The sequence below is a fragment of the Thermoleptolyngbya sichuanensis A183 genome (assembly GCF_013177315.1).
GTDB classification, from domain to species: Bacteria; Cyanobacteriota; Cyanobacteriia; order Elainellales; family Elainellaceae; genus Thermoleptolyngbya; species Thermoleptolyngbya sichuanensis.
This window is the reverse complement of record NZ_CP053661.1, coordinates 2471719-2529389: the sequence shown is the minus strand read 5'-3', so window position 1 is coordinate 2529389 and position 57671 is coordinate 2471719. Positions and strand designations below refer to the sequence as shown.

The window sequence follows — 57671 nt, the reverse complement described above, 5'->3', positions numbered from 1 at the left end:
AACTGCTCCACAGCAGCGTGACGCTCCACAGGCTGTAGGGACGTGCTTCTTGGGCATAGGATACGAAAAAGGGCGATAGAGCGAGCAACATCGTGGCGATCGCCCCGGCAGTGGCAGAATTAAACAACTGGCTGGCCAGTCGCCCGATGAGCGCAAGTGAGATCAGGCTGAACAGAACCGAGAGCGATCGCACGGCGACTATGCTGCTGCCCCAAAGTTTTGTCCAGCCGTGGGCTAGCAAGAAATAAAGCGGGGCGTGTTCGGGGCTTTGAGCCAGGGCACGGAGGACTTGGGTTAAGGGCAAATCGGGGGCGGGATGCAAAAACTGCTGGAGGTCTGCGGGCGTGCGAGGAACGCCGTCGCTGAGTTGGGCGGTGACTTCGGCGCGGGTGTAGCCAGAAATGCGAACCGAGGTGGCGACTTCATCCACCCAATACACGCGATCGCCCAGCCCATACCCCCGAAACAGGATGCCAGCCAGAATCAGGAATACCAGCAATCGTCCCAGGATTTGACCCGGATTTTGCAGGAATTTGAGAGGCGATCGCGCTACATGAAACATCGCAACAGGAACGCAGTGAGGAGCGACATCACTCAGCTAGAAGGACAGGATCGATCGGGATTCTCAACGTGCCAGAGGGATAGATAAATGTCTGAATCTGTCAAGGTTTTTGGGCGAAAAACTTCGGTAATCTGGGGGCGATCGCGCTGCTGAATGTCCTGCTGGAGCGATGCAGATGGGTTAAGCAGAAAGAAGGGTTCACATCGCTGCGGCGGCATGGACGCAGGACTCAGAATTTGAACCCTGATATCGGGTTTGAGGAACTGGCTGAGGGATACCAGATCGAGGGCATAGCGAGACTCGGCAACGATCTGGGGTAAAGGCTGCTGATTCACCAGGGCGGCGATTTCAGGGTTGTGGCGATTGCGAGATTTTTGATAGTCGGGAATGTGATGCAGGTTGGACAGACCCGATGAAAAGCTGACCGTGAGCAGGAAGGCTAAAACGCCGCGCTGCCAGGAACGCCCCGCAGAGAGCCAGCCTGCTACCGAAATTAGTACGGCAAGCTGGACAGGGATGAGGTAGCGCGATGTGGCCGAGGCTTGGCCCTGACGGATGAGATCCAGCGCCACCAGAATCACAGGAACAGGCAGCAGCAGGGCGGCGACGAAGCTTCCTACATGCTGCTGCTGAAATGTCCACCGGAGCGCAAGGGCGATCGCCCCCAGGGTGAGCAGTGCAGTGAGAAATTTGACCGCCACCAGCGAAACTGGCCCCAGTTCCACAGGCGCGTCAAAAAACAGCACGACGAGACTATAGAGCCAGACCACCAGCATCGACAGCGCCCCCATTGGCTGGCGCATCCATTCAGTATTAGCTTGCAGGGTATCCCAGCGACCCAGCACGACAAACACCCACGGGAGAAATAGCCCGACTGCCAGCGTCGCTGCCTGGAGGAACCCACACCGCTGAGCGCGAGTCCGAGACGGATCGCATTGCGAACTGCCCACTCCCAGCACATACAGCCCATGCCCCAGAAACACCAGCACCGTCAGCAGCGACGTATACAGCCCCACCGCCATGCTGAATCCATAGGTCAACCAGCGCCGAAGCGAATGCGGCATCTCGTTCCCAACGGCGTTCTGCTTCACGTTCTGTTTCACGTCCTGTTTCATGCTCCCTTTCACGTACCCCATCGCGTTCCATAACGCCAAACTGCTCCACAGCAGCGTGACGCTCCACAGGCTGTAGGGACGTGCTTCTTGGGCATAGGATACGAAAAAGGGCGATAGAGCGAGCAACATCGTGGCGATCGCCCCGGCAGTGGCAGAATTAAACAACTGGCTGGCCAGTCGCCCGATGAGCGCAAGTGAGATCAGGCTGAACAGAACCGAGAGCGATCGCACGGCGACTATGCTGCTGCCCCAAAGTTTTGTCCAGCCGTGGGCTAGCAAGAAATAAAGCGGGGCGTGTTCGGGGCTTTGAGCCAGGGCACGGAGGACTTGGGTTAAGGGCAAATCGGGGGCGGGATGCAAAAACTGCTGGAGGTCTGCGGGCGTGCGAGGAACGCCGTCGCTGAGTTGGGCGGTGACTTCGGCGCGGGTGTAGCCAGAAATGCGAACCGAGGTGGCGACTTCATCCACCCAATACACGCGATCGCCCAGCCCATACCCCCGAAACAGGATGCCTAGCACCACCGCTAGCACCACCGCTAGCACCACAAGCCCTTGCCAGATTTGCTGTTTCGAGATCCACATTCTTTGCTTCACAGTGTTCCTTGCTTCACAGTATTCCTTGCTTGGCAGTGTCGATTTCCTGACAACAGACCTGGCAACAGATCGGTTTGGGGTTGGATGCATAGCGGCGCTACATTCCGGCAGCAGCAGGCTCAGCGTAGCGCGTAACGAAGCGCTGGAGCGTCTGGAAATACAGCGTCCGGTTGATTCGTCGCAAATTGCTGTGGCCCGCTTGGGGAATCAGCAGCAGTTCCTTGGGCGGCGGCGCGGCCTCGTAGAGCGCTTGCCCCATGTGAACAGGCACGACGCGATCGCCCGTCCCGTGGATCACCAGCAGCGGCATCTGGAGCGATCGCACTTTTGCCAGGGAATCAAACCGCTGATGCAGCAAAAGATCCACAGGCAAAAGCGGCACAGGAACAAAGTAGCGGATCATGTCTCGCATGGAGGTAAACGAGCTTTCGACAACCAGGGCGGCCAGGTCGGGATTGTGGGCTGCTAGGTCGAGGGCGATCGCCCCTCCGATGGATCTTCCCATAACCACGATGCGCTGTGGCGGAATGCGGCGGGTTTGGGTGAGGTAGTCGAGGGCGGCGATCGCATCGGCATAGACCGACTGTTCGCTAGGAAAGCTGCCTTGGCTCTGCCCATAGCCGCGATAGTCGATGAAAAAGGCCGCCCAGCCTAATTCATGAATCTGCGCTGCCAGTCGAGGCAGATCCCCCAAATTGCTGCCTGTGCCGTGGAAATATAGCACCGTCGGTGCGTCGTCCCGATTCGCGCCAATCCACCAGCCGCGCACCCGCCCCGTCCCTACGGGCAAATCGACGGTTTCGTAGCGCAATCCTACCGCATCCGGCGTAGTGCGAATGTCAGCATCGGGACGAAAAATCAGCCGCGTCTGCCCCGCCCACATCAGCCCACAGGCCGCTACGTACAGCGCCGCCATGCTGATCAACAATCGATAGAGCCTCTTAGTCTTCGTAAAACGCATCCGATGTAGGTTTCAGGAGTCAGGGGTCAGGGGTCAAGGGCAGAACGACTTTCAAGTGTCCTAGCTCCCTCTCCGACCGCCGTAAGCACGGCCCGCCATCCCTAATGCTTATGCAGAACAGAGGTCGGAGGGGGTTTGGGGGACGCGCTTCGTCCCCCAAGCGGGGGTTTTGGGGGAAAGCTTCCCCCAAGGCTTGCTGGCTCGGATACTGAAACAAGCTCTTTAAGCACTGCCGCGATCGCCAACCCTAGGAAAGCTTGCTACCTCCAGGGAGCGCAGCCCTACTCACCGCGATCGCCAGCAATAAACCGGATTTGAGATCATCCTGATCCCTAAAACCTGACCCCTGATTCCTATCTCCTGCCAGACGTATTATCATCCATAGGTTCGCTGTGGGAAGTGGGGATTGTGGGGATTCAAGAATATCGGTTGGTGGCACTGCCAGGGGAAGGGGTGGGCCCAGAGGTCGTAGAAGCGGCGCTGGCGGTGCTGGCGCATTTGGCGACGCTGCATGGCTTTTCGGTGCGGGTGACGCATGGGCTGGTGGGAGAACCCGCCGTACAGCAGTTTGGCACAGGGTTTCCGGAGGCGACGGCGCGGCTCTGCGAGGGGGCAGACGGTATTTTATTCGGGGCGGTGTCAAAGGCGGGCTTGCTGGAGTTGCGAAAGCAGTTTGACCTGTTTGCCAATTTGCGCCCGGTGCGCCCAGTCAAAAGTCTGCGGCATCGCTCGTCGATCAAGCCGGAAAAGCTAGACGGCGTGGACATTTTGTTCGTGCGAGAGCTAGTCAGCGGCATTTACTTTGGCCCGTCGGGGCGCGGGGTGGATGAGACGGCCCCCTACGGCTTTCACACAATGCAGTATGCCGATTCCGAAATTCGGCGGATTGCCCGCGTTGCGCTTCAGCAGGCCCAGCAGCGGCGCAAGAAACTGGCGATCGCCCACAAGGAAAATGCGCTGCCCTGCCTTCCCTGGACGCGGCTCGTGCAGGAAGAAGCGGCGGCGTTTCCCGATGTAGCGCTGGTGCCCATGCTGGTGGACAATCTGGCGATGCAGTTGGTGATGAATCCGCAGCAGTTTGACGTGATTTTGGCGGGCAACCTGTTTGGCGACATCCTCAGCGACATTGGCGGGGCGATCGCCGGGTCGATTGGGCTACTGGGGTCTGCCAGCTTGAACGCAGACGGCTTTGGCCTGTACGAGGCGATTCACGGCACTGCGCCAGATATTGCAGGCAAGGGCATTGCCAATCCGATGGGGACACTGGCCAGTGTGGAGTTAATGTTGCGGCAGTGGGACGAGGGAACCGCAGCGGCCCATCTGGCGATCGCCCAAGAGCAACTGCTGGAGGCAGGCTATCGCACAGCCGACCTAGTGGACTCGCCAGAAGATCGGTTTGTGAATACGAAAGCCTTCACGGAGCAACTGATTCAACAGCTAACCAATTCAAAAGCTAACCAATTCAAAAGCTAAATCATTCAAATCCCTATGAACACACCTGAGAATCATCCTGAGAATCATCCTACGAATCAATCTGAGAAGGTTTTAACTCTGGGAGATGATATCAATACGGATAATATTATTCCCGCAAAGCGAGGAACCAATCTCGACCCAGCGCATCTGAAACGGTATGCGCTGGAACACATTATCGGTATCGATCAACTCATGAATTATGACGTAATCGAAGCAGGCGCAAACTTCGGCTGTGGCTCCAGTCGAGAAATCGCAGCGATCGCCCTAAAAGCGGCGGGTATCCGCGAGGTGCGGGCGCGATCCTTTGCCGATATTTTTTATCGCAACAGCATCAATATCGGTTTGCCCTTAAAGCACTTAGGCGAAGCAGAATCTCACCCGATTGTGGCGGCGATTACGCAGGCAGGCGGACTGTTTGCCTTTAACCAGCAGCGATTGCGCGGAGACATAGCCCTGCCGCCCAGCGACACGCCGCGCCGCCCCATGACGATGGCAGAAAAGCTGCTGGCGCGGGCATCGGGCAATGCGTTTGTACAGCCCGGTGAGGTGGTGTTTGCCAGAGTGGATTTGGCGATGTCCCACGATGCGATCGCCGCTGGGGTAGCACAGCTTTTCTACCAGCATTTCGGTGAGTCGGCAAGGATTTGGGAGCGCGATCGCCTGGTGCTGGTGGCGGATCATTTTATTCAAATCAACGACATTCGGGTTGACCCCAAAGCTGACCTGCTTTATCAGCAAATGGTTCAGTTTGCCGAGGAGCAAGGCTGCCACCTGCTGGATGTGGTGTCGCCCGGAGAGGCGGCGGGCATTTGCCATGTGCTGCTGCCAGAGCGGGGGTTTGTGCGGCCGGGCATGGTGATCGCAGGGACGGATTCCCATAGCTGCACCTATGGCGCGTTTGGCTGCTTTTCCACGGGCATCGGCACGACGGACATGGCAAATTTGCTGGCAACGGGCGACCTGTGGCTGCGCGTGCCGCCGACGCTGCGAATCTGCCTGGAGGGAACGCCTGCACCAGAGATCAGCGCTAAAGATATCATGCTGTTTTTGCTGGGGCAGTTGGGCTGCGACGGGGCGATCGGGCGGGTGCTGGAGTTTTGCGGCGGGGCGATCGCCCGAATGCCGATGGACGAGCGGATGACGCTGGCGAATATGGCAGTGGAGTGTGGGGCGCTGTGCGGACTGATCGCGCCTGATGCAGTGACGTGGGAGTATCTAGCAGAACGCCAGAGGGAAGTCCCTAGCGAATACTTAGAAGAACGACTGGATGATGAGGTGATGGCAGAACTGGGGAGGGCGATCGCCAGTTCTGCGGATGCAGAATACGAACGCACCTACACGTTTGACCTGACCCATCTAGAACCCCAAGTCGCCTGTCCGCCCAAGCCCGATCAGGTCGTGGGCATTAGCCAGTTGGGGCGGGTTCCCATCACCAAGGCGTTTATCGGCTCCTGCACGGGCGGCAAATTGCATGACCTGGCCGAAGCGGCGGCAGTGCTAAACGGGAACCGAGTTGCGCCCCAGGTCAGCCTGTTTGTCGTCCCTGCGTCGCAAGCTGTGCTGCAACAGGCCGAGGTCTTGGGCTATGTGGAGATTTTAGAGGCGGCGGGTGCAACAATTCTCAAGTCGGGCTGCGGAGCCTGCATCAACGCGGGCAGGGGCGTTTTGGAGGCGGGCGAGAACGGCATCTACGCCACCAATCGCAACTTCAAGGGGCGCAGCGGCGATCCCACGGGGAATAACTATCTAGCCTCGCCGCGAGTGGTGGCCGTTTCTGCAATTCGGGGATACATCAGCAGTCAGTTGGACTAGGGGAAATAAGTTGTATCAGATCTTGCACGGTGTAAAGACGGTAGCAATACAGGTTAAAAGCTGGCTTGTTTACTGCAAACGCACTAGAAAAATGATTACCAAGCGACATAGGTTTAATCTGCCAGTGTGAATCAGACGGTGATGCATCAGTGAATACTGGGACACGAATTGAGCCGTTAGGAGCGATCGCCATCTCAGCCTGCTCCAGCCCGCTCAGCCCCAGCCCGATCGCCTTCAGATATGCTTCTTTGCATGTCCAGAGTTGAAAGAACTGAGCAAGTTGTTCGGCGGTTGAAAATTTGCTCAGGAAAGCGCGTTCTCCCTCTGAAAAAAAGGTGCGGGCGAGGGCTGATACCTCTAGCGGGCGGTGCTGCTCTAGGTCTACGCCAATTGGGTGGGTAAGGGTAAAAGCGTACAGCACCAGCCCTCCAGCATGAGATAGGTTGAATTGCAGCGGCGGAGTTTCACTAGACGGCGGGGCAAAGACCGGCTTGCCATAGGAGTCGTAGGAAAAGCGAATAGCAGCCGGAGAAAGACCTGTGTAGCGACTGAGCAGATACCGCAGGGTGCCCCGACAGATGATGAATCGCGTGCGATCGCCCTCTTGCCGAAACTTTGCGGCTCTGGCGTGTTCATCGGGTGAAAGGATTTGCTCAAACAATAACAGGCTTTCTGCACAGCTTTCGACATTCATGAGCCACAGATGAACGTCTTCGGAAGAGAGGATTGCTGACTCTGAAGATGATAGCCAAGTGGGGGCGATTGCCGCAATTTTAGGAACAGTGAAAGACATAAGTGACGGATTCAATCAGGATGCAAAATACTGTCGCAGATGTACGAACTTAAGAAGACATAACGGTACTCAAAATATCCCCCGTTTGACTCGTATCGTAACCGCCCAGCGTTTGTAGCTGCGACAGAACCCGACGATGGCCCAGCGTACTCAAAAGCTGCTGCACGGGCGCTTCTTCGAGATAGGATTGGAGCGTTACCAGATCATAGCGAGAGTGATGCAGCGGGATGAACTCTAGCCCAAACGCTGCGGCAACCGATGCAGTGCTAACGCCTGCGCTTGCCTGCCCAGTGGCGATCGCCCTGGCCACCTCCAGATGCCCCGCTGCCAGGGTGTCGAATCCCCGAACCGCTTGCGGCGGAATGCCTGCTGCCTGGAGCGATCGCTCTAACACCTGCCGACTACCCGCCCCCGCTTCCCGATTCACAATCTTTACGTCCGGTCGAGTCAGATCTTCAATCGTTTTGAGATGCAGCGGGTTTCCAGGCTGAATGAGTAACCCCTCTTCCCAACTGCCCAAATTAATCACCACAGCAGAGACATTTTGCAGGGCAGCTTGCGTTTGCAGAGCAGTTTTCACAAACGGAACGTTGTGATCTTGCGTGGCCGCATCGTAGAGATGCATTCCTGCAAGATGCACCTCTCCGCAACAGAGCCGATCCAGGGCGCACATGCTGTTGTCCAGCGTCCAATGTACGCGCAGGTCGGGATGCCATCGCTCGGCGGCCCGCGCCCACAGCGACAGTGCTGGCGTGCAGCCCGCGATGACAACTGTGCGGTGCAGCTTTTCCAGATCGTCGAGCAGGTGGACGCGCAGCATTTGGGTAGTCGAATCGTAGCGACCTTCCCCGTCCGCAGGCACCATTTCTGTCCGAAAGGCGGTGCCCCCCTTCAGCGGGTGTGCAATCCACTGGCCGCCCACTCGGGCCAGGCTTAGTCGGGTTACCTGATCCGTCGGAAAGTCCCGGATCGGGATTGCATCCAACTCCACCGCATCTTGCTCCAGCCAAAACAGGTCTTCGACCTGGCAGCCCAGCGCCCCGGCTAGCCGCAGCGCCACGGTTGTAGATGGTGCGTATTGTCCTGCCTCTACGCCGCCGATGGTCTGGCGCGACACTCCGGCGATCGCCGCTAGGTCTTGCTGGCTCATGCCCAGCCGCAGCCGGATTTGCTTCAGATTATTGCAAAGGTCTGAGTCTTGCTTCACGGCTGTTAAGCTGAACGCAATTTGCTGCTTTTCACTTCAAGATAGTTTTTACTTCAAGATAGGTTTCACTTCGAGATGGTCTTCACTTCGGGATAGCATCCGATCTCAAGCTATCATGCCGGACTAGGAAACTGGCGTGAAGCCGAAGCTCTCGAATACTTCTGCAGCCTTGGGGCTAAGCAAAAATTGGACATATTCTTTCGCCTGATCGGGATGGACGCTGGCACGGATCACGGCCAGGGGATAGAGCGTCGGAGAGTGAAGATTTTCGGGGATCGCCTCCACAATGTTGACCTGATCTGTTGTTTTGGCATCCGTAACCCAAACCAGGGCTGCATCGACGTTGCCAGATTCTACATAGCCTAAAACTTGGCGCACGTTCTTGCCAAATACAAACTTAGGCTTCACCTGATCCAGCAGGTTCAGGTTCTTGAAAACTTCTTCCGAGTACCGCCCAATGGGTACGGTATCGGGGTTTCCAACTGCAATCCGCTTGACGCTTTCTTGGGTTAGATCTTGCAGGCTTTGAATTGCGGTAGAGTTTTTGGGAACCACAAGAACGATTTGATTCTTCACTAAGTCATTGCGCGTTTCTGGAAGCAGCAGACCGTCTTGCTCTAGGTCATTCATGTCTTTTTGAGCGGCTGATATAAAAATATCGACGGGCGCACCGCTCTGAATTTGCTGGCGCAGTTCGCCTGATGCACCAAAGTTGTAGGTAATCGTGATGTTGGGGTGTTCGGCCTGGTAGAGCGGCTTAAGGGCTTCTAGGGGTTCCGTGAGTGCGATCGCAGAGGAAACGGTTAGCTCGACAGGCTCCGCAAGGGGGGGCTGGGTTGCACAACTGACGCTAAGCATCAAACTCAACAATACACAAGTGATGAAAGTCAACCAGTTTGGGCGTTTCATGATCTATCCTCAGAAGTTTTTCAGTAGGAGTAGTTTCTGGGCATCGAGACAAGCGATCCAGGGCTGCGGCCGATGTTTCAGCGCGTCCCACTTTTCTTTCAAAACTTCAGCCTGGAGATGATAATCATCTGCATGGCTGGATGGCTCTCCAAGCTTGAGATATAGGGTCATGTGGTGAGGTGTTTCGCTAGCCCAAGCTAGCCAAGCCGGGAAGGTATTAGGGCGATGGGGCGTTTCTAGAAAGCGGATGTGATGGGCACGGATGCCAATGTGTGTATGTCTGCCATCAATGGGAGCATCCATTTGAAGCGTGCAGTTCCAATCCAGCGCCCGTACCGTTTGTCGATTGATTGGCTGAATGCAGGAGTAGTTTTTACATCCGGTTAGCCGGGCAACGCTCATGGTTTCAGGGCGATCGAAGATATCCTGTTTCTGTCCGCTGGCAATCACTTTTCCGGCGGAGAGAACGAGCAGTTGCTCACAAATGCGGTAGGCTTCGTTCAGATTGTGGCTAACAAACAGCGTGAGTCCCTGGTAGCCCGAGAGAGTTTTAATCAACTGCTTTTCCAGCTCGCTGCGGAGGTGAGTATCCAGGGCGGAAAAGGGTTCATCCAGCAGCAGCAGATCTGGTTCAGTGATTAGGGCGCGGGCTAAGGCAACCCGCTGCTGTTGTCCGCCGGAAAGCTGATGAGGATAGCGGTTTCCAAATCCGGCAAGCTGAACGCGCCCAAGCTGCGCTTCGACGGTTTGGACGAGTTCTCGCTTTTCTTGTTTTGACCCCTGGCGCTTACTCAGTCCGTAGGCGATGTTTTGGGCAACCGTGAGATGCGGAAACAACGCATAGTTTTGAAACAGAAACCCCACGCGGCGATCGCGGCTGGGGAGGTTAATGCCTTTGCGCGAGTCGTAGAGAATGCGATTGTTCAGCACGATGGTGCCGCTGGTAGGGGTTTCAATGCCCGCGATGCAGCGGAGGGTCATGCTTTTGCCCGATCCTGACCCGCCCAAAATGCCGAGTGGCTCTCGTTCAGCGCTGAAGGCCACGTTCAGGGTGTAGCTGGGGAGCCGCTTCTGAATATCCACCAATAGGCTCATCTGGGTTGACCTCTGAGTTGATCTCTAAGTCGATCTCTGAGTCGATCTCTGAGCAAATTGCGATTGGCAACTGCGAAGGAGATTGTTTGGACTCCAAGTGCCGCACCCACCACAACAGAGCAAAGGCGATCGCCGTCATTATCAGCACCATCGTATTTGCCAGCCCATAGCGCTGCATCTGCACGGCATCGTAAATTGCCAGGGGGAGGGTCTGGGTGCGGCCGGGGATACTGCCTGCCACCATCAGCGTTGCGCCAAATTCTCCCAATCCCCGCGCCACGCTCAGCCCAAAGCCCGCCAAAATGCCGCGATGGGCAAGCGGCAGGGTAATCCGCCACAGCACTTCTGGCTCCGTTGAACCCAGCGTGCGGGCGGCGGCCTCTAGCTCTGGGCTGACGTTGGCGATCGCCGCACGGGTCGATTCCACCATCAGCGGCAGCGCTACCACCGCCGAGGCGATCGCCGCCGCCTGCCAAGTGAAGAGCAAATCAATCTTCAGCCATTCCCTAATCGGGCTACCGCGTCCCAGAGCCAGCAGCAAAAAATAGCCCACGACGCTGGGTGGCAGCACCAGCGGCAAATTCAGCAACGTAGACACAAAAATCTGTCCCCGAAACTGCACCCGCGCCAAAAAAATTCCCAACCCTAGCCCAAACACCAGAATCAAAGCGCTGGCGACCAAGGTGACCTGGAGAGAGAGGATCGACGGCTGCAAAATCATAGGACTAGCTCCTCTCCCGGCAAAACGAAACCGTATTTTCTCATGAGGGGCCGACCCTTCTCCCCATTAATAAATGCGGCAAACTGCTGAGCCAGTTCGGGATGCGGCGCGGACTTGGGCACGGCCAGCATCTGCTCCAAGGGCTGGTGCAATTCCGCCGGAATCAGCGTCCATTTTCCGGGTTTGCCGACGCTAATCGAAAGGGCGGCGATCGCCACTTCCACGTTCCCCGTTTCGGCATACTGCTGGGTTTGCTTAATGTTTTCCCCAAAAACCAGCTTGGGCTGAATCGCATCCCAAATCCCGGCAGACTGCATCGCTTCGCGGGCGGCGACCCCGTAGGGCGCGTGGTCTGGATTGGCGATCGCAACCCGTGTCACCTCCGGCTTCGTCAAGTCTTGCAGGGTTTTCAGATCCAGGGGACTATCTGCTCTCTGCCACAGCAAAATTCGCCCCACGCCATACAGCGTCTTCGTTTCGGATCGAATCAGCCCTTTCTCGTCCAAATCTTCGATAAATTTCCGGTTGGCTGCGGCAAATAAATCAACGGGTGCGCCCCGCTCAATTTGCTGTGCCAATTGTCCGGTTGAACCCAGGTTAAACGTAACCCGATGTCCGGTTTCCGCCTCCCACTGCTTGCCAATTTCGGGAAACACGTAGTTTAGGTCGGCCGCCGCTGAAACCGTCAGCGTGACTAGCTCCTGTGCAACGGGCAGTGCCGACTCAGGAGCCACATTGGAAGCCACATTGCAAGATCCCAACAATCCTACCAGTAGCCCAACCCACGCCCACCTCAAAAACCAATTCTGTCGTCTGACTCTTTTTCTGACCATTGGCTGACCCCTCTGCTATTCAAAGATAGCAGCAATGCAAGTAAGCTTAACAATATGCCAATATACTTGCTCGGCAGCCAGATGAGATTCTGTCGTCAAAACAGCAGATTTAGAAAAAATTCCATTTTGGCGGCCTCAGGGCGAGGCCAGAGCATCCATTCTGATACAGTAGCCCCGGATGATTGGGCTAAAGCGGTAGCCGCGTCAGTGGCACGAAGCTGGCAGCGGTCAGCTTGTTCGCCTGCACGCCCGACAGTTCCGCAATCACCTCATCCGAACCATTTAGCCAGATGCGGGCCCCCTGGCTCAACTGCTGAATCCGCAGTTCGCGGAAGGTCAACCCCTTCGCCAGCCCGATGACATCAACGCCCACTTTGAAATCTCGGATGACATCAGCGCCACCATGCTTGGCGAGGACAAACGTATCGCGGCCCGCGCCTCCAATCATCAGATCGCTGCGTCCACCGCCCACCAGCAGGTCGTTGCCCTTTCCGCCCTTCAGAACATTTGTGGCGATCGCCCCCCAGATTGCCGTCGCCTCCTGGAATCCGCGCAGAAAATCAGTCGTTTCGCCCGCAATCAGCACATCGTTGCCCGCGCCCCCAACTAGCACGTCCGCCCCGCGCCCGCCGACCAGCGTGTCATTTCCGCCGCCGCCCACGAGCCGATCGATGCCAGCGCCACCCAAGATATAGTCGTCGCCACCCAGACCCTCGATCACGTCGTTGCCGTCAAACCCCTCGATGCGATCGCCCCGTCGTGTTCCACGAATCCGATCCGGCCGGGGCGACCCCTTCATCCGATTCAGTTTCTTCGGGCCCTGCGGCGGCAACCCACTGTCTGACCTGACCAGCAGATCAAATTCGTCAACCGCACTCATGCCCGAACGATCTGTGGCCCGCACAACGATGCGATAGCTACCTGCGTTTCCGCCCGCAGGGGTGCCGCTAAAGGTGCGCGTCACGGGGTCAAACGTTAGCCACGCAGGCAGCGGACGACCGTCGCTCAAACTCGCCGTATAGGTCAGTACATCGCCTGCGTCTATGTCCACAAACGTATCCGACTCCAGCATCAGGCCAAAGCCCTGCCCCGCCACTGCCGTCCGATTCCCGATCGGCTTTTGCAGCACTGGCGCATCGTTAATATTCAGCACCGTCAGCGTGAATGTGCCCGTACCCTGCACCCCACTGGGATCGGTCGCTACAACCCGCAGCGCAATCGTGCCCACATCCCCATTCGCAGGCGTACCCGAAAATGTTCGAGTTGCTGCATTAAAAGTCAACCAAGCGGGCAGCGGCGCACCATTGGCCAGGGTTGCGGTGTAGGTCAAAGAATCCCCGTCTGGATCAACAAAGGCGGTGAGCGGAAGCTGGGCCACAAACGGCAGCCTTTCGGTGGCACCGCGACGCGGCAAGGGTGCAGTCAACACCGGGGCCTGGTTGGCCGCCACCAGCACAGAAATGGTGCCCGTTGCATTGAATACGTCGTCGGTGACTTGAAAAACGAAACTGTCTGGCCCGCTATAGCCAGGATTGGGCGTGTAGGTGTAGGTTCCTGTTGCCGTGTTGGTAATCACCACAGACCCGTAGCTGGGCGCAGTCACAATGCTAAAGCGGATGATGTCGCCATCGGGATCGGTGGCCACAAGCCGCCCCGATCTTTCCGCATTAACGCGGGTATTGAGGCTGCCATTGGTCGCAACGGGGGCGCTGTTGGGCGCAACCGTAATGCTGACCGTTGCGGGGGCGGAGTCATCCGTTCCATCGTTTGCCCGAAAGGTAAAGCTGTCGCTGCCCGAAAATCCGGCGTTGGGGGTGTAGGTATATTCTCCCGTCAGTGCATTGATAATCGTGACCGTGCCATTGGTCGGAGCCGAAACGATGCTGAAGCTCAGCGGATCGCCTTCCACGTCCGTTGCCGTCAGTACCCCCGCCTCGGTTTTACCCGTCCGAGTGTTTAGCGTTGCAGCATTGGCGACGGGCGCATCATTGACCGGGGTGATGGTAATGGTGATGGTTGCGGGTTCTGATTCCTCAAATCCATCGAACACGCGGAATGAGAAGCTGTCCGAGCCGTTGGCATTGGGGTTCGGCGTGTAGGTGAATGCGCCCGTGTTGGGATCAAACGCCGTGATGCTTCCCTGGCTGGGCCCAGTGGCGATCGCATAGATCAGCGGATCATTGTCGCCATCTGTGCCAGAGAGCGTCCCTAGCACTGCCGCATCTTCGTTGGTCACCAAACTGTCGCCATTGGCTACGGGGGCGTTGTTGCCAAAGTTGACCACAATGCTCACAGTCGCCACATTCGAGAGCGCATTGGCTGCCCCGCTGCCGTCATTCGCCTGGAAGGAGAAACTGTCGGGCCCAACGTGTCCCGCATTGGGCAGGTAAGTAAACGCCCCAGTCGCCGCGTCAAAGCTGGTTAGCGTGCCGCTGGCTGGCCCAGTCACAACGCTGTAGGTCAGCATGTCGCCATCCACATCGGCCGCCGCCACGGTTCCATTTTGAGGCTGATTCCTCGTTGTGGTCAGGCTGCCATCGGTGGCGACGGGCGCATCGTTAATGGGGGCGATCGCCACGGTCACCGTCGCCGTGTTGGAATACACCGTTCCGTCAAACACGCGGTAGGTAAAGCTATCTGCCCCGTTCGCATCGGCATTCGGCGTGTAGGTAAAGGCTCCTGTAGCCGCGTTCGTAATCGTCACCACGCCCTTGGTCGGAGCCGTCACAATCTCGTAGCTGAGCGCATCTCCGTCTACATCCGTGCCCAGCAAAAAGCCCGAAGTCGGTACATCCTCATCCATCGTTACGATCACGCCTGTCGCCGTCGGCGCGTCGTTGATGGGCGTAATGGCGATCGCCACCGTTGCTGCGGTCGAGTAAACCGTTCCGTCAAACACGCGATAGGTGAAGCTATCTGCCCCATTCGCGTTTGTATTTGGCGTGTAGGTAAAGGCTCCTGTAGCCGCGTTCGTAATCGTCACCACGCCCTTGGTCGGAGCCGTCACAATCTCGTAGCTGAGCGCATCCCCATCCACATCCGCACCCAGCAAAAAGCCTGAAGTCGCCACATCTTCATCGGTCGTAATGCTCAGGCTAGAAGCGGTAGGGGCATCGTTAATGGGGGCGATCGCCACTGTTACCGTCGCTGGACTGGAATACACCATCCCATCAAATACCCGGTAGGTAAAGCTATCCGCACCGTTCTCATCCGCGTTTGGCGTGTAGGTAAAGGCTCCGGTTGCCGCATTCGTAATCGTGACAGATCCTTTTGTTGGAGCCGTGACAATCTCATACGTCAGCATATCCCCATCTACATCTGCGCCAAGCAAAAAGCCCGACACGGCCTCATCCTCATTAGTAGTCACAATCACACCAGCGGCCGTCGGCGCATCGTTCACTGGATTGACAGTAATCGTGACAGTTGCTGTGCCAGAGTCATTCACGCCATCATTCACGCTAAACGTAAATGAGTCACCGCCATTAAAGTTTGCATTTGGTGTAAATATGTACGCTCCAGTTGCCGCATCTGTGAGGGTCACCGTGCCACTAGCGGGCTGATTCACGATGCTATAGGTCAGCGCCGCCCCCTCCGGATCTGACCCAGACAGGGTTCCCGAAAATGCTGTATCTTCATCTGTGGTTAACGTGCCATCATTCGCAACGGGTGGCTGGTTCACCACTGCGCTCGGCGAAAACGCCACCCCCCGAAAAACCTGGTTTGCCCCAGCCGTTGCCAGGACGGTTAATGTTGCATTGATATCAGCGTTAAAAGCAGCCGTGTCTACAATCCGAACCAGCGAGTTATTTGCTCCATTCCCTCGCGTGGCATACAGTTCAACCGTGCTGCCGACAACTTGACCTGTCAAACCGCTGAATTGACCGACGAGCCGCTGGCGCAGTGTCCAGGTTGTGCCATCAAAGGAATACTTCCGGATTCCGCCTCCTGATGCATCCGGACTTCGATCTGCAATATAAAGCGTGTCAACTCCTGCAACCGTTGCATCCCGGTCCAGCAGGACAAATTCAAACGGGGAGTTGCCGCTTGATGTGCCAGGAACCGCTGTAATTGGGATAGATCCGCTTTCGGGTAATCCAGTGCCAATAGTATTTAGTCCGACATGGGTGGGGCTAGTCGAACTGCCCGCTGTGGTATACAAACGCCCATCGAAGATTCCCACACTCCGGACTGCACCATCCACCGTGGTCAGCCGCGTTCCTGTGTCGCCGTAGGGTACATAGTGAATCCCGCCTGTGTTATTGCTAGATACTCCAGCGACCCAAAAGCTGCTGCCATCTACGGAAGCAACACTCCGAACACTATTCCCACTAAAACTACTGGTCAGATGTGTGGAGGTATCTACCGTCCCGTTCATATCAACGCGAGCAATCACTCGGTTGACTGCTGTGCTGGTGGTGCTGGCGATCGCCAGAGTGCCAACACTCGCGTCATAGCCTGCTAAAACCAGGTATCGACCATCTGTTGAGAGACTTAATCCCCCTTCTAAATCTGCTGTGCCACTCAGGGTCAATCGTCGGTTGCTGCCATCAACCGTAGTTGGCATGGCGATGGATTGCAGCAGGCTGCCACTCGTATCGTATACATCCAAAAAAACAGCAGTGGCTGCATTGGTCAGCAGGGCGCTGCCGTCGCCAGTTCGCAGCACGACAATGCTGCCCGTCGGAATCGCAGGCAGAATCCCTTTGTAAGAGTTGAGGGCATCCGCGTTGAAAGGATTGCTTGCTTCGATGCTGCCTGTGGTGTACTCTAGCGCCCAGTCGCCGCCGAGGGCAGCACTGCCTGTGAGGTTCGTTGAGGCTGCGAGATTGGCTCCTGTGAGGGCGGCTAGCTGCTGCACAAACGCGCTGCCCTCGCCACTGGCAATGTTGCAGCCGTAGAGCAGGATATCGGCATCTTCCGTCAGCGCCGCAGACCAGGATTGCAGGAACGTGCTGTAGTGTGCCAGGGTGCTGCGATTTAGCACGGTGGAGCCGAGATGGAGGCTGCCTGTGCTGCCGTGGGAGATAATGTGGACGCTGCTGATGTTGCTGCGCCCTGCTAGATAGTCGGTAATTTGCTGAATTCCATCTTGCCCAGGGTCGAGAATTTGAACGTCAATATCGGGATGGATGCCAGCAATTAGGGTTTGATAATCTGGCGTAGCTGCATCAACAAAAACGACGGTGGCACAGCAGGTGATAGGAGACATAGCTGGACAGAGGTAGATGGATAGATACACGAAATCGGATGTGCGAAAATCGCGGCACAAAAAACAAGGGCGATCGCCCCGAATAACCCCACTCAAATACTTTTGAAGCCTGAATCAATCAGACGCTTTGTGTCTGAATCAGCGATAAGCCTGTAAAATTAAGAAACCAAAAGGAATCCGCGAAAAGTAAGGCTTCATGAATCATTAGAAGAGCGTTAGACGTAACCTCAAACCATTTAATAGTCAAACTAATAGTCGAAGCCTAAAGTTCGTTCTTGGGACTGTCTGGCGTTTTATCCCTAAATTCGCTGCCTTAATGCATATTGCCTCTAACGATGGCTTCGCCGGATTATATGGGTCTTAAGCTTGGATTTCAAACTGGGAGTGAACTCGTTCACAGAGCAGCCTGAAACTGCCAAATTGCATTTGTAAACAAAGTATTCCCCATGTTGCGAAATATTGAACGACTCAAGCCACAAATTTTCAGTAAATTTACGTCCGAAGTCCAGAGGCTCATTGAACGCTAAAAATAGCAAAACTTTTAAGACTAAAGGCACTTCCTGTTGGCTTGGATTCCGAAATATTGCGGAATTTCTAAGCAGTTTAAGCGGCAAATCCGTAAAGTTTCGGAGCCATTTTTGCTGCCACATTCTCGGCAAACTGCCCTTGACAGACTTCCAGGCCCGCTGCCTACACGGAGATCTGAGTAGGATCTGGGAATTTTGAACTTTGGCTGACAAATGCCTGCAATATTTTGATTTGTGCGCTGGTGGGTGCTGCGATCGCCTGCACCTGCTGAACGTAGCGCAGCGCTTCCCACACCTCTAGCTGATGATAGCGGCACAAATAGGCGGCACACACCAAGGGCGATCGCTCTATTCCCCGCCGACAGTAGACGTAGACCGGGCGCTGGCGGCGGAGGTGCTGATGCAGCAGTTCTGTCGCCACCTCAAAGTGTTGAACCTGAAGCGGAACCAAGTAGGATTGATTTGGCAGAATATATCGCTGACAGTGGAATTTTTCTGCAATCGCTTGCGGCAGCGGCCCTTCTGCTTCGGCACAGAATGACAGCACCACCTCTACGTTGGCAGCAGCGAGGATGCCAGCGTAGTCTGGTTTCGGGAGCGCACCAAGGGCCAGACGGTTGGGCAAAATCCAGCAAATCTGGGTTTGGCGGATGAGCGTAGTGGAGGACTGGATAGAGCGGTAGGGCGATCGCCCTGTTTTTAGGACAAGCCCCTGTCGCGATCGCAGTGTTTTCAAGATCCCCTTGCCCATTGCGGATGCCTCTATTGGATGCCTCTATAAAATCAGCGCCGATTCTAGTTCAACCTTCAAGGCTACTGGCTCCGTATCAGGAACCGTTTTCTGCTCCCACTCAAACTCACATGGTTCACGTTTCTCACGTTTTAACCGCTTATCTTGTACTTTCGGCGATCGCCTTCACCGTTTACCTATCCATTTTCCTAAAAGACCCTTCAACCCCCAAAACAGACTCTCTATCTTGGCTAGTGCTAATTGTTGCCACGCTGCTCTCGCCCATTTCGCTGCCCATCTCGCTGCTGAAGTGGCTGAAATCGCTCCGCCGCCCAACTGAATAGACCCTTCAAAAAACGAAAGAAAGCCTATAAAAAATCTTTTCACAAAAAAATCACCTATAAGATACTAGGAGTTTCGCAATTCCAAATAGTCTCCAGCAATTCCATCTAGCTCAAGAGTTCGTCATTATTAACCCATATTTGCCGTGTCTATAGCCATGTCTACACTAAAAACCCCTTTGTCCCAAAACACGTCCTCAGAAATTGCTCAAGCTTCTCCGCTAACTTTTACAACACTGCCTGCTGTCCCAAGTCCATCCCTGCATCGCACAACCGCTCGTGCCTCAAGGCCAGATACACTAAGCCCCCAAAGCACTCGACCAGCGACTAGAAATGTTCGCCTGGTTGGGGCCTTTCTCGGCAGTGCGCCACTCAGAATCCGCAGCATTCAGGGCGTTGGTTCTGCGACTCGACTACGCCAGTCTCAAGTTGGTGGTATTTGGGAATTTTTTAGCAATCGGCTATTTCGTTTTACCCCCAGAGGAATCGGTACTATCGTCCGCGATGACCTCTTTCCTGTGGTCGGCACCTATCGACTATCCCGCAACTCTATTCGCGTCTCTGGACAACGCAGCAGCAGTATTGGACTAGGGGGTGGTGCAGCCGTCTTTATCGATGGCATTTTTGCACGCGCACAAAATGGTCAAGTTTTTGCCCGCATTATCCAATCCACCACAGCCTCCTCAGCCTTTGTAGGCATTGGCGGCCCTATTAGTGGCGGTTCCAGAAATACTTTAGTTTGGACTAACTGGCATCACAATAATGCTCAACAGGATGCCATAAAGAATCTGCTCAACCGTTCATAACAGTTGAACTTAAGGAATTGGATACAATCCTGCTCGCAGTTAAGCTGCTGTTGCAACCGGACTGTTCAGGGATTGTTCGGATGTCTTGCGTTTCGAGGCTCGTTTTTTGACCATCGGATAGCAGGGACGAGGAGTTGGCTTGTGCCCCTTGCCTCGTCCTGGCGATTTACCACGAGGTTTAGGCGCAGGAGCAGGGGTGCCAATCGCTGCCAAAATGCCTGCAAACGCTTGTGCGACCCGACCCGGAGTCAACGTTTCTTGCGGTGCCTGCCAGGGCAAGGGGTGGTCAGTACAGTCCTTTCGCGCTAACCACAACTGCCAACTGAGCAACGGCATCAGGCTGCTCCACTGTTCGGTTGCCGATACAGAACTGAACTGGGGATGTGTCCAATATAGCCTCTGCTTGGCAAAGCGATACCAGTGTTCAATGGCAAAGCGACGGAGGTAGTGCAACCACAGGGTTTCTAACGGAGGCATCTGCTCACCCAGCCAAACTAACCACAAAGGAGCCAAGCGTCGCGTGCTGCTCTGTGTCTCCAGCACCTCCACGCGCAACACTTCCATTGCCCGTTTGGGGGATTTGCGGAAATGGTATGCACTCCAACGACTGACCCGCACTCGTCCCCAGTTGGGATCATCGACTTCAACGGTTTCGACCGGGACACTCCAAGTGTCAGGGTCATTGAGTTTCATCTTATGTCCATGCTTGGCAGGTGCGCCTCGCCCTCGATACGCTGGGGGCGCGCCATAGACACATCGATTGGATGTAACCCGCAGCAGCAAGTCTGCCTCAATCCCTGCCGTTTGGTTGACAAAACTGGCATTGCCGTACCCTCGGTCGTAGATCGCCAACGGACGCACCGCTAACTGCCGAGTCACTTGTTTGAGTTGGAATGCCGCTTTACTGGCGGGTGTTTCAAAGCTGGTGATGCGCTCATGCCGCAATGGTAATGCCCAACTGCCCCTGTCTTCAGCAATCCAGGCTAAGGTACTGTAGTTTTGTCCGGCTATCGGGGCATGTCCTGTTCTGCCTGATAAGGTGCGGTCTTTCAAACGCCTGGCAGCAGGACGGTTCCACCGACTCGCATCACCTGCCAACAACGGTTGCTGCTGAGTCGGTATCTGCTGCACCAACAGCTTCAGCACCTTTGATCGGGGTAGGCGGCTATCGCGCAACGCTTCATAGGTGCTCGACCACTGGCGACGAAAGACAGGACTCTGCGATAGCCTCACAAACGACACGATGCACGCACTCACTAACACGGCATCCATCAGATCAAACAGGGCATCTCTGGCGTTTCCCAAGCTGGCATACAACGTTTGGCGAAATTGCTGAAGTTCGTTGAAAATCATGGGGTCAATGTTGGTTGTACTTCATTGACCTTACGGCAGTCGGTGCTTCTCATTGACTGCCTTCCTCTTCACCATTAGTCCAAACTAAAGAGAAATACCTACGACTTTACAATCCGTATGGCGCGGCTTGTAGGCAATTTGTTGCGCTAAAAAATCCTGGATAAGAGCGCTTCTTACTCTTATCCAGGATTCAAAGCTGCATCAAATACTTAGCTAAACATTTAGCTCAATATTTAGCTCAATATAAAGTGTCAGCACCTATGCTGCGGGCTGCGTCTTAGAAGCTTTGCTGCGCTTTTTCTTGGCGCTGCGGGCCCAGCGCGTGAGGTGCCAGATATAGATAAACAAGAAGCCCGAAATTAGTGCGCTCAGATTCCACTTGGCAGAGCTTTCCATCAGGCGATTGCGGCGGCTTGCCTTCTCAATTTCAACCTGCTCCTGCATCCGCTCCTTGAATTGAGACAACTGGCTCAGCATTTGCTCCTTCGGCGCTCTGGCCGCATCGCCCTCCAGCGTTACGCCCTGGCTCTCCAAAAAGCCCTTGATTTGCTCTGCGCTGGCATCATTGATTTGCTTCTCGAAAGCAGCCACCTGCTCAAGCTGCTGGCTAAATTGGTTACTGATCAAATCCATGCTCTGGCTATTCAGCCGTAGCGTATTCGTCACGCCCAGCGGAACCAGAAGCAGCAGGAAAATACCAAACAGCATCGATACCCAAGAGAGGAACTTCAAAACGGGACGTTCCCACTTACTGCGAAACTGCATTTCCCCGAAAAAAATTAGCGCTGCTGCTAGCAGTGGAACGGGAACTCGCTCTACGATTGCACCCATTGTTTCAAACTCCCAGATGGGATTGGTGAATCGGGGCGGGAACAGAATCGTGAACAGGTCAAGCGTCGTTAGAACCAACAGTCCATACCCGGCCCAACGCAGCAGCACTGGGGAAAAGGGCTTGCTTGCGGGAGAGGGAGTGGGAGATTCGGGTTGGGCTTGAGTCATGGGATATCCTCCGAGTATGTCAATAACCGAGTGAAATGGGGTGAGAACAAGGGAGCCAAGAAGCGTCTCGCAGGCTTCAGGAAACGGGAAACTTAGGGAGTCGGAAACTTGGGTTGCCACCACGCCTGCCAGTCTGTCCAGGCGGCTTTGAGCTGCGGATAGACCTGATCCGCCGGGGTGTTTTGGAGTGGGGCAGACATCACCGTCCACAGACAGCGCCCATCTCGCAGCGTCTCTCGACCCAGCAGGACGGGCAGGGCCCGCTCTGGGCGCAAGTCGAGGACGTAGCGGTTTTGCATAAACTGCGCCTCGGTGACGGTGCTAGAGCCACGAGGATTGATGCAACTGGTGAGATGGGCGTGGGTTTCGTCGGCGTAGATGCTGTAGAATCCGCCCGATTCGTCTTGCTGAATCGTAGTGGGGAAGGCAACCGTCGGCGTTGACTTGCCGTACTTCAGCAGTAAATTGCGGACGCTGGGATCGGTGTTGACCAGGTATCGGATCTCGACGGCAAGAGCGCGATCGCCCTGCCTATAGCTATAGCGTTTGCCCGACACCATTTCCGCCTGGGCCTTTTCGGGAATTGGCAGCGCTGTTGCCGACTGGGCCTGCCAGCCAGGAAGGGGCACCTGCTCCGGGAAGTCAAATTCGGCCTTCGTCTGCCCATCAGTCGCGGGAAACAGGAGCAAGCGCCCCAGCACCAGCACCACGCCCCCTAGGGTCAGCGCCAGTAGCGGCAGCCGGACATATTTCACAACCGGACTTTCGGTTGAGTTTGCAGATAAATTTGCAGTCATGAACGTGCTATCACAAAAGGGACTATGGCTCTTGCCATTCCAGCGGATCATCAAGCGGATCATCCAGAAACAGTTCCTCTTCCGCCGGATCATCACTGACCTCTGCCAGGGCAATCCAGCGCTCTGCTACCTCCTGCCAGCGCAGCAGCAGCCAGCACACGCCGCCAAAAATCAGCACGGCAATCATGGAAAAGATGAGCGACCCGGTGCCTTCGTGCCAGTATTCAAACGCCTCCGGCTGAGAAGACGCGACCAGATACGCCATCAAAGACACCCGCACCCCGTTGACTACAAAAGCGATCAACACCGCCAGCACAACTGCCAATCCGCGACGCAGCCAGTTCAGAGGGAACATCACCACAAACAAACCCGCTAGCGACAGCAGGTAAGTGATGCCCTCAATGCCAGAACAGCCAGGATAGACCTCAACTGACCCGGTGGGCAGGTGAATATTGACTCCATCGCGAACTACTTCAAACCCGCCATACCAAAGCAATGCCGTCGAAAATTTCGCCGTCCACAGCGTCGGGTCAAACAGCGGCGGAATAAACACCTTGGGCGCACCCAGACAAAACAGCAGCAACAGTTCTTGTCGATATTGCCCCAACCCGCGAAAACCAGAGGATAGGAGGGCTAATCCTAAACCAGCCGTGAGCGGAGCTAGCAGCAAAAACGCCTCACCCGGAGTCGCCAAACTCCGCAACAGCACGAACGCAATCAGCATGGCCCCAAGCACGCTTGCGAGAATGCTGCTATCAAAGCGCAGTGTATGCTGGCGATCGCCCAACAGCGAGGTCAGCGCCGCAAAAAACAGAATGCTGCTGCCCAGCAAATCGACGTTATCAGCCCGCCAAACCAGCGTCAGGTGAATTGCAGCCAGCCCAGCGGCGATCGCCACCAGCCAGAACCGAAATTCAGTGACTGATCTGAAGTTCAAAGACGAAAACGTTTTCATACAAACTGTTAGAAGAGGTTCAAATCTGTTGTGCGAGGGTTCGCATTCAAACTTTGAACCGTACAACGCTAGTGTGCCCAGGTGCGATCGCTTCCTAACAGACGCAATATTTTGCGGCAATGCGCGCAATCCATAGGCGGGAAAAATCTCATTCAATGGGCCTAAATTTCCCTATCGGGCGATCGCAAAAGTGAGGAGGATGAGTACACAAACCGAACGGACTGGTGAAAAATACGGTCACCGGGGGCAATGAGGTCGCAGATCGGATTTGTGCTTTCGCTGCAAAAGATTATCCATTTCTATAGCCTGAAAACCCATCAGGACAGTGCTTTCAGTCCTTTTTGTTGGTTGATGAATCCCTCGCCGTGCGGGTGATTTATTCAGGCAAAGTATTTAACTCATTAAAACCACACAAAACCCATACAATATCAAGGCAAAAGAGCCGCAGTCCACCCCCTCAGAGGGCGGAAACTCGTACGTAATCTCCCTCTGTTTATCCGGGTTTTGCGAATGTTATCACCGAATATAGATGGTCATTGAGTCTGCGAACAAGCCGCCTGGTTTGAATTTCGGATGACTATCGAGCAAAAGACCTCAGGAATGGAGCGTGCTGGATGGACAGCGTTAAGATTCTGAACGTGCAAATTGACAACCTGTCAATGCAGGAACTACTAGAGAGGCTAACCAGCGGCGTTGTTTATACTCCCAATGTGGATCACTTGGTCAAACTGCAAAGAGATTCGTCCTTCTTTAAGGTCTACAATGACGCGGACTACCGGGTTTGCGATAGCAAGATCTTAATGTACGTCTCTCGCTTCCTGGGGTCACCCATTCGCGAAAAAATTTCAGGGTCTGACCTGTTTCCCGCTTTTTACGAGTATCACAAGGACAATCCAGACATTCGCATTTTCCTGCTGGGGGCCAAGGAGGGCGTTGCAGCAGCGGCTCAGCAGCGGATTAACGCAAAAGTTGGGCGGGAAATCGTCGTGGCGACCCATTCGCCGTCCTTCGGGTTTGAAAAGGACGAAGCCGAGTGCGATCGCATCCTGGAAATGATTCGAGAGTCGGGCGCAACGGTTCTGGCTGTAGGGGTTGGCGCACCGAAGCAGGAGCTATTCATTCACAAGTACAAAGACCAACTGCCCAATGTCAAAATCTTCCTGGCTATTGGGGCAACGATCGACTTTGAGGCAGGAAACGTTAAGCGATCGCCCAAGTGGATCAGTGAGGCAGGGCTGGAATGGCTCTATCGCCTCACGGCCGAACCCAAGCGGCTATGGCGGCGCTACCTGGTCGAAGATCCGCTGTTTTTTTGGCTGGTGCTGCTGCAAAAGCTGAATGTTTACACCAACCCGCTCCGGAATAGCTCCAGCGACCTCGACCGCATCGACTACGGCACGCCCCGCGAGGCTCTGGCGGCTGAATAGGTTCCAGGTTTATAGAATTGCTGAATCCAGCGAAAACGAGGAGAGGGAGTGCGGGAGCTAAGCTGCGACACTCCCTTTTTTGTGCTTTTGCGCTTTGTGCCTCTGCTGCGCTCTGCGCTGTGCTGACTTTTGCCTCTATTTCACCGGATGCTGTCCGTAAAAAGGCAGCGCGGACGACCAGTGGGGGCGATCGCCCCTTTGCCAGTCTGCATAGGCCAGGGCGAGCAAGTCAGCGGCGGTGTGGGCGCGATCGCCATTTGCGTCGATGGGCTGCCAGGGAAAGGTCCAAGAGTCGAGGAGCGATCGCCAGTCCGTTTCCGTCAGCACGGCATCAGGACACACGGGGACGAGTTGGCGGGTCTGCGGCTGGCTGCGGTAAATTGCACCAAACACTTCGCCGCGCTGGGCGGATAGCTGCACTGCCAGGTCGATTGTAGAATCTGTAGAATCGTCAGGCATCTGAGCAGCGGCGGCATGGGCGACGGCCGCCAGCGAGGAAATGGCAAATAGCGGAATCTCCAACTGCTGCGCCAGCGTTCGTGCCGTGACCATGCCGATGCGCGTCCCCGTGAAGCCACCCGGCCCCCGCGCCACCGCCAGAAAGTCCAGATCTGCCCAGGTCTGCGGCGGCAAAAACGCCATCAGGCAGTCGTGCAGATGCGTAGACAGGGCCCGCCCCAAATCCCAGGTCTGCTGGCGCTGCACATCGACAAAGTTGCTGAGCGCCAGACCCAGATTCGGACTGCTGGTGTGGAGGGCGAGGGCGGTGGGCATGGGGGTTTATAGACCAGCTAACTTTAGCTGCCAGGGTTCACGACAGTACCCATAAACAGGATGCTGCCTGTCTGATTATCCTGGATAGCGTAGAAGAAGGGGCGATCGACCACCATCTGGAAGGGTGGGTCGATGGGAGCGGAGGTAACCCCGATGCTGATGCCCGTGCTGCCTGCGGCTTCGGTGCCCTGCTCGTTGACCTCGATGAAGGTCTTGTGCTGTACGCGGTTGATGAAGGCCTGCGCGTCGATCATAGCGGAAAAGTCGGCCTGGTCTGGGTCGAAGGCGATCGCCATGCCCAGCGATTTGAGCGCGTCGTTCAGCCCCACGCTAAATTCTGTGTTGAAGCGGGGCAGCTTGACCATGCCCTCGCGGCGGCGAAACTGGGTATTCCAGGTCTGCCAGTTTTCGGCAGTGAGGGTCTGCTGGAACGCCTCCAGGCTGGTGGACTGCTTGGGCAAAAACACGACCATGCTAAAGTGGCGGTTGCCGTAGGGCAGGTTCACCGCTTGGAACTGGTCGGTTTCGGCGTAGACAAACTGCCCCGACTGCGACATCAGCGGATGATTGAGGCGATCGCCATTGGGCAGATAGAAGGGCTGCGTCTGGGTCATCGACGGATTAAAGGGCGCACTCCAAGTGCCCTTGAAGTAGATGGCATTCACCAAAAACAGCACATCCTCCGGATTGAGCCGCTCGACGATGGTGGGAATTTTGCCTTCGGTGCTGCGGCTGACCCAATCATTAATCACGCTGGGCGCATTCGGCTGGGAAAAGTCCAGACTGGTGACCTCGGCATTGTAGAACTCGCGATTCTTTGCCAAAAAGTCGGGCCGAAAATCTACTCCTTCCCGGCTCCAGAGGGAATTGGCGATCGCCAGCTTCACCTTCGGGTCGGCACTTTCCAGCAATGCCTCTAGTGCTGCATTGCCCTGATTCACGTCGTCCAGGCTCAGCCCTTCAAGCTGGAGCGCTTCGGCGATCGCCCGCTGGGTGTCGCCGCTGGCCCCGTTATAAACCATCGACAGGGCGATCGACACGCTTGACGGCGAAATCAGCACATTTTCACCCGGCGACTGGGCCGCTACTTCCGAAAACAGCTTGAAGCCAAAGCGGGTATTGGCCGCCACCAAACGCGCATCCACGGGTTGCTCCGTCACATCAGGGTTTTGGGAAATGGGGGATTCGGGCACCGACGGGATGGACGGCACGGGCGACGAATCGCCAGCGCGAGACTGATTCGCAGCACAACTCAGCAACCCAACAACGAGCAGGCTGCCCGCCAGCGCGGTGCCAATGGTCAACAGTGAGCGACGCATGTCTTGATTCTCCTTCAAATCAGCGGATGGGAACACTCCGCTGCAAAAACTTTCCACTTCTTTAGAATGGCAGCCGCCCCCTCGAAGTTTCCGCTGGTTTCGGTTTTTGCTACGCGATGTCGGGTCGCAGTTGACCAAGCGCGGGCGCAGTAGGCAGCAGTTTGGGCAAAAAAAACTGGCTTGCGAAAACAGCAATTCGCAGCCAGCCCAGTATCCCAAACTTTGCGTGTTGATATGTTCAGGACTTATATCAAATCTCCAAAGATCCTTTAGTTTGGACTAATGGTGAAGAGGAAGGCAGTCAATGAGAAGCACCGACTGCCGTAAGGTCAATGAAGTACAACCAACATTGACCCCATGATTTTCAACGAACTTCAGCAATTTCGCCAAACGTTGTATGCCAGCTTGGGAAACGCCAGAGATGCCCTGTTTGATCTGATGGATGCCGTGTTAGTGAGTGCGTGCATCGTGTCGTTTGTGAGGCTATCGCAGAGTCCTGTCTTTCGTCGCCAGTGGTCGAGCACCTATGAAGCGTTGCGCGATAGCCGCCTACCCCGATCAAAGGTGCTGAAGCTGTTGGTGCAGCAGATACCGACTCAGCAGCAACCGTTGTTGGCAGGTGATGCGAGTCGGTGGAACCGTCCTGCTGCCAGGCGTTTGAAAGACCGCACCTTATCAGGCAGAACAGGACATGCCCCGATAGCCGGACAAAACTACAGTACCTTAGCCTGGATTGCTGAAGACAGGGGCAGTTGGGCATTACCATTGCGGCATGAGCGCATCACCAGCTTTGAAACACCCGCCAGTAAAGCGGCATTCCAACTCAAACAAGTGACTCGGCAGTTAGCGGTGCGTCCGTTGGCGATCTACGACCGAGGGTACGGCAATGCCAGTTTTGTCAACCAAACGGCAGGGATTGAGGCAGACTTGCTGCTGCGGGTTACATCCAATCGATGTGTCTATGGCGCGCCCCCAGCGTATCGAGGGCGAGGCGCACCTGCCAAGCATGGACATAAGATGAAACTCAATGACCCTGACACTTGGAGTGTCCCGGTCGAAACCGTTGAAGTCGATGATCCCAACTGGGGACGAGTGCGGGTCAGTCGTTGGAGTGCATACCATTTCCGCAAATCCCCCAAACGGGCAATGGAAGTGTTGCGCGTGGAGGTGCTGGAGACACAGAGCAGCACGCGACGCTTGGCTCCTTTGTGGTTAGTTTGGCTGGGTGAGCAGATGCCTCCGTTAGAAACCCTGTGGTTGCACTACCTCCGTCGCTTTGCCATTGAACACTGGTATCGCTTTGCCAAGCAGAGGCTATATTGGACACATCCCCAGTTCAGTTCTGTATCGGCAACCGAACAGTGGAGCAGCCTGATGCCGTTGCTCAGTTGGCAGTTGTGGTTAGCGCGAAAGGACTGTACTGACCACCCCTTGCCCTGGCAGGCACCGCAAGAAACGTTGACTCCGGGTCGGGTCGCACAAGCGTTTGCAGGCATTTTGGCAGCGATTGGCACCCCTGCTCCTGCGCCTAAACCTCGTGGTAAATCGCCAGGACGAGGCAAGGGGCACAAGCCAACTCCTCGTCCCTGCTATCCGATGGTCAAAAAACGAGCCTCGAAACGCAAGACATCCGAACAATCCCTGAACAGTCCGGTTGCAACAGCAGCTTAACTGCGAGCAGGATTGTATCCAATTCCTTAAGTTCAACTGTTATGAACGGTTGAGCAGATTCTTTATGGCATCCTGTTGAGCATTATTGTGATGCCAGTTAGTCCAAACTAAAGAAGATCTGCTACATGTAAGAAGACGTTAGAGCGAGCCGCCACGAGTGGAGTCCTCAAAATCGATATCGCTGAAACAGCAGAAGAACTAAAAGCCGTCTTGGAACAACAGCAACGGTCATCACAGCGCCGTAAAGTACAGGTGTTGTGGTGGTTAAAAACCGGACAAGCGAAGAGCGTTGAGCAGTTAGCCCAACTGAGCGGTTGCCATCGCACGACCGTGTCTCGTTGGCTGAGCCAGTATCGACAGAGTGGACTCGAAGCGTTGGTGAAGGTGGCATCTCGCAGTGGACGACCGCGAGCGATTAGCGGTGAAGTCCTGGCATCTTTGGAGCGGGAACTGCAAGATCCAGAAGGCTTTAGCAGTTATGGAGCAGTGCAGCAGTGGCTCGCAGCGGTGCATGGTCAACCCGTCCCCTACAAGACGGTGCATAAGACGGTGCGCTATCGGCTCAAAGCGAAGCTCAAAGTGCCCCGTCCGGTGTCAAAGAAGCAGACTCCTGGGGCGTGCGAGTCCGTTCAGCAAACCTTGCAGCCCAGATAAGCCAGTCGATTCCGCCAGCCTTGAGACAACGCTACGGGGGGCGAATCCGCTATTGGTGCAGCGATGAGAGCCGCGTCGGACTGCTGACGGTTCAACATCGCAAGTTGACGGGCTTTGGGGTGCAGCCGATTGGTTCAGTTCAATGGGACTTTGTGTATCGGTGGCTGTACGGTCTAGTGGAACCGCTGAGCGGTGCATCGTGGATAGTCGAGTTTTCTCATCTCGACAGTTCCTGTTTTGAGGCGTTTTTGCACAGCTTTGCGGCTCAGTTCCCCGATGATTTACATCTGATTCAGGTGGATAATGCCGCAGCCCATACGGCTCAGACCCTGACGATACCGGACAATGTCATCTTGGTGTTTCAGCCGCCTTATTGCCCTGAGGTCAATCCCATTGAGCGGGTCTGGCGGGAACTCAAGCGGGAGCTAGCTTGGGTTCACTTTGATGATGTTTGCCAACTCCAGCACGCCATCAGCCAGTGGGTTTGTCGCCTTTCGGCGGAGTCGCTGCGATCGCTGACTCAGTGGGATTGGATTGTCGATGCTCTATGTGTAGTGGGTATTTAGAGAATTGATATGACGTGGCATCTGGCACCTCGGAGGTAGGGCGACTTTGCAACCAAGCAAATAGCGCTGACCCCATCACCAAGTTGAGGGTGATGATAGAAACCAGTTGCAGCATCAGGATGTAGCGCATAGGGAAATGTGTCGATTCTCGACTTTGGATTTGCGATTTTGGATTTGCGATTTTGGATTTGCGATCTTCGGATTGCCTGCCAAGCTTCTTTAGGGCTTCCAGCAATGTCATGATTCTGTTCATGACTCAAAGCCATTTACACTAGGTTGAAGTGTTCCATGTGGATGTGCGTGGGCGGCACTTGGAGATGGTGGAGTCCGGCTTCGACTGCATCCATCATGCGGGGACTGGCGCAGATAAAGTATTGACGGCTGCCGCGATAGTGGGGAATGTAGCGTTCTAGCAGGGCTTTATCAACGTAGCCCGATTCCCCGGTCCAGCCCTCGTGCGGATGGCGGAGAACGAAGACGATTTGCAAATCCAGCTTGTCCCTCAGGGCTTCCAACTCCTCGCGGAAGATGAGGTCGTTCCAGCGATCGCCCGCGTAGATCAGCAGATGGGGGCGATCGTCGCCGCGTTCGGCGTGGGTGGTCAGAATGCTCATAAACGGCGTGATGCCAATGCCCCCAGCAATGAAAACAAACCCGGCGGTGTCTGGATAGCGATCGCTCGTGAACACGCCATAGGGGCCGTCTAGGTAAGCCCGCGTTCCTGGCGGTACGTGCTTAATTTCGCGGGTAAAGTCGCCCAGCGCCTTGATCGTAAACTCGATACGGTCGGACTGGCTGCCGCTGGAGGACATCGAAAAGGGATGCTCGCGCATGTGGAACGGCGATACGTCCAGCGTGATCCAGGCAAACTGGCCCGGCTGGAAGGTGAAGCCGTTATGGCCGTGGGGTCGCAGCGCCAGCGTCCAGCTATCGCCCCGCTGAGACTCGACCGCTTCCACCAGGTAGGGCTTTTTCAACATCATCCACGGCTTCACCAGACGCACATAGACCAAGAGCCAGAGGGCAGCGAGGGCGATCGCCCCCCACAGCACCGTCTTCCAAAACAGCGATAGGTAATAGCCAACCCCAATCGCGTGCGCCAGCCCCAGCCCCAGCGCCAGCACCGCCAGCAATCCGTGCAGCGTGCGCCACGCCTCGTAGGGAATTTTCAGTCGCGTGCGCCAGATCGAGGTGATAATTAGCGCCACCAGCGCCAGCGTCCCCATGACGGCAAATCGGGCCCGCCACGGCGCTTCTGGAAAATTGAGCAGAGCCACGGTTTCCGGCTGGTTAATAAACAAAATCGCCGGATGCACCAGGATAAACAGCACCGCCACGATGGAGATGTAGCGGTGAAATTGCAGAATAATGTCGATCCCGTAAGAAGCCTCGACCCGGTTGATCCGTGCCGTCAGCGCAAATTGCAGCGCCATCATCGCCAGCCCCACAAATCCCAGCGCCACCGAAAACTCAACCCAGAAGCCCCGCGCTTCAATGGACATCGGCGGATAGAGCAGCAGCACCAGCAGCGGAACAAGCGTCAGTCCCAGATAGACGGAGATCCAAAAGATGGCGATCGCAATTGGACTATGGGTCAAGATAGTCTTCATGATTAGCGGTTCAAGAATAGAGGCTGAGTAAAGGCTGGAGTAACGGCTGAATAGAGGCCGATGCGTCAGGAGTTACCGCGCAACCGTAAGATAATCTGTCTGCAAGCAGGAGTTCCTCTACCTCAGGCGGCGATCGCCCCTCTGCTGCCCTATGCCTCTAGAGAGAAATACTCTGACCCAACAAAAAACCTGTCTGGCGATCGCGCCAAACAGGTCTTTCCAAGTCCTAACTCCAACCCGCTCTCGCCTCAGCGCTGGAGAGCAATTACCCCAGGCTAGGCCTTCTTCAGCCAGCTAAACATGGCCCGCAGATCTTTGCCGACTTCCTCAATGGGATGCTCGGCCTCGCGGCGGCGCATGGCGGTGAAGCCCGGTTTGCCAGCCTGGTTTTCCAGCACAAATTCGCGAGCAAACTGTCCCGTCTGAATCTCCGTCAGGATCTTCTTCATTTCCGCACGGGTTTCGTCGGTGACGATGCGCGGGCCGCGAGTTAGGTCGCCATATTCTGCGGTGTTGGAGATGCTGTCGCGCATCTTTGCCAGACCGCCTTCCACGATCAGATCCACAATCAGCTTCACTTCATGCAGGCACTCGAAATAAGCCAACTCAGGCTGATAGCCCGCCTCCACCAGCGTCTCAAAACCCGCCTTGATCAAGGCGCTGAGACCGCCACACAGCACCACCTGTTCGCCAAACAGGTCGGTTTCGGTTTCTTCACGGAAGGTGGTTTCCAAAATGCCTGCGCGGGTGCCGCCGATGCCTTTGGCGTAGGCCATCGCGCGATCGCGTGCCCGGCCCGTTGCGTCTTGATACACCGCAAACAGCGCCGGAACGCCCTCACCCTGCTCATAGGTGCGCCGCACCAAGTGTCCCGGCCCCTTAGGAGCCACCATCACCACATCCACATCCGCAGGGGGCACAATTTGGGCAAAGTGAATATTGAAGCCGTGGGCAAATGCCAGCACCTTGCCTGCGGTCAGTTGCGCTTCGATCTCGTTCTTGTAGACCGTTTTCATCACCTCATCCGGCAGCAGGATCATGATGAAATCTGCGGCAGCAGCAGCATCGCTCACCGTCTTCACGGTCAGCCCTTCCGCCTCAGCTTTGGCAGCCGACTTGCTACCCGGATACAAGCCAACCACCACATTCAGCCCGCTGTCGCGCAGATTCAGGGCATGGGCATGGCCCTGCGAGCCGTAGCCAATAATGGCAATCGTTTTGCCAGCCAAAACGTCCAAATTCGCGTCTGCATCATAATACATCCGAGCCATAGGGAAGGAATCTCCGTGAAGCGAGGGTTATCTGTCTTGCAAATTGGTCTTTGCAAATCGGTAAATCTTGCAAATGTCAAGCATTTGATTCTACCAAACGGAGGGGAGTGGGTGAAAGGCATGGCCCGAATCAGCGCAAAAAGAAACTGGGTTACCCATCCGGCAACCCAGCCCTCAACACAAGACAGTGCTTAGATAGTGCTTGCAAACAAGTGCTGGCAAACAGCAGTTATTTACAGCTATTTATAGCTACTTACAGCTACAGCTATTAACCGCCACAGCTATTGACCGCTACTCCGCAGACTGAGGCAGCAACTCCCGCTTTTCACCCGGAAGCACCTTTACCTGTCCGTCTTCGCCTACATCCACAACGGCCACATCACCATCCTTGACTCGCCCTGAGAGGATTTCCTCTGCCAGGGAGTCTTCCAACAGGCGCATGATGGCGCGGCGCAGGGGACGAGCGCCGTAGCTGGGGTTATAGCCCTCTTCCACTAGGCGATCTTTGAACTTCTCGGTGACTTCGAGGGTAATGCCCTGCTCCAGCAAGCGACCCGATACTTCCCGCAGGAGAATGTCACCAATCCGCTTCACCTCGTCCTTCGTCAACTGACGGAAGACAATAATCTCATCCAGACGGTTGAGGAATTCAGGGCGGAAGTATTGCTTCAGTTCCTCATTTACCAGAGAACGGATGCGGTTATATTGGGACTCAGCCATGTCTTCCGAAGACAGGTCAAAGCCCAGACCGCCGCCGCCCTTCTCGATCACCTTGGAACCGATATTGGAGGTCATGATCAGCAGGGTGTTCTTGAAATCCACCGTGCGACCCTTGGCATCGGTCAGGCGACCGTCCTCCAGGATTTGCAGCAGCATGTTGAACACATCGGGGTGGGCTTTTTCGATTTCGTCGAACAGCACCACGGTGTAGGGGCGACGACGAACCGCTTCGGTAAGCTGGCCCCCTTCGTTGTAGCCGACGTAGCCGGGAGGCGACCCGATTAGCTTGGAAACGGTGTGCCGCTCCATGTATTCCGACATGTCGAGGCGAATCATCGCATCTTCGGAACCGAAGAAGTAGGCCGCCAGAGCCTTGGTTAGCTCCGTCTTGCCGACCCCCGTAGGGCCAGAGAAGATAAAGCTGGCGATCGGACGGTTGGGGTTCTTCAAGCCCACGCGGGCGCGACGAATGGCGCGAGACACGGCCTTCACAGCTTCGTCCTGACCAATCAGGCGATTGTGTAGGGTGTCTTCCATGTGCAGCAGCTTCTCGGATTCGGTTTCCGTGAGCTTATTGACTGGAACGCCTGTCCAGGCTGCAACGATTTGGGCAATATCTTCTTCCGTCACCACCGGGGAATCTTCGCCGCCCGTTGCCTCGCTCTGCTTGGATTGGACGATGGCGCGAATTTCGGCGCGTAGCTCCATCTCACGATCGCGTAATTCGCCTGCCCGCTCAAAGTCCTGATTGCGAACAGCATCGTCTTTCTCTTTTTGAACCTGGCGCAGTTCCTTATCCAGTTCCTTCGCAGCCGGGGGCATTTGCGAGTGGAACAAGCGGACGCGGGAGCCCGCTTCGTCGATCAGGTCGATGGCCTTGTCGGGCAGGAAGCGGTCTGAGATATAGCGGTCAGACAGCTTAGCAGCAGCCTCCAGTGCCGCATCAGAAATCTTCAGCTTGTGGTGCTGCTCGTAGCGATCGCGCAGACCCCGCAGGATCTCGATCGTGTCCTGCACCGACGGCTCACCCACCATCACGGGCTGGAAGCGGCGCTCCAGAGCCGCATCGCGCTCGATGTGCTTGCGGTATTCATCCAGCGTCGTTGCGCCGATACACTGGAGTTCACCCCGTGCCAGCGCGGGCTTCAGGATATTAGCCGCATCGATCGCCCCTTCTGCTGCGCCTGCGCCGATCAGCGTGTGAACTTCGTCGATCACCAGAATGACGTTCCCCGCTTGGCGGATTTCGTCCATGATCTTTTTGAGGCGTTCCTCAAACTCACCGCGATATTTGGTGCCCGCCACCAGCAAGCCGATGTCGAGAGTCACCACACGCTTCTCTTCGAGAATATCGGGCACGTCGCCGCTGGAGATGCGCTGGGCCAGCCCTTCGGCGATCGCCGTCTTGCCGACTCCCGGCTCTCCAATCAGCACCGGATTGTTCTTCGTGCGGCGACCCAAGATTTGAATCACGCGCTCAATCTCTTTCTGACGGCCGACCACGGGATCAAGCTTGCCTTCGCCCGCCATCTGAGTCAGATTCGAGCCAAACTCGTCCAGCGTGGGGGTCTTGGTGCGTCCCTGGCTGCCGCCCGGCGTGACCTCGGCAGTTTCACCCAGCATCCGAATCACCTGGGTGCGAACCTTAGAGAGATCAACGCCCAGGTTTTCGAGAACCCGGGCGGCCACACCTTCACCTTCGCGAATCAGCCCCAAAAGGAGGTGTTCTGTACCGATGTAATTGTGTCCAAGCTGGCGAGCCTCTTCGAGCGACAGTTCTAGAACTCGCTTGGCTCGTGGGGTAAAGGGAATCTCGACCGCCACAAAGCCCGACCCGCGACCGATGATCTTTTCAACTTCAATCCGAGCGTCCTTGAGGTTGACCCCCATCGACTTCAACACTTTGGCGGCGACACCGGTCCCTTCTCCAATCAGACCCAGGAGGATCTGTTCCGTTCCTACAAAGTTATGACCCAGGCGACGAGCTTCTTCCTGGGCAAGCATGATCACCTTAATGGCTTTCTCTGTGAAGCGTTCAAACATGGCAGTCTCTATCACCTGCTGCGTGCCGGTACTGCTGATTCTAGCATAGGGTAAGTGAATCCACCCGGCTGCTCAACGGAGACAACCGACCCCAGCCAAGACCCTGATCCCGAAACGAGCGCACCAAAGAATGCAAGCGAAGAATGCGATCGCACGCTTGCTGCTCCGAAGGGGATCTTGCTAGGAAAAGATACCTATGTCAAGAGGGATGGCAGAAAATCCCAGATCGCCTGCTTCTTCTTGGGTAGGGGATTGGGCGGGGATCAGGTTCCACCCATGCTGACGATGGCGATCGCCCACCCAGCCCCACCACTGCCGCAGCGTGTCTGAGAAGTCTGGCTCTTGCAGCCCCCTGCGCCAGAGAATCAGCGCGTCCTCTTCGGGGTTTTGGTAGTAGCGGGGCCGCAGGCCGACATCCGTGAAGCCAAATTTTTGATAGAGGGCGATCGCCGCTCTGTTTGATGCCCGCACTTCCAGCGTTGCCCAGTGCATCTGATGTTGCCACGCTGCCTGCATCAACGCCGTCAGCAGCAGTTGCCCCAGCCCCCGCCCCCGCTGTGCCGGATGCACTGCCAGCGTCGTGATGTGCGCCTCGTCCAGAATCATCCACAGACAGCCCAGCCCAGCGAGTGAGGTTTCCCCATCCGCTGCCGCAGCGGTCAGCGCCAGCAGCGTGCTATTTGGGCTGTCAATTTCTCTCAAATAACCGTCTTCCGTCCACAGGCCACCCAAACACTGCCGATCCAGCGCCACGGCGGCATCGACTTGATCCCGTGTCAACAGCGACAGATATAGCGTGTCCATGCCTATCTGCGATCCAGAAAATCCATCTTCAATCCCTCCAAGAAGGGTAGGTGCCAATTGTAAACTAGAAAAATTGGCATTCCCTCTAGCATTCCTCTGCAAACCCTCCTGTAAAGACAAGGACAGTTCCGCCCGATGGTTTCGACTCCTGCACCTGCTCTAGACAACTCTGGTCGTCAATACTTGCCTACGTTAGACCCTGCGACTGCTTCACCGAATCAAGTTCTAATGCCGCTGACTGCCCGCGCCAACGCACAGAACCATCTGGAAATCGGCGGCTGCGACGTGACAACGCTGGTGGAGAGATTTGGTTCGCCGCTGTACATATTAGATGAAGAAACGCTGCGAACAGCCTGTCGTCAATATCGAGAGGCCTTTCGTCAATACTATCCGGGCGAGTCGCTGGTGATCTACGCCTCCAAAGCCTGGAACTGTCTGGCCGTGTGTGCAGTGGTAGATAGCGAAGAGTTGGGGCTGGATGTCGTCTCTGGCGGAGAACTCTACACTGCGCTAAAAGCAGGCGTGTCGCCCGACAAGATTTACCTGCATGGCAACAATAAGTCGGTTGAGGAGTTGTCGCTGGCTGTCAGCGCAGGCTGCACGATTGTCGTGGACAATTGGCAGGAATTGAAAACCCTGGTGTCTCTGGCGGCTGATTCGGAAACTTCGGAAACTGCTGGCGGCCAGCCGATTCGCATTCTGCTGCGCCTGACCCCCGGCATCGAGTGCCACACCCACGAATACATCCGCACCGGACATTTGGACAGCAAGTTTGGCTTCGATCCTGAGCAGTTGGACGAAGTGTTTGCCTACGTTAGCCAGCAGCCTGCGCTGCTGTGTGTTGGATTACACGCGCATATTGGGTCGCAAATTTTTGAGCTACAGGCCCATCAAGATCTGACCAGCGTTATGGTGCAATGGCTGAGCAAAGCAGCGCAGTATGGACTGCCGATTAGTGAACTGGATATTGGCGGTGGACTGGGCATCCGCTATACCGAGTCGGACGATCCGCCCAGCATTGACGAGTGGGTGAAGGTGATTTGCGAGGGCATTATTCGCGCCTGCCAGCGGCAGGGTGTGGCGATGCCCCGACTGATTGCGGAACCGGGGCGATCGCTCATTGGTTCAGCCTGCGTTACGGCCTATCGCGTGGGGGGACAAAAGACAGTTCCTGGCATTCGCACCTACGTCACGGTCGATGGCGGCATGTCCGACAATCCCCGCCCGATTACCTACCAGTCGGTCTACCGCGCGGTGGTGGCTAATAAGCTGTCGGCCCCGATGACAGAATCGGTGGCGATCGCCGGAAAGCACTGCGAATCGGGCGACATCGTCATCAAAGACGCAAAACTGCCCCCCACTGAGCCAGGGGACGTGCTGGTGGTGATGGGTACGGGCGCATATAACTACAGCATGGCCTCCAACTACAACCGATTGCCTCGTCCAGCGGCGGTGCTGGTCAACCAGGGCGATGCCAGCCTGATCTTGCAGCGCGAAACGGTAGAAGACTTGATCCGCCAGGATCGCCTGCCAGAGCGACTGGTGCGGCGCGAGGGCTGAGGGCTACCGGGGAAGAGAAGTTAAGTTGTGCAATGGCAACTTATAGGACTGATGCAGTTGGACGATTTTTCGTGGGCTGTGCCCGCGAAAATCGTTTAAAGCCCAGAAACCTGAACTTGATGACCCGGAGTGGTGAAGACAAGACTGGTTTTGGCGAGAGCAGCGTGAAGGGCGATCGCCCTTTCCCCGTCCAGCCGTGATCTCGTTTGTGCACTGCAAGATTTTTCCGGCTTGCTGATCTCCGGAGTCATCCGTCAGAGACGTGTATCAGGGAAAGGGCAACCCCCTAGCTTTCCGATCCCATCGGTCACTCACTGGTTCTTCTTGCCTCCCGCTCTTACAATTGGGGGGTGCGTTCTGTCCTCCGTAATACAGCTAGGACTTACGCAGTTGGATGATTTCTGGCGGGCTGCGCCCGCCAGAAATCATCCAAAACCCAGAAAACTTATCGCAAGTGCGTAAGTCCTGACAGCTTTTTAACGGATGGTTAAGACGTATCGCCTGGTTTGAAGTTTTCACGGTATCTCTTGTGGTGAAGAGACGTTTTTGGGCGGTTTGCCACGGATTTCGGGAAATACCTGTCCCTAACCCCATTCTTAAAATCTGTTTTCAGGAAATCTGTTTTCAGGTGCGATCGCGCCTGCCATAGCTGCAATTTACACGGGGCATAATGCCTAGCACCAGTTAACTGATGGGATCTTTGCTAAAGCAATGGCTGACAAACCCTGGCTGGACTCAGTCCTTGCTGCTGCATGGGATTGATGTCGTATTGGTGCTGATGCTGACCTACATGGTGCTAGTGATTATTGGCGATCGCCGCACGCTGTGGATGGTGCGCGGGTTAATCGTGCTGATGCTGGCTTCGGCGCTCAGCAAAGCCTTGAGCCTGCAACTGCTCAGCTTTGTGCTAGAAAAGCTAGTCATTGGATCTGCGGTGGCGATGGCCTTTATGCTGCAAGCAGAGTTTCGGCGGCTGTTGGAGCAGCTTGGGCGCGGCGAAATCTGGCAACTGCTGAAACCCGCCACCGAAGCAGTACCCAAATCTGACAGCGTGATTGATGAAATCGTCGATGCAGTCAAAGAACTGTCCCAAAATCGCACGGGCGCACTGCTGATCTTGGAAACCAACCGCCCCATCGACGAGCGCGATTTTTCGGTTCCCGGGGTCAAACTCAACGCCGAAGTTTCAAAGGAACTCTTGCAAACTATTTTTCAAACCTCAACGCTGCTCCACGATGGAGCCGTGCTGATTCGCGGGTCGCGGCTGGCCGCAGCAGGCGTAATTTTGCCCCTGTCAGAACGCAGCGCCTCGCGGCAACTAGGCACTCGCCACCGGGCTGCAATGGGAATTACTGAGCGAGTGGAGCAATGCCTCTGTATAGTGGTATCGGAAGAAACGGGTTCAATTTCTCTGGCAGAAGGCGGCATTTTGAACCGTCCCCTGACGAGCAGCAAGCTGCGAGAACTGCTCATTGCCCGGTTTTCTCAGTCGGTCGAGCGTGAACCCGTCGCCCCTCAGTTGCGGAGTTTGGGTCGCCAGTTTATCGATCGGCTCAAGCTCTTTTTGCCCCCTCCCTTTCGCATTTCCAAGTCGGCTTCTCGGAGAAAAAATGACAGCAAAGCCAACCGTTCTTAGAGACCTGCCCGCAGATTTGCAGCAGGAGCGCCTGCCCAAACACGTTGCTGTGATTATGGACGGCAACGGTCGCTGGGCCAAACAGCGGGGCTTGCCGCGCATCATGGGTCATCGCCGAGGTGTTGATACCCTCAAGGAACTGCTGCGCTGCTGCCGAGATTGGGGCATCGGAGCCTTGACAGCCTATGCTTTTTCGACGGAAAACTGGGGTCGTCCACTGGAAGAGGTGGACTTTTTAATGACTTTGTTTGAGCGGGTGCTGCGCCAGGAACTCCGCGAAATGATGGAAGAACAGGTGCGGATTCGGTTTGTGGGAGATCTGTCGAGGCTGCCTGCGTCGCTGCGGGCTGAGATTGAGCGGTCGATGGCAGAAACCAGCCAAAATCAAGGCATTCAGTTTTCTGTGGCTACGAACTATGGCGGGCGGCAGGAGATTGTCCAGGCTTGTCGGGCGATCGCCACTCAGGTCGAGCAGGGCAAACTGCACTCGGAAGACATTGACGAGGCGCTGTTTTCTCAGCATTTATATACCCAGGGGACGGTCGATCCTGACCTGCTGATCCGCACCAGCGGCGAAATGCGAATCAGTAACTTCTTGCTGTGGCAGATGGCCTACGCCGAGATTTATATTACCGACACGCTGTGGCCCGACTTTGACCGGGCAGAGTTTCACCGGGCGCTGGTGGACTATCAACAGCGCGATCGCCGCTTTGGTCGTCTCTCTTCGTAAACCTACAATACGCATAGTATTTAGCTGCTTAGTTTTCGATCGGTTGCTGAGTTCACCTGTCCTACTGGCTTCAATTGCGCACTCACTGATGAGACAAATTGCTAACCAAATGCCCACCATCTCTATCTCAGGGCAATTTCTCAGGGCAATTTCTCAGGGCAATTTGTCTGGATCTGCAATGCCGTAATTTTCTGGAGTGAACCATGTCAAACCTGCGCGGAATCCTTGGACGATTTTGGACAAATCTGAACTGGGAACTGGTGGATTTACTCACCAATCCAGCGAAAGTCACGCTCTTATTCGTCATCTTGCTGGCGTTGCTGTGGGTCGTTCCTAGGCTCATCCCCGGTTCAAAAAACTGGATTCGGCAGCGAAAATCTCTAAAGCGCCTGCTGATGGGCGCATTGGTGCTGTATTGGCTGATGGTTTCGCCGCTGGGTGCCGCCGCGCTCACCTATCCACTGGTAACTGCCCTACCCCCTGATTCGGGACAAACTGCTGATGCCATTGTCGTGCTGACGCGCAATTCTCGCGATGAGGGGCGACGCTATGAGACGGCTGTGGATCTTTACAAGCAAGGGCGATCGCCCCGGATCTTTGTAACGATGGAGCACAATATGGAGGAGATCGCGGAACTGCTTGAGCAACAAAACATTCCGCTATCGGTTCTCGCAGCGACGCGGTGTGCCCGCACTACCAAGGACGAAGCCGAGTCAACGGCGACCATTTTGGGGCCCCAAGGCGTAAAGACGATTATCTTGATCACCGATCCGGCTCATCTGAAGCGGGCAACGTTGACCTTTGAGGGCTACGGCTTCTCGGTTATTCCCCATGCTGAAACTGCGCCCATTCCGTCTGCACGGCGATCGCTCCTAGCGCTGCGAGAATATCCCGCCCTGGTCAGCTACCTGTTGCTGGGACGGTTTCACCCAGATTCGCCCGATGCACTGAAAAATCCGCCCCCTGAACTGCTGGAAAAAGTCCGGGAGCGGGGATGTGCGATCGCCCCAAACTAGGCCAGCCATTGCACCAGCAGACCGAAGTCTTCGCCTTGCGCCGCTTATAGCATTGATTAATTGATTGATTAACTGATTAACCGATTAATTAGAGCGCTGATTAATTTAGAGCGCCAAATAACGCGCTAATTCACGCGATGGGTTTGCAGAAGTCCGTCGCGTTTCCGCTTGCGTCGCCTTCGGCATCCTGCCTGCATTTTGCCTGCATCACGGCCCAATGCATCACAGCCCAATGCATCACGGCCCAACAAAAATTGCCTCGTCCAAGTCTCGACGGCTTAGAGAATACTTGAACGATCGCACCAGATCTTGCCCGTTTTCGCCCGCACCAATGTAGCGAACGGCAATGGAGTCTACATCCATCACAATTTCTGCTTCCCACTGAGGCTTTTGTACATACCAGCAATGCAAATTGTCGCGGTCTTGCTGGCAGCCCTGCGAAATGAGCCACTGCTCAATTTCGGGCAGCGGATGATTATAGAGCGGCGTATCGGCAGGGGGGAGGGACATAAGGCGGTGTGAGGTGTGGGGATATGCGGAATAAAAGGGATCAAGCAGCGAGAAAAATGCCTGCGTCACTCCATCACGGCATCACTCGGGGCTTCCGGGTCAAAGTCCACTGGCGCATGACTGGAGACATCGGGGGGAGAAACCGCAGAGTGGGCTGTGGCCTGGTGAATAATTTCGACCAAGCGCTCGGACTTGAGGCTGGCGATGGTAAACTCGCCCCGCGAAACGCCCACCGCCAGCACCAGCAGCAGGCAGGCGACAAAGGTAACTCCCAAGATGAACAGGGCAAATAGCTCACCCGCAGACAGGGGGCGATCGCTCGGATCAAGATAAGCGCTTGATCGATAGCGGCGGGCTTCGGAAACGGGACGATTGAAATTTGCCGGGGTCTGGATGACCGAAACGCGGGAATAGCCGCTTTTCAAGTCATAGGCGGCGCGGCGCTCTGGGCTGCTCAGCGTGGCGTAGGCCTCGTTGAGGGCGTGAAACTTGGCCGTAGCCACGTCGGGCGGCAGTTCCGTCGTATCTGGGTGGTAGAGCTTGCTCAAGTCTCGATAGGCGCGACGAATCTCTTGCACCGATGCCGTATGGCGCAGCCCCAGAATAGTGTAATAGTTGGTGGATGGTGGCGTGGGATAGGTCGCATCGGGTGATTGCCCTGGCACTGTAAATCCTCCGGTTTTGGAGCAGCCCCTAATTTTTAGTTCGTATAGCTCTAGGACTTACGCACTTGCGGTGAGACTTTTTGGGTTTTGGACGATTTCTCGCGGGCTGCGCCCGCCAGAAATCGTCCAATTGCGTAAGTCCTAAGCTCATATTTTTAACCAATTTTAACCAAATGTCTGGGCGATCGCGCTAGGAGAACGCTTTTGAAGCAGGTCACGGAACCACTGCTCCGTGCGATCGCCCATCGCCTGCTTCGAGTAGTGAGCTTCGGCGCGGCGGCGACAGGCCGCCCGGTCGATTTGCCCCAGCTTGTCAACAGCCGCCACCAGTTCAGCAACCTGATCCGGCTCCACCAGCCAGCCCGTTTCCCCATCGGTGACAATTTCCGACGGGCCGCCCCGGCGGTAGGCAATGACGGGTACGCCGCAGGCCAGCGCTTCCACAGCCACATTGCCGAATGCCTCGACCCATTTAGGAGTCATGACCAGCGCCCGACAGCGGCCCAGGTCTTGCTGCAATTCTTCGGTTGAGAGAAACCCCCGGTACTCGACCGGCGCATCAGGATAGCGCTGCTGGATCTGCTGCCAGTAGGCGGGATCGGGCATCGCCCCCCACACCGAGAGGGGAATTTGGGTTTGTGCGGCGAGGGCGATCGCATCTTCCAGACCCTTTTCGGGAGCCAGTCGCCCCACCCAGCCCAGTCGATTCTCTGGCTCGGCACAAAACTCGTAGCGTGACAGATCCAGGCCGTTGCCCAGCACGCGGAATCCGCCTGCATCTGGAAAAGTATCCACCTGGGCGTGGCTGTGGGCGGCAAGCGTGCCCGGAAACATGCGGGCGACCTGCTGAATGGCAGCATCCATCGCCGCTGACAACGATCCCATGCTGATCAGATGGGCCACGGGCCGCTGAAAAAAGGGCGTGAGGTAAAGCGGCAGCCAGTCGTAGGCAAAGTTCACCAGCACATCAACGTCGTGCTGCGCTTGGCGGGCATAGTCCCACATGTTGCCCAGCACCGACTCTGGCGGTAGGGTAATCGGGTCGGTATAGTGCTGGGTCTGGGCACTGGTTTGCAGCTTGCCAGGAATCTGGGCGATCGCCACTGGGGCCGCGTCGGCAGACTGCGGCAGTTGGGAACCCTCCGGCGCGACGATTTGCACCCTGTGTCCCCGCTGGGTCATCTCTATTGCCAGGTTGTACAGCGTCAGTTCCACGCCGCCGCCCAGCCCTGTGCCCAGTGGCGCAACCGGGGTCGAAAGAAACAGCAGCCGCAGAGCGGAACAGTCGGAAAGGATTTGGGAGGTCATGGGGACGTGGTGAGGAGCGATCGCGCTTGGTCGCAGTCTTGCTGAATTTGCGCCTTCAGCGCGTCGAGGGAATCAAACTTTTGCTCAGCGCGGAGAAATGCCTCTAGGCCGACCACCAGCGTTTTGCCGTACAGATCGCCCGCCCAGTCCAGCAGGTGAACTTCCACCTGGCGCTGGCTGCCGTCTACCGTTGGACGATAGCCCAGGTTCATCACGCCGGGCTGCGGCTGCCTTGCTGGGTCTGCGGGCGGGAGGACTAAGGCGTTGGGAAAAGCCTCATTCTGAACCCAAACTCGAACCGCATACACGCCCAGTCGGGGCAAAAACTTTTCTTCGGGCAGGCACAGATTTGCAGTGGGAAAGCCGAGCGATCGCCCCAACTGCTGCCCCTTCACCACGTCGCCGACGAGCATGTAGGGTCGCCCCAGCAGCCGCGCAGCGGGCCGCACAAGTCCTTGCTGCAAATAGTCGCGGATGGTGGAACTGCTGACCCGCTCGCCGTCCAGCGTATACATGGGCACGATGTGAACGGGAATGTCGTACCGAGCGGCGATCGCCCGCAAATCTTCCGCCGTGCCCGCCCGCTTATGCCCAAAGCAAAAATTCTCGCCCACGCTAATTTCCTGTGCCGCCAGCGATCGCACCAAAATCTGCTCTACAAATGCCTCTGGCGACAGGCACGATAGGTCATGGTCGAACGGTAGCCGCACCAGTTGCGCGACCCCAAGGGGTTTGAGTTGAGCCACCTTTTCCGCCAGCGGAGTCAGCAAATCGCGGCGCTTGCCCGTAAAAAACTCGCGGGGGTGGGGGTGGAATGTCACAACGGTCGGAACAGGGGCGATCGCGCCAGAACCCACAGCGCAAGTTGCCCGAAACTGCTGCGCGGCCAGCCAAACAGGTTCAATCACAGTTTGATGCCCTGGGTGAACGCCGTCAAAGTTTCCTAGGGCAACGACTGTCGGGGTTTTTACCGTCTCTAAGCAGGATGTGATCCACACGCTTTACATTCTGACATAAAGCGGCTGAGCGAGGTGGAACCTGGATTGTATCTGCTGCCAAAGGCTGGAGCTAATCTCGGACTCAGGCAGAAATGCTGGCTTGCGAAGCAGCAGGCTTGCCGTCAGTCGTGTCTGCTGATTCTGCGGATGCTGCGGATGCTGCTGCCTCTGCCAGTACGTCAATCTCCAGCCCTTCGTAGGCAACGATGCTGTTGGGAAAATGCTTACGGGTGTCTTCCTGGACGCGATCCATAAACTCGTCGCTGTGCAGCGGGTCGTGGTGGAAAATCACGACTTTCTTCACGTTCGCTGCCTTCGCAACCTTCACCGCTTCCTGCCAGGTCGAATGTCCCCAGCCAACTTTGCTGGATTTTTCCGAGTAGTATTCCTCGTCGGTGTAGGTGGCATCGTAGATCATGACATCCGCGTTGCGACAGAGCCAGAGGACGTTTTCATCCAGCCGATCGGGAAAATGCTCGGTGTCGGTGATATAGGCAACCGCGCGATCGCCCCAGTTGACGCGATACCCCACCGACTCGCCCGGATGGTTTAGCAGGGCGTTTTCTACCAGCACGTCCCCCACCTGCACCGACTCTCCAATCTCTAGGTCGCAGAAGTTCATATCCGCCCCCATGATTTGCAGCGGCACAGGGAAGTTGGGATGCAGCATCTGGTCATTAAGCCGCTGCTCGATGGTGGAGCCGTTGGGGGCGATCGCCCCATAAATATTGAACTTATTGCCTTTGACAAAGGCTGGCACAAAAAACGGAAAGCCCTGGATGTGATCCCAGTGGGAATGGGTAAAGAACATATTGATTCGCAGCGGCATCTCTCGCAGCAAAGACTGCCCCAGCACTCGCAGCCCCGTACCGCCATCAAAAATCAGCCGCTCTCCAGCGACGCGCATTTCCACACAGGAAGTGTTCCCCCCATAGCGCACCGTCTCTGCGCCAGGACAGGCAATACTGCCCCTCACACCCCAGAAATGAATCGTAAACTGGTTTTTCACGCTAGACATTTGTGGTTCTTACTGGACTGACATTGGCCCTGCCAAACAAGACCTTCTCGTTGCATGGCGCTTTCATCCGTGAATGCTTCGGCTCTTGATAGATGGCTTTCAGGCGTTTGGCGGCTTGAGAATGCAGCCCCAGGTAGCATCGGCAGTGTTGACAATATGCAGCAAGCATCCGGCATTACTCCTGTGCTACCTGCGCCAAAGGCCCCAAAAATGTTTCACCCAGTTTGCACCGTACCTCTGATCGAGCCATTTGGAGGTAAACCAGGCTCAACACACCACTCACCAGCCTATGACCCTATTGTAAAGGGGGAAAGACCGCCCGGCTGCATCCTTAATCCTAGAGTTCCCTCTTCATCATGACATTGCTCTAATCTCACAAGAAATTTTGTTTGCTGCAAATTCATAGAACCAAATTCACAAAAAACCAAAAAACTTTCAGCATCGGTGCAGCACTGGGGTTTTGCCCGCGAGGGTGGAAATTTGCGACTGGCTCGTTCATCATGCTTCATTCAGTTGAAGCTGACATCCGCAATTCATAGAAAAAATTCAGATTCTACGAACTTTTGAACTTTGTTTGAAATTTGATTGAAATTTGTCAAGAAACGAGTGCTGTTCTTTGGCTAACCGATTATCCACCTCGATCCCATACTGCATTTGCTGCATTTGCCCCCATCTCTGCCAAACTGGCCGAGTGACTGCTGGCCAACTGACTGTAGCCTGGCTTAGGGCTGAGCTTGACTCATTATTCAACCGATAATGTCCAATCCCGGAGATGATGCAAACCGTGGGCACAGGAAAGGTTATATTGCAGCGGCGTAATGGTGATGTAGTGCTGGCGAATGGCCTGGACATCGGTCATCATTTGATTCAGCCATGTTCCGCTGGCTTCACCGAGCCGGGTCTGCGAAGTCACCACCAGTTCTAGGTCTGGCTGCGGCACGTCTTCCAACAGCTCGCCCGCCAGCCAGTAATAGGTTTTGCCCCTGGGGTCAATTCGCTTTTCAAACTGGTCAATGTAGCGCCGGAGTCCCTGTCGAGTTATGGCTACGCCCGCAATTTTTTCGACAGGCACAGCGGGCACGTTGACATTCAGCAGCATCGGCTGGGGCAGCGGGTTGGCGGCTAAGTAAGCAACGAGCCGCTGGGCAAAGTTGGCAGCAGGCTGAAAATCTTTTGAGGAGAAGCTGGTGAGGCTGAAGGCAATGCCAGTTACATCTTCGATAACGCCTTCCATTGCCGCCGAAACAGTCCCTGAATACAGCACGTCTGTGCCCAGATTAGAGCCGTGGTTGATGCCCGATAGCACCATGTCAGGGGGGGTGTTGAGGAGCGCTCCCAGCGCCAGCTTTACGCAGTCAGAAGGGGTGCCCGAACAGGCCCAGGCCATGACGCTAGGCTGGAAGATACCTTCGACCTGCTCTGCCCGAATCGGTTTGTGGAGGGTTAGCCCATGCCCAGTGGCCGATCGCTCTCGGTCGGGGCAGACGACGGTGATTTGATGCCCTGCTTGGGCAAGGGTGTTTGCCAGGGTGCGAATTCCTAGAGAAAAAATTCCGTCATCGTTGCTGATTAAGAGGTGCATAGTGGGTGGTTTGATTGAGGTGGGCCCATTCAGAATTATGAAAGCGATTGGCTGGCTTATCCATTACTATTCTTCCTCTGCTATTCTCCGCTTGCGCCATGCTTCTGTTGTAGAGGGCGATCCTGTGGGGAGGTGGGTCGTTGAGGGATGAAGCTCGGTAAACTATCGGTAAACTAAGGGAGTAGGGATTGTAGCTCTACGCCGACTGTTGCTCTTGAAGACTGGCTCGAAGAGATTCCTCTTTCCTGGTTCTTCTGGGCGACTTCTCCCCAGTCCTTTTCAGACATTCCTCAGACATTCCTTTCAGAACAACCCGCCAGACAACCTGTATGACCACCCAGTTGGTAGAGCTAGAAACCCAGTTGACGACGTTGCAGCAAGAAGCCGAAGGGGCGATCGCCGCTGCTGCTTCCCTCGAAGATTTAGAACAACTCCGGATCAAGTATTTGGGCAAAAAGGGCAGCCTGTCGCAAGTGCTGGGCGGCATGGGGCGGCTGAGCGCTGAAGAGCGTCCCCGCATTGGGGCCCTGGCCAATGAGGTCAAGGAAGTCGTGCAAACGGGGCTGGATCAGAAAAAGGCGGCGCTGCAAGCGGCCCAAATTGAGGCCCAACTGGCCGCGGAAACCTTGGACGTGACCATGCCCGGAACGTTCCGGCCCCAAGGGCGCAACCATCCCCTAACCAGCACCATTGACCGGGCGCTCGATATTTTTGTGGGTCTGGGCTATACCGTGGCCCAGGGCCCCGAAATGGAAACCGACTACTACAACTTTGAGGCGCTCAATACGCCCGCTGACCACCCGGCACGGGATATGCAGGATACGTTCTATCTGCCTGATGGCAACCTGCTGCGAACCCACACGTCTTCGGTGCAGATTCGCTATATGGAGGCGAACGAACCGCCGATTCGCGTGGCGGCTCCGGGGCGGGTCTATCGACGCGATACGGTAGATGCAACTCATTCGGCGGTGTTTCACCAGATTGAAATTCTGGCGGTGGATGAGGGGCTGACCTTCACCGACCTGCGCGGTACGATCAAGACCTTTTTGGAAGAGATGTTTGGCGAGATCGAGGTGCGGTTTCGGCCTAGTTTCTTCCCATTTACGGAGCCATCGGCGGAGGTAGACGTGCGCTGGCGGGGACGCTGGCTGGAGGTGCTGGGCTGCGGCATGGTCGATCCCAACGTGCTAAAAGCGGTTGGCTATGACCCGGAAATTTACACGGGCTTTGCGGCCGGCTTCGGGGTAGAGCGGTTTGCGATGGTGCTGCACCAGATGACCGACATCCGCGACCTCTACAAGAGCGATCTGCGCTTTTTGCGGCAGTTTTAGTCTGGCAAGTCATGGTCTAAGTTGGCGGTTGAACCGTGCTTGCGCCGTCGAACTTGCGCCGTCGAACTTGCGCCGTCGAGTTTGCTGTGCCTGCCATGCTATCCAACCTGCCATGCTGTCCAAATTGTGCGGTCAGATTGTGCTGTTGCAGCGGGCTGTTGCAGCGGGCTGTTGAAGTGGGCTGCCAAAACATGGCGGCAGAATGTTACGTTTATTAACGTTGGGAGTGTGAATTTCTAAAACGACCATGCGTTTACTTCGAGCGTTGCTGAGTCTGGTGTTTGGGCTGTGGGTGGGGCTGATGGGGCTGCCGCAGGGGGCGATCGCCGCGAGTTCTGCTGCCATCCGCGCCTACGACGACGTAGAAGCCACCACCAAAAATTTTGCAGGACAACAGTTGATTCAAGCCGAATTTGCCAATGCTCAGCTTGCTGGAGCAGACTTCAGCGGTGCTGACCTGCGCGGGGCTGTGTTCAACGGTTCCACGCTTACGGGGGCCAACCTGAAAGGAATCGACATGACCGATGGGATTGCCTACCTCAGCAATTTTGCAGGAGCCGACCTGAGCAATGCCGTGCTGACTTCTGCCATGCTGCTGAAAAGTAACTTCAAGGGTGCGAAGGTGGACGGAGCCGATTTTACCTTTGCCATGCTGGATCGAGAGCAAGTGCTTCATCTATGCAAAACGGCATCAGGTATAAACCCGGTGACTGGCGCTGATACACGAGAATCGCTGGGGTGCAAGTAGAGCTTTCCAGCGGATTTCTCAAGCTCCTTGCTGACAGTGCCGCCGTCTAACCAAATTGCTCTTTAGCCTGACCGATCGAACGGCTGACAGAACCGCTGGAGGTTGCTGCGGGGCTGGTTCTTTTGCAAAAATTGGGTGGCAGTCGCTGCATCTAGCGGACGGCTGAAGAGATTGCCCTGCATTTCTTCACACTGGAGCGATCGCAGCTTGGCGAGCTGGTCTATCGTTTCTACGCCTTCAGCGACGACGTTCAAGTTCAGCCCCTGGCCTAGCGCCACAATTGCCGCCACAATTGCCGCATCGTCTGGGTTGGCCGTCACATCTTTAACGAAGGATCGGTCGATTTTCAGTGTATTGAGCGGAAATTGCTTCAGATAGCCCAGCGACGAGTAGCCTGTGCCAAAGTCGTCCATTGCAATCCGCACGCCCATATCCTGTAACTCGTGCAGCAGTGTGGTGGTGAACTCTACATTCTGCATCGCAGCCGTCTCGGTAATCTCTAGCTCCAGGCCGGTTGGCGGCAATCCCGTTTCTTCTAGGATGCTGGCGATCGCACCTACCAGGTTAGGCTGCTGAAACTGTCGTGCGGATAGATTTACCGCCACTCGCAGCGGGCCGAATCCAGCTTCTTGCCACTGTTTGTTTTGCAGACAGGCTGTGCGGAGAACCCAAAACCCGATGGGAACGATCAGCCCATTTTCTTCTGCTAGCCCGATAAAAGTCTGGGGTGAAATTAGCCCAAGTTTGGGATGAGTCCATCGGAGTAGTGCCTCCATCTGAATAATTTCCCCCGTCAGGACATTGACCTGAGGCTGATAGTGGAGGGTAAATTCCTGGCGCTTTAGCGCGTAGTGTAGGCTGCTATCGAGGGCGAGACGTTCCGTAGACTGGCTGGTAATCGCGGGCGTATAGAACTGATGATTGTCGCGTCCGTGCCCTTTGGCAAGGTAGAGTGCGGCATCGGCATTTTTCAGCAGGGTTTGGGCATCGGTTCCGTGCTCTGGAAACAGGGCAATGCCCATGCTGCATGTGATGTGTAGCTCGTGGCTATCGACGTAGAAGGGGGGGCGCAGGTTCTCCGAGATGCGTTCAGCAATCCGGCTGGCATCCTGGGGCGATTTTAGATTGGGCAGCAGCAGGGTAAATTCGTCGCCGCCCCAGCGGGCGATGATGTCTTCTTCGCGCAGGCAGTAGGTGAGGCGCTGTGTGGCTTGTTCCAGCAGGCGATCGCCCACCGTATGGCCCAGCGTGTCGTTGATGGTCTTGAACCGATCCAGGTCTAGAAAAACGACGGCAAACGGCTCTTTTCCACGGCGGGAGCGGGCCAACATGAGATACAGATGGCGGTTGAACATCATCCGGTTGGGTAGACCTGTCAGCGCGTCATGAAAGGCCTGGTAGCGCATTTTCTCTTCGGTGCGTTGACGCTTGATCGCGCCCCCCAAACTGGCGGCGATCGCCCGTAGGCTGGATTCGTCGCTTGCAGACCATTGCCGCTCAGCATGACAGTCATCCAGCCCGATATACCCCCAAAACTCATCTTCGATAAAAATCGGCACCATCAGCGAAGACAGCACACGAACCGCTGCTAGTACATCCTGCTCAACCCTAGGCAACTCTCGCGCGATTCCTCCCACAGACTTGCCTAGCAAAAACTGCTCATACCAGCGACCTAGACCGTGGGCGGCGTAGGGCTGATTTTGCCAGTCGGACAGGCAGGGGACTGTGCCTTTGCGAACCCATTCATAGCGGACACTCATGGCCATCTCACCCGTCGTTTCGTGGGGATGATTTTCGGCAATAAACACCCGATCAACCCGGGCCATCGTGCCCAGAATGGCGATCGCCTCGGAAATGGCCGTCGATAAATCCTCATGGGTGAGCAGGCAGTTCGCAGCCTGGGCAACCCCCTGCAACAGATTGTCGCGGTTCAGCAGTTCCAATTCTGCCCGCTTGCGTCGGGTGATATTTTCCACGGTTCCTTCAAACCGGATCAGGTTTCCTGCCGCATCGTAGAGCGCTCGCGCCGATTCCGAAATCCAGATAATACTGCCATCCTTTCGATACACCTCCGACTCGAACCCTTGAACCGTGCCCACGGTCTGCATCAGCCGCACAAACTCTGCCCGACGCTGCGGATCTACATAGAGTTGCTGCCCGATATTGGTCAAATTCGCCACCAGGTCGGCGGGCGACTCGTAGCCATACAGTCGTGCCAGCATCGGGTTGACCATCAGATATTGCCCATCGGGGGTGCTTTGAAAAATCCCCTCCACCGCGTTTTCAAAGATGCCCCGATATTTGGCTTCGGCGGCTTGCAGGGCCGCATCCGCCCGCGCCTGCTCGATGGCAATGCCCGCCAGCGGCGCAGAAATTTCCAGCAGTGACCAGTCGGTGGCGGTTGGGGTACGCGGCGTCCGGCTGTGAATCGCAATGCTGCCCAAGACACTGCCCTGGGAGGAGAGAATGGGCAGCGACCAGCAAGACACCAGCCCAAACTGCCGTGCAAAATCGCGATAGTCTTCCCAGAGGGGGTCTTGGTAGAGGTCAGGGGTAATCACGGGCGATCGCCGATACATTGCTGTGCCGCAGGAACCCACCTTTGGGCCAATTTGCACGCCGATGAGCTGTTCGACATAGGTATCGGGCAGGCTATTGGTGATACCGCCTTCGATCCGCTGCCCTGTTGCATCAAGCAGCAAAATTGAGCCAATCAGCCCGTCTGCTTGAGATTCCATCACCTGGAGCAGCAGTTTCAGCGTTTCTGTCAGGTCGGCACCCGTCGCAATTTTTTCCAGAACCCGCTTTTGCCCTGCCAATAATTGTTCCGCCTGCTTGCGCTCGGTGATGTCGCGGGAAACGGCGATGATTTCTAGAACCTGCTGCGTGGCGGGATCGCAGAGCGCTTTGCTGCGCGTTTCAAACCATATATAGTGACCCTTGGCATGGCGAATGCGATAGACCACGGGCCCACGATTTAGCAAGAGAGACTGCAACGGGGACTGCGGCGGAGACTGCGAGGGAGACTGGGGAAGCGCTGTGTTGAGCAGACTTTCGCAATCTTGGGGGTGCAGAAGATCTGCGAGCGATCGCCCTACCAAATCCTCTGGACGATAGCCCAGCAGCGCTTGGCAAGCCGGGGAGGCATAGCGATAGGTGCCATCGGGCGCATGGACAGAAATCAGGTCAGTGGCGTGTTCGGCCAACAGCCGATAGCGGGACTCGCTCTGACGCAGCGCCTCTGCCGCCTGGGCCCGCTCCAAGGCCAGGGAAACGGCCGCCGCCGCCGCCCGCAGCAAACCCACCTCCGCCGCCGTCCAGGCTTTCGCCTCTACGCAATTTGAAAAGCCGATAAACCCAAAAAACTCGCCATTCACCTGCAGCGGCAACACCAGCAGCGACAGCACGCCCTGCGGCTCTAGCACGGCCCGCTCCGAGGCAGACAGTTCCGCGACAATCCCCGCATAGGGTCGCCCTTCGGAGAGGACCTGTTCAAACTGGGTAGAATAGTCGAGATAGCGCAATCCCTTGAGCAGCGGTCGGTCGATGTTGGGAGAGATTCCCTCGGCGCACCATTCATGCACATAGTGCATCCGCAAATTGCCGTCCGAGTCGCGGCTGTTTTCAAACACGTAGACCCGACTTGTGCCAGAAATCTGTCCTAGGCGCTGGGAGACAAGAGCATAAATTTTTGCTGGATTGTCCAGCGAGAGCAACTGCTGCTGCACGTCCACCAGCGTTGCAAGGTATTGCTCTCGCTGGGCCAGGGCTTCTTCGGCCTGCTTGCGCTCGGTGGTGTCATCGTAGGAGCCAAGAATGCCAATAATCTTGCCGTCGGCATCTCGAATGGGCACCTTGCTGGCATCCTGCCAGATCTCGCGGCCGTCAGCCAGCACCTTTTTGCGAACCATGTGCAGCTTGGCCTGTCCAGTTGCCAGCACTTCGCGATCGCTCGCCACGTAGCGATCCGCCTGGTCAGTAGGCCAGAGGTCGTGGTCAGATTTTCCCACCAGGTCTTCTGGACGCTCGAATCCGGCGGAATGGGCAAAGTTGCGGTTGCCGCCGCGATAGATGAGATTGCAGTCTTTCCAGAAAACGTGCTGGGGAATATTGTCGATAATCAGCCTCAGAAACGCCTCTTGTTCCCGCAGGGCCCGCTCAGTGCGCTTGCGCTGGGTAATATTTCGCACGCTGACAATGAAAATTGGGTCAGAGGCTTGGCAACCCGTCGGGCTGTTTAACGAACAGGCAAACAGATTGCCCAGCCGGTTGTCCAAGATTTGATTGCTGCTCTGAAGCGACTCTGGGCCGCAGTCGGCAATGCGAGCCTCAAAGCAGCGCTCCTCGCCTTGCAGCAGCAGGCTGTATTCCAGGGTTTGCACGGTTCCGGTTTGTGCTGCCTGGGCGATCGCCCGCATCATCGACTGCGCGACCTCAGCAGGCAACAGTTCCTCAATCTGCCGACCCAGTTGGTCACTTAGAGGACACACCAAATCATCGTCTTGCTCCGTTTGAATATGCAGACAAGTGCCCTGCCGATCAACGATAAACAGCATTTCCGGCAGCGCCCTCAGGAGATTGCGGTTAAGAGTTTCGCTCTGGCGCAGCGCATCTTCGGCCTGCTTGCGGTTAGTAATGTCTTCCACAATGGCAAAGGTAAATTGCAGCGCCCCTTGCTCATCGCGCACAGCACAGACCGTCAGGTTTGCCCAAAAGATGCTCCCGTCTTTGCGAATGTAGCGCTTTTCAAGCTGGTAGTGATTGCGCCGCCCTTCGATCATGTCTTGCAACAGGTCTAGGTCGATCTCCAAATCCTCTGGATGGGTATAGTCCTTGAAGTTCATCCGATAGAACTCTTCTCGGCTATAGCCAAAGAGCTGGGTCGAGGCTGCGTTGACATCAATAATGCGACCGTCCAGCGCTGTCATGCCAATACTGATGTTGGCGTGTTCAAAAACGGCGCGAAATCGGGACTCATTTTGCCGCAGGGTTGCTTCCGTTTGGCGAACCTGGATTACTGCACCTAGCTGAGCAGCGATCGCCCTCATCAGTTGCACGACTTGAGAATCTTCGTCCCGTGCATCTCGACTAGCGAACAGCAGCACTGCCAACGGGCGATCGCTCTCCATCACAGGCACCGCCAGCGCCGATCGCCAGTTTGGAACTCCGGTTAGAGCGATGTTTTGAGCCAAGTTTTGAGCCAAGTTTGGAGCCAGGCTTGGGGCTACGGCTGGATTCGGCTGCGTCGCAGGCACAGGCGATTCCTCTCGCGCCTCCGGAGGTCGCTTCGTCAGATCCACGATCCATTCCGCCTGTCGATGGTTCCACGCCCGCTCCAGCAGCGCCACACCTGCACGTCCCAACAGGTCTGTGATTGGTAGATCTACGACTGGTAAATCTGTGATGGGCAGATCTGTAACCGACACACCTTCTGTAACTGGCATATCTAAAGTGGGCACAGCGGGCACCTCTGGCTCTACCGAACCGTCCTGCGCCGTCAGCGGCCTGATCCAACTCGCCGCCCATCCCTGATGTTCTAGAGGATCTTGGGGAAGCCAGCAGACTCCCAGCGCCCACTCGCCCGCTTCACAGACCTGCTGGAGGAAACAGCGCAAATGAGCAGCAAACTCTTCATGTCGAGTTTTCAGAATCCAGCTTTGTGGGTCAAAAGAAGCCGCTAAGCGATGAAGCGCTTCTGTCCCTTGATCCAGTTTTGTAGTCGGCTCTGTAGTCGGCTCTATGGTCGGTTCTATTTCATCAAAGCCTTCAGTGTTATGTCCTTTGCTTACGCTACAGGAAACATCTGTCTCAGGAAGTAAGCGCCGCGACCGATCAGGCATCATCATGACAAACAAATAAGGCTGGGATAAGAGGTTTGTGCAAGGTATCGCCACGTATACGATGCACATACGACGCAAAACCGTACTCCTCACTATTCAAGGATGCGCTCAGTCACCCAGATTGTATCGCTGAGCTAGAAAGGTTAAGGATCTGTTTTTCTTTGTAGCTAGTTTTCTTTGTAGCTGAACTTTGTAGCCAGATTTTGTAGCCAGAAACCTTTGCTTGCCAAAAGCACCAGGATTATTTGCAAGCCTAACGGGACGAGCAATCCTTCCACAACTGAAACATTGCGTAGAGAAACAGTTCGATTTGCAATCCCTTCCGTTTTGTGGGGTTGAGTTCTGCTTGGCGGCCTTCTGATGGCGATCGCGCTTCTTCTAGCCTAAGGGCTGGCTTGGGGACGCATAACAGCAACAGCCTTGCTATGCCGATTCAAAGTTAAATATGGCAGTTAAACATGGCGCACCGGGCCCAGATACTGCCTGAGATAGGGCGAAAACACTTCGTAAATCAGCGTAATCGGGTGTCCGTGATGCCAGAAGAGATAGTGCCGCCCCCAAAACGGCCCCGCTTCGCCAAACGCCAGTTCCAAACTCGACGAATGCCCGTAGTAAATGCCCTGCACATCCCGATATAGCTCGGTGCGGAGCCGCGTCAGGTTGACCCAGATCCCCAGCGAACGATTTTGCAGATATTCATCCACATGCTCAGCGTTCCACCAGGACGTAGCATAGGCGAGGCGCTGCCCCGACGCGGTGCGGAGCCACACCTGTCGCCGCACCCGTGGCCCTGGCACTACGGAAAGTTGCTCCGGCGCATAGTCATGATCCATGCCCACCAGCGACATATCAATCACGTCCACCTCGGTTGGTTCGCCCGTTAGCAATTGCAAGTGGCGGGTGGGGGAACCGTCTCCCAGCAGCAGCATTTGCCACGCCGGAGCCAGTTGGTGATGGGGCAAGCCTTTTTGCACGACATCTTCTCCACCCTGCCAGAGCGGATTTAGGGCGTGCCAGGCAGTGGGCAGGGTTGGGCGTTGGGAAGGCTTGATGGCTGGAGTCAAGGCGCGTTAAGGGTAGGAGTGGGGGGACGGGCTAGTAAAGCGGAGCAACGACCGGCCGGCTAGCTGCCAAATAGTTAGCACTGCTGTCAACCCGTGACGATGGCGCTGGCTCTAGTGCAGTTGCCTCCTGAGACAATCGCGAGTGGCTGCCCAAGCGCAGTCGTTTACAAAACTTTAAGCTTGTACTTGCATAATAACGTGAATTGCAGAGGCGATGGACAGACGGAAATACCCCAACCCTTTTCGTTCTTCGTTCTTCGCTCTTCGTTCTTCGCTCTTCGTTCTTCGTTTTTTCTTCTCCCTTCTTCCTAAAGGGCGATCGCCACGCCATCTGCCCTGGGTTCCGTGGCGGCGATCAGGGTGCTGCCGTGCTTCAAGATAATTTGCCCTTTACCAAACTGGCTGACTTCGGCGCTGACCTGGACTGCATGATGGCGATCGCCCAACGCTCGCACCACAGAAGGCGGCACGGCCTGTTCCAGCAGCACCTGGTTGTCCCGCAGGAAGCGCCAGCGGGGAGCATCCAGCGCAGCTTGGGGGTTCATGCCGTAGTCGGTCAAGTTCACCACTACCTGCACATGGCCCTGGGGCTGCATGGGTGCGCCCATCACGCCGAAGGGGCCGAGCGGCTGTCCGTTGCGGGTCAAAAAGCCGGGGATAATCGTGTGAAACGGGCGCTTGCTGGGGGCATAGTCGTTGGGGTGTCCTGGTTCCAGCGTGAAGCCCGCGCCGCGATTGTGCAGGGCGATGCCCGTATTGGGGATTAAGATGCCGCTGCCAAAGCCTTCGTAGTTGGACTGGATGAAGGACACCATCAGGTCGGGTTCCGCAGCCACGAGGAACACCGTGCCGCCTTTGGGGATGCCGGGTTTTGCCAGGGGCAGGGCGGTGTCGGCAATGAGGGAACGGCGATCGCCCGCGTAGCCCTTGTCCAGCAGCCGCGCCGGGTCAAATTCCAGACTGCGCGAATCGGCAACGTAGCGATAGGCATCGGCAAAGGCCAGCTTCATCGCC

General features: G+C 56.0%; 45 protein-coding genes (2 of these 45 only partly in view). 14 read left to right on the top strand and 31 right to left on the bottom strand.

Going from position 1 to position 57671, the window contains the following annotated elements:
- The 3 genes from HPC62_RS10575 to HPC62_RS10565 form a co-directional block, all read right to left on the bottom strand.
- Nucleotides 1-562: the beginning of a glycosyltransferase family 39 protein gene (locus tag HPC62_RS10575; RefSeq protein ID WP_172355485.1), read on the bottom strand. Its footprint begins 1175 nt before the window's first position; the window shows 562 of its 1737 coding nt (coding positions 1-562); its start codon is at nt 560-562; its stop codon lies off the left edge, out of view.
- Nucleotides 563-594: 32 nt separating this feature from the next.
- Nucleotides 595-2259, bottom strand: coding sequence for a glycosyltransferase family 39 protein (locus HPC62_RS10570; RefSeq protein WP_172355483.1), 1665 nt, complete (start codon nt 2257-2259; stop codon nt 595-597).
- A gap of 109 nt (nt 2260-2368) precedes the next feature.
- Entirely contained in the window at nt 2369-3232 is an 864-nt protein-coding gene (locus tag HPC62_RS10565) for an alpha/beta hydrolase (protein ID WP_172355481.1), read from the bottom strand.
- A gap of 414 nt (nt 3233-3646) precedes the next feature.
- Here HPC62_RS10565 and leuB point away from each other — a divergent pair, with 414 nt between their 5' ends.
- Nucleotides 3647-4705 carry a 3-isopropylmalate dehydrogenase gene (gene leuB, locus HPC62_RS10560; protein WP_172358890.1) on the top strand — a complete coding sequence of 353 codons (1059 nt, stop codon included), beginning with the start codon at nt 3647-3649 and terminating at the stop codon, nt 4703-4705.
- 15 nt (nt 4706-4720) lie between these two features.
- The gene (locus HPC62_RS10555; RefSeq protein ID WP_172355479.1) at nt 4721-6517 is read left to right on the top strand and encodes an aconitase/3-isopropylmalate dehydratase large subunit family protein; all 1797 of its coding nucleotides are present in this window, start codon (nt 4721-4723) and stop codon (nt 6515-6517) included.
- Here HPC62_RS10555 and HPC62_RS10550 read toward each other — a convergent pair.
- The 8 genes from HPC62_RS10550 to HPC62_RS10515 all read right to left on the bottom strand — a co-directional run bounded on the left by HPC62_RS10550 (nt 6498) and on the right by HPC62_RS10515 (nt 18562).
- Complete coding sequence (locus tag HPC62_RS10550; protein ID WP_172355477.1) at nt 6498-7310, bottom strand: 4'-phosphopantetheinyl transferase family protein; 813 nt, start codon at nt 7308-7310, stop codon at nt 6498-6500. The two genes, HPC62_RS10555 and HPC62_RS10550, sit on opposite strands and share 20 nt — an antisense overlap.
- 49 nt (nt 7311-7359) lie before the next feature.
- Complete coding sequence (locus HPC62_RS10545) at nt 7360-8517, bottom strand: substrate-binding domain-containing protein (RefSeq protein WP_172355475.1); 1158 nt, start codon at nt 8515-8517, stop codon at nt 7360-7362.
- 123 nt (nt 8518-8640) lie between these two features.
- Nucleotides 8641-9426 carry a molybdate ABC transporter substrate-binding protein gene (gene modA, locus HPC62_RS10540; RefSeq protein ID WP_172355473.1) on the bottom strand — a complete coding sequence of 262 codons (786 nt, stop codon included), beginning with the start codon at nt 9424-9426 and terminating at the stop codon, nt 8641-8643.
- 9 nt (nt 9427-9435) lie between these two features.
- The gene (locus tag HPC62_RS10535; protein ID WP_172355471.1) at nt 9436-10521 is read right to left on the bottom strand and encodes a sulfate/molybdate ABC transporter ATP-binding protein; all 1086 of its coding nucleotides are present in this window, start codon (nt 10519-10521) and stop codon (nt 9436-9438) included.
- Nucleotides 10454-11242: a molybdate ABC transporter permease subunit gene (modB, locus tag HPC62_RS10530; protein WP_172355469.1), complete on the bottom strand. Its 789-nt coding sequence runs from the start codon at nt 11240-11242 to the stop codon at nt 10454-10456. Before modB ends, HPC62_RS10535 begins: the two co-directional genes overlap by 68 nt.
- Nucleotides 11239-12075, bottom strand: a complete 837-nt coding sequence (modA, locus tag HPC62_RS10525) for a molybdate ABC transporter substrate-binding protein (protein WP_172355467.1) — start codon at nt 12073-12075, stop codon at nt 11239-11241. Before modA (HPC62_RS10525) ends, modB begins: the two co-directional genes overlap by 4 nt.
- A gap of 187 nt (nt 12076-12262) precedes the next feature.
- Nucleotides 12263-17284 carry an Ig-like domain-containing protein gene (locus HPC62_RS10520; protein WP_172355465.1) on the bottom strand — a complete coding sequence of 1674 codons (5022 nt, stop codon included), beginning with the start codon at nt 17282-17284 and terminating at the stop codon, nt 12263-12265.
- A gap of 690 nt (nt 17285-17974) precedes the next feature.
- The gene (locus tag HPC62_RS10515) at nt 17975-18562 is read right to left on the bottom strand and encodes a protein-tyrosine phosphatase family protein (RefSeq protein WP_172355463.1); all 588 of its coding nucleotides are present in this window, start codon (nt 18560-18562) and stop codon (nt 17975-17977) included.
- Between the two features lie 110 nt (nt 18563-18672).
- On the opposite strand from HPC62_RS10515, the gene HPC62_RS10510 reads away from it, so the two are divergent.
- The gene (locus HPC62_RS10510) at nt 18673-18885 is read left to right on the top strand and encodes a hypothetical protein (protein ID WP_172355461.1); all 213 of its coding nucleotides are present in this window, start codon (nt 18673-18675) and stop codon (nt 18883-18885) included.
- Between the two features lie 515 nt (nt 18886-19400).
- Nucleotides 19401-19688 (top strand): hypothetical protein, encoded by a 288-nt coding sequence (locus tag HPC62_RS10505; protein ID WP_172355459.1) that lies wholly within the window; start codon nt 19401-19403, stop codon nt 19686-19688.
- Nucleotides 19689-19727: 39 nt separating this feature from the next.
- Here the strand turns inward: HPC62_RS10505 and HPC62_RS10500 are convergent, their stop codons facing one another.
- The 4 genes from HPC62_RS10500 to crtA all read right to left on the bottom strand — a co-directional run bounded on the left by HPC62_RS10500 (nt 19728) and on the right by crtA (nt 23774).
- Nucleotides 19728-21041: an NF041680 family putative transposase gene (locus tag HPC62_RS10500; protein WP_172353244.1), complete on the bottom strand. Its 1314-nt coding sequence runs from the start codon at nt 21039-21041 to the stop codon at nt 19728-19730.
- A gap of 258 nt (nt 21042-21299) precedes the next feature.
- Nucleotides 21300-22040, bottom strand: coding sequence for an HpsJ-like protein, cyanoexosortase A-associated (gene hpsJ-A, locus HPC62_RS10495; RefSeq protein ID WP_172355457.1), 741 nt, complete (start codon nt 22038-22040; stop codon nt 21300-21302).
- Between the two features lie 92 nt (nt 22041-22132).
- The gene (locus HPC62_RS10490; protein ID WP_172355455.1) at nt 22133-22837 is read right to left on the bottom strand and encodes a cyanoexosortase A system-associated protein; all 705 of its coding nucleotides are present in this window, start codon (nt 22835-22837) and stop codon (nt 22133-22135) included.
- A 22-nt stretch (nt 22838-22859) separates the two neighbouring features.
- Nucleotides 22860-23774, bottom strand: coding sequence for a cyanoexosortase A (gene crtA, locus HPC62_RS10485; RefSeq protein WP_216655349.1), 915 nt, complete (start codon nt 23772-23774; stop codon nt 22860-22862).
- A 632-nt stretch (nt 23775-24406) separates the two neighbouring features.
- Here crtA and HPC62_RS10480 point away from each other — a divergent pair.
- Nucleotides 24407-25219, top strand: a complete 813-nt coding sequence (locus HPC62_RS10480) for a WecB/TagA/CpsF family glycosyltransferase (RefSeq protein WP_172355451.1) — start codon at nt 24407-24409, stop codon at nt 25217-25219.
- Nucleotides 25220-25354: 135 nt separating this feature from the next.
- On the opposite strand, the gene tsaB is transcribed toward HPC62_RS10480, so the two are convergent.
- The gene (gene tsaB / locus HPC62_RS10475) at nt 25355-25993 is read right to left on the bottom strand and encodes a tRNA (adenosine(37)-N6)-threonylcarbamoyltransferase complex dimerization subunit type 1 TsaB (RefSeq protein WP_172355449.1); all 639 of its coding nucleotides are present in this window, start codon (nt 25991-25993) and stop codon (nt 25355-25357) included.
- A gap of 23 nt (nt 25994-26016) precedes the next feature.
- A complete protein-coding gene (locus tag HPC62_RS10470) occupies nt 26017-27312 on the bottom strand; it encodes a serpin family protein (RefSeq protein ID WP_172355447.1) in 1296 nt (431 codons plus the stop codon).
- 357 nt (nt 27313-27669) lie between these two features.
- Here HPC62_RS10470 and HPC62_RS10465 point away from each other — a divergent pair, with 357 nt between their 5' ends.
- From HPC62_RS10465 to HPC62_RS10455, 3 genes are all read left to right on the top strand, one after another.
- Nucleotides 27670-28983, top strand: a complete 1314-nt coding sequence (locus HPC62_RS10465) for an NF041680 family putative transposase (RefSeq protein WP_172353244.1) — start codon at nt 27670-27672, stop codon at nt 28981-28983.
- Nucleotides 28984-29193: 210 nt separating this feature from the next.
- A complete protein-coding gene (locus HPC62_RS10460; protein ID WP_172354897.1) occupies nt 29194-29637 on the top strand; it encodes a helix-turn-helix domain-containing protein in 444 nt (147 codons plus the stop codon).
- A 20-nt stretch (nt 29638-29657) separates the two neighbouring features.
- Nucleotides 29658-30203: an IS630 family transposase gene (locus HPC62_RS10455; RefSeq protein ID WP_172355445.1), complete on the top strand. Its 546-nt coding sequence runs from the start codon at nt 29658-29660 to the stop codon at nt 30201-30203.
- 266 nt (nt 30204-30469) lie between these two features.
- Here HPC62_RS10455 and HPC62_RS10450 read toward each other — a convergent pair whose 3' ends face one another.
- The 4 genes from HPC62_RS10450 to rimI all read right to left on the bottom strand — a co-directional run bounded on the left by HPC62_RS10450 (nt 30470) and on the right by rimI (nt 36651).
- Nucleotides 30470-31813, bottom strand: a complete 1344-nt coding sequence (locus tag HPC62_RS10450) for a ferredoxin reductase family protein (RefSeq protein ID WP_172355443.1) — start codon at nt 31811-31813, stop codon at nt 30470-30472.
- A 275-nt stretch (nt 31814-32088) separates the two neighbouring features.
- Nucleotides 32089-33084 (bottom strand): ketol-acid reductoisomerase, encoded by a 996-nt coding sequence (gene ilvC, locus HPC62_RS10445; protein ID WP_172355441.1) that lies wholly within the window; start codon nt 33082-33084, stop codon nt 32089-32091.
- Nucleotides 33085-33375: 291 nt separating this feature from the next.
- A complete protein-coding gene (locus HPC62_RS10440; RefSeq protein WP_172355439.1) occupies nt 33376-35847 on the bottom strand; it encodes an ATP-dependent Clp protease ATP-binding subunit in 2472 nt (823 codons plus the stop codon).
- 180 nt (nt 35848-36027) lie between these two features.
- Nucleotides 36028-36651 (bottom strand): ribosomal protein S18-alanine N-acetyltransferase, encoded by a 624-nt coding sequence (gene rimI / locus HPC62_RS10435; RefSeq protein WP_172355437.1) that lies wholly within the window; start codon nt 36649-36651, stop codon nt 36028-36030.
- Between the two features lie 135 nt (nt 36652-36786).
- Between rimI and lysA the strand changes: the two genes are divergently transcribed.
- The 4 genes from lysA (at nt 36787) to HPC62_RS10415 (ending at nt 41593) form a co-directional block, all read left to right on the top strand.
- Nucleotides 36787-38211, top strand: a complete 1425-nt coding sequence (gene lysA, locus HPC62_RS10430; RefSeq protein WP_172355435.1) for a diaminopimelate decarboxylase — start codon at nt 36787-36789, stop codon at nt 38209-38211.
- Nucleotides 38212-38902: 691 nt separating this feature from the next.
- On the top strand, nt 38903-39847 hold the full coding sequence (cdaA, locus tag HPC62_RS10425; protein ID WP_172355433.1) for a diadenylate cyclase CdaA: 945 nt from the start codon (nt 38903-38905) through the stop codon (nt 39845-39847).
- On the top strand, nt 39822-40577 hold the full coding sequence (locus tag HPC62_RS10420) for an isoprenyl transferase (protein WP_172355431.1): 756 nt from the start codon (nt 39822-39824) through the stop codon (nt 40575-40577). Before cdaA ends, HPC62_RS10420 begins: the two co-directional genes overlap by 26 nt.
- 203 nt (nt 40578-40780) lie before the next feature.
- Nucleotides 40781-41593, top strand: a complete 813-nt coding sequence (locus tag HPC62_RS10415) for a YdcF family protein (RefSeq protein WP_172355429.1) — start codon at nt 40781-40783, stop codon at nt 41591-41593.
- Nucleotides 41594-41830: 237 nt separating this feature from the next.
- Here the strand turns inward: HPC62_RS10415 and HPC62_RS10410 are convergent, their stop codons facing one another.
- From HPC62_RS10410 to surE, 6 genes are all read right to left on the bottom strand, one after another.
- Nucleotides 41831-42103: a DUF3143 domain-containing protein gene (locus HPC62_RS10410; RefSeq protein ID WP_172355427.1), complete on the bottom strand. Its 273-nt coding sequence runs from the start codon at nt 42101-42103 to the stop codon at nt 41831-41833.
- Nucleotides 42104-42168: 65 nt separating this feature from the next.
- Complete coding sequence (locus HPC62_RS10405; protein ID WP_172355425.1) at nt 42169-42768, bottom strand: J domain-containing protein; 600 nt, start codon at nt 42766-42768, stop codon at nt 42169-42171.
- 165 nt (nt 42769-42933) lie between these two features.
- Nucleotides 42934-44076: a glycosyltransferase family 4 protein gene (locus tag HPC62_RS10400; RefSeq protein WP_172355423.1), complete on the bottom strand. Its 1143-nt coding sequence runs from the start codon at nt 44074-44076 to the stop codon at nt 42934-42936.
- The gene (locus HPC62_RS10395) at nt 44073-45074 is read right to left on the bottom strand and encodes a bifunctional riboflavin kinase/FAD synthetase (RefSeq protein WP_172355421.1); all 1002 of its coding nucleotides are present in this window, start codon (nt 45072-45074) and stop codon (nt 44073-44075) included. Before HPC62_RS10395 ends, HPC62_RS10400 begins: the two co-directional genes overlap by 4 nt.
- Before the next feature lie 82 nt (nt 45075-45156).
- Nucleotides 45157-46092, bottom strand: a complete 936-nt coding sequence (locus HPC62_RS10390) for an MBL fold metallo-hydrolase (protein ID WP_172355419.1) — start codon at nt 46090-46092, stop codon at nt 45157-45159.
- A gap of 742 nt (nt 46093-46834) precedes the next feature.
- Nucleotides 46835-47674, bottom strand: coding sequence for a 5'/3'-nucleotidase SurE (surE, locus tag HPC62_RS10385; protein ID WP_172355417.1), 840 nt, complete (start codon nt 47672-47674; stop codon nt 46835-46837).
- A gap of 329 nt (nt 47675-48003) precedes the next feature.
- Between surE and pheS the strand changes: the two genes are divergently transcribed.
- Entirely contained in the window at nt 48004-49005 is a 1002-nt protein-coding gene (gene pheS, locus HPC62_RS10380; RefSeq protein WP_172355415.1) for a phenylalanine--tRNA ligase subunit alpha, read from the top strand.
- A gap of 16 nt (nt 49006-49021) precedes the next feature.
- On the opposite strand, the gene HPC62_RS10375 is transcribed toward pheS, so the two are convergent.
- Nucleotides 49022-49198, bottom strand: coding sequence for a hypothetical protein (locus tag HPC62_RS10375; RefSeq protein ID WP_172355413.1), 177 nt, complete (start codon nt 49196-49198; stop codon nt 49022-49024).
- Between the two features lie 54 nt (nt 49199-49252).
- Between HPC62_RS10375 and HPC62_RS10370 the strand changes: the two genes are divergently transcribed.
- Nucleotides 49253-49753, top strand: a complete 501-nt coding sequence (locus HPC62_RS10370; RefSeq protein WP_172355411.1) for a pentapeptide repeat-containing protein — start codon at nt 49253-49255, stop codon at nt 49751-49753.
- A 62-nt stretch (nt 49754-49815) separates the two neighbouring features.
- Here the strand turns inward: HPC62_RS10370 and HPC62_RS10365 are convergent, their stop codons facing one another.
- From HPC62_RS10365 to HPC62_RS10355, 3 genes are all read right to left on the bottom strand, one after another.
- Complete coding sequence (locus tag HPC62_RS10365; protein WP_172355409.1) at nt 49816-55368, bottom strand: PAS domain S-box protein; 5553 nt, start codon at nt 55366-55368, stop codon at nt 49816-49818.
- 677 nt (nt 55369-56045) lie between these two features.
- Nucleotides 56046-56657 carry a chorismate lyase gene (locus tag HPC62_RS10360; protein ID WP_205370093.1) on the bottom strand — a complete coding sequence of 204 codons (612 nt, stop codon included), beginning with the start codon at nt 56655-56657 and terminating at the stop codon, nt 56046-56048.
- Between the two features lie 308 nt (nt 56658-56965).
- On the bottom strand, nt 56966-57671 hold the 3' portion of the coding sequence (locus HPC62_RS10355; protein WP_172355407.1) for a gamma-glutamyltransferase family protein. The gene runs 884 nt beyond the window's last position; 706 of the gene's 1590 nt are visible here — the last part of the coding sequence; its start codon lies beyond the right edge, outside the window; the stop codon is at nt 56966-56968.

Excerpts from the sequence above, each read along its gene's own strand:
- HPC62_RS10570 (WP_172355483.1), bottom strand. The coding sequence starts at position 2,259 with ATGTGGATCTCGAAACAGCAAATCTGGCAAGGGCTTGTGGTGCTAGCG.
- HPC62_RS10565 (WP_172355481.1), bottom strand. The coding sequence starts at position 3,232 with ATGCGTTTTACGAAGACTAAGAGGCTCTATCGATTGTTGATCAGCATG.
- HPC62_RS10555 (WP_172355479.1), top strand. The coding sequence starts at position 4,721 with ATGAACACACCTGAGAATCATCCTGAGAATCATCCTACGAATCAATCT.
- HPC62_RS10550 (WP_172355477.1), bottom strand. The coding sequence starts at position 7,310 with ATGTCTTTCACTGTTCCTAAAATTGCGGCAATCGCCCCCACTTGGCTA.
- modA (WP_172355473.1), bottom strand. The coding sequence starts at position 9,426 with ATGAAACGCCCAAACTGGTTGACTTTCATCACTTGTGTATTGTTGAGT.
- HPC62_RS10535 (WP_172355471.1), bottom strand. The coding sequence starts at position 10,521 with ATGAGCCTATTGGTGGATATTCAGAAGCGGCTCCCCAGCTACACCCTG.
- modB (WP_172355469.1), bottom strand. The coding sequence starts at position 11,242 with ATGATTTTGCAGCCGTCGATCCTCTCTCTCCAGGTCACCTTGGTCGCC.
- modA (WP_172355467.1), bottom strand. The coding sequence starts at position 12,075 with ATGGTCAGAAAAAGAGTCAGACGACAGAATTGGTTTTTGAGGTGGGCG.
- HPC62_RS10520 (WP_172355465.1), bottom strand. The coding sequence starts at position 17,284 with ATGTCTCCTATCACCTGCTGTGCCACCGTCGTTTTTGTTGATGCAGCT.
- HPC62_RS10515 (WP_172355463.1), bottom strand. The coding sequence starts at position 18,562 with ATGGGCAAGGGGATCTTGAAAACACTGCGATCGCGACAGGGGCTTGTC.
- HPC62_RS10510 (WP_172355461.1), top strand. The coding sequence starts at position 18,673 with ATGGTTCACGTTTCTCACGTTTTAACCGCTTATCTTGTACTTTCGGCG.
- HPC62_RS10500 (WP_172353244.1), bottom strand. The coding sequence starts at position 21,041 with ATGATTTTCAACGAACTTCAGCAATTTCGCCAAACGTTGTATGCCAGC.
- hpsJ-A (WP_172355457.1), bottom strand. The coding sequence starts at position 22,040 with ATGACTCAAGCCCAACCCGAATCTCCCACTCCCTCTCCCGCAAGCAAG.
- HPC62_RS10490 (WP_172355455.1), bottom strand. The coding sequence starts at position 22,837 with ATGACTGCAAATTTATCTGCAAACTCAACCGAAAGTCCGGTTGTGAAA.
- HPC62_RS10480 (WP_172355451.1), top strand. The coding sequence starts at position 24,407 with ATGGACAGCGTTAAGATTCTGAACGTGCAAATTGACAACCTGTCAATG.
- tsaB (WP_172355449.1), bottom strand. The coding sequence starts at position 25,993 with ATGCCCACCGCCCTCGCCCTCCACACCAGCAGTCCGAATCTGGGTCTG.
- HPC62_RS10470 (WP_172355447.1), bottom strand. The coding sequence starts at position 27,312 with ATGCGTCGCTCACTGTTGACCATTGGCACCGCGCTGGCGGGCAGCCTG.
- HPC62_RS10465 (WP_172353244.1), top strand. The coding sequence starts at position 27,670 with ATGATTTTCAACGAACTTCAGCAATTTCGCCAAACGTTGTATGCCAGC.
- HPC62_RS10450 (WP_172355443.1), bottom strand. The coding sequence starts at position 31,813 with ATGAAGACTATCTTGACCCATAGTCCAATTGCGATCGCCATCTTTTGG.
- ilvC (WP_172355441.1), bottom strand. The coding sequence starts at position 33,084 with ATGGCTCGGATGTATTATGATGCAGACGCGAATTTGGACGTTTTGGCT.
- HPC62_RS10440 (WP_172355439.1), bottom strand. The coding sequence starts at position 35,847 with ATGTTTGAACGCTTCACAGAGAAAGCCATTAAGGTGATCATGCTTGCC.
- rimI (WP_172355437.1), bottom strand. The coding sequence starts at position 36,651 with ATGGACACGCTATATCTGTCGCTGTTGACACGGGATCAAGTCGATGCC.
- lysA (WP_172355435.1), top strand. The coding sequence starts at position 36,787 with ATGGTTTCGACTCCTGCACCTGCTCTAGACAACTCTGGTCGTCAATAC.
- cdaA (WP_172355433.1), top strand. The coding sequence starts at position 38,903 with ATGGGATCTTTGCTAAAGCAATGGCTGACAAACCCTGGCTGGACTCAG.
- HPC62_RS10420 (WP_172355431.1), top strand. The coding sequence starts at position 39,822 with ATGACAGCAAAGCCAACCGTTCTTAGAGACCTGCCCGCAGATTTGCAG.
- HPC62_RS10415 (WP_172355429.1), top strand. The coding sequence starts at position 40,781 with ATGTCAAACCTGCGCGGAATCCTTGGACGATTTTGGACAAATCTGAAC.
- HPC62_RS10410 (WP_172355427.1), bottom strand. The coding sequence starts at position 42,103 with ATGTCCCTCCCCCCTGCCGATACGCCGCTCTATAATCATCCGCTGCCC.
- HPC62_RS10400 (WP_172355423.1), bottom strand. The coding sequence starts at position 44,076 with ATGACCTCCCAAATCCTTTCCGACTGTTCCGCTCTGCGGCTGCTGTTT.
- HPC62_RS10390 (WP_172355419.1), bottom strand. The coding sequence starts at position 46,092 with ATGTCTAGCGTGAAAAACCAGTTTACGATTCATTTCTGGGGTGTGAGG.
- surE (WP_172355417.1), bottom strand. The coding sequence starts at position 47,674 with ATGCACCTCTTAATCAGCAACGATGACGGAATTTTTTCTCTAGGAATT.
- pheS (WP_172355415.1), top strand. The coding sequence starts at position 48,004 with ATGACCACCCAGTTGGTAGAGCTAGAAACCCAGTTGACGACGTTGCAG.
- HPC62_RS10375 (WP_172355413.1), bottom strand. The coding sequence starts at position 49,198 with ATGTTTTGGCAGCCCACTTCAACAGCCCGCTGCAACAGCCCGCTGCAA.
- HPC62_RS10370 (WP_172355411.1), top strand. The coding sequence starts at position 49,253 with ATGCGTTTACTTCGAGCGTTGCTGAGTCTGGTGTTTGGGCTGTGGGTG.